We start from the raw sequence: 42,800 nt of genomic DNA, 5'->3' as shown, positions 1-42,800 counted from the left end.
GCTTCAGCGGCGGCGGTGGCAGTTTCGGCGGGGGCGGGTCCTCCGGCGGCTGGTGATAACAATAATGAGCAGGCACTTCACGACATGGCATTACTGACTGAACACGAACAACGCAAGGTCGCCGAGGCCATCGCCCGGGTCGAGCGCGACACCGACGCCGAACTGGTGACGGTGCTGGCGGCCCGTGCCGACGACTACGCGTACATCCCGCTGCTGTGGGCGAGCCTGCTGGCGCTGGTGGTGCCGGGTATCGTGCACTACCTGACCGGCTGGCTGACGATGCACAGCCTGTTGCTGGTGCAGTGGGTCAGTTTTGTCGTGCTGTGCCTGGTGTTTCGCCTGCCCAAAGTCACCACTCATCTGATCCCGCGTCATGTCCGCCACTGGCGCGCCTCGAACCTGGCGCGTCGGCAGTTTCTCGAACAGAACCTGCATCACACGGTGGGCAGCACCGGCATGCTGATTTTTGTCTGCGAGGCGGAGCGGTATGTGGAAATTCTGGTGGATGAGGGGATTTCCAAGAAGCTGGATAACAAGAGCTGGGATTCGATTGTTGCGGCGTTTACCGAGCAGGTAAGGCAGGGGCAGACGTTGCAGGGCTTTGTTACCTGCATTGAAGCGTGCGGGGAATTGCTCAAGGTGCATGTGCCGGTTACGCAGGTGAGGAATGAGTTGCCGAATCGGTTGGTGGTGTTGGGATAAGCCGTTCGGGAAATTAGCCGTGCCCTCGAACGCCATCCCCCCTAAACTAGCGGCCATTCCCGATTTGCCCGTCCGAGGCCGCTTTTTCCCATGTCCGTTACCGCTCCTTCCGCATCTGCCAAACCGGCGCCCGATCACCACGCCCGGTTCATCGAGTTGCTGCAAACCAGCCTCGAACAGAACGGCTTCATCAAACTGGTGCTGGCCAAATACGTCGGCGAAGAAGCGGACCTGCAGCGGATCATCATCAAGCCGGTAACGGTCAAGGCGCAGCCGTGCCTGTCGTTCGTTTATCGCTACAAGACCCGCGACATCACCAAGAACCTGCCGCTGGACGAAGCGGTGACGACGATTGCCGGGCTGCTGCCTGCGGCGTTCAAAAATGCGCATTTGCTGGCGCTGACGGACGAAGCCCAGCTCGAATACAGCAAAAAGGGCAAGAGCTCGCTGTTCATGAGCAAACCTCAGCAATTGCGCGAAGTGCCGTCCGCCGAGCACAACCGCGAGAAAAACCGTTTCCTCGATCTGAACCGCCCGTTCCTCAAGGATCTGGGCGTGACCAACGCCCAGCACGAGCTGATCCCGGCGATGTCGCGCAAGTGGAAGCAGATCAACAAGTTCATCGAAGTGTTCAGCCACGCGCTGACCTCGTCGCCGCTGGCCCTGGACAAACCGGTGCGGGTGGCGGATTTCGGTTCGGGCAAGGGTTACCTGACGTTCGCCATCCATGACTATTTGCGCAACACCCTGAAGGCCGAGGGCGAAGTCACCGGCGTCGAGCTGCGTGAAGAGATGGTCAACCTGTGCAACACCGCCGCCGCGAAGCTGGAACACCCGGGGCTGGTGTTCAAATGCGGCGATGTGCGCAGCGTGGCGCCGAGCGAGCTGGACGTGATGATCGCCCTGCATGCCTGCGACATCGCCACCGACTACGCGATCCACACCGGTATCCGCTCCGGCGCCTCGATCATCATGTGCTCGCCGTGCTGCCACAAACAGATCCGCTTGCAGATCCAGAGCCCGGCGCTGCTCAAGCCGATGCTGCAATACGGTCTGCACCTGGGCCAGCAGGCCGAAATGGTTACCGACAGCTTGCGTGCGCTGTTCCTTGAAGCCTGCGGTTACGAGACCAAGGTGTTCGAGTTCATCTCGCTGGACCACACCAACAAGAACAAGATGATCCTCGCCGTGAAGCGCGCCGAGCCGGTGGACCCGACTCAGCTGCTGGTGAAAATCCAGGAATTGAAAGCGTTCTACCAGATCAGCGAGCACTGCCTCGAAACCCTGCTGCTCGCTGACGGCCTGCTGAAGCTCAAGGCTTGAGCTGAACCCCGGCCGGTAGCGTGCCCGGTTGAGCCGGGCGCACCGCGGTCTTGCGCCCGAGCATCACCGTCGCGATCACCCCGCAGGCGAACAGCCAGGTGATCGGCTCCACGTGTTCCCCAAAGAACAACGCGGAAAACGCGATGGTGAAGAAGATCTGCAACAACTGGATCTGACTGACCCGGGCAATGCCCCCCATGGCCAGCCCGGCGTACCAGGCGAAGAAGCCCAGAAACTGCGAAAACAGCGCGACATAACCGAAGGCCCACCAGGTTTTCGCCGACACCGCGCCTTGATGCTGGAACGCCAGATACAGCACCGGGCCGATCAGCAGCGGCGTCGACAGCACCAGCGCCCAGCAGATCACCTGCCAGCCGCCCATCTCCCGGGCCAGCCGCCCGCCCTCGGCGTAACCCAGACCGCCTACTGCAATCGCCCCCAACATCAGCAAATCCCCGGCCTGAATGCTGCCGGCACCGGTGTACAACGCGTAACCCAGCACCAGCGCACTGCCCAACGCGGCGCAGGCCCAAAAGGCTTTCGACGGACGTTCATGGGACAGCCACGCGGCGTACAGCGCCACGCACAGCGGCTGCAAACCATTGACCAGCGCGCCATGGGACGCCGGCAACGTCTGCATGGCCCACGCCGACAGCACCGGGAAACCGAGAATCACCCCGGCGATCACCAGACTCAGGCCTTTGACTTGCTTCCAGGTCGGCCACTTTTCCCGTCGCCACAACAAGAGCGCCGCCGCCGGAATCGCCGCGAACAACGCACGGCCCAGGCCGTTGAGCAGCGGGTGCAGTTCCTGCACCACGATGCGGGTGAAGGGCAGGGTAAGGCTGAAAATCACCACGCCGAGCAGGCCGAGGGCCATGCCGGTGTTTTCGCGCGAAGACATGAGGGCAACCAGATTCGAGGGTGGCAGGGAGGTGTCTTCATCTAGCCACAAACCACGGCAATCGGGCTGTTACAGCTGAGCGCAGAGTTATCCATACAGTTTGCGAACGTCATCGCGGTCCTTGAACTACTTTGAATACTCCTGTGCATTCACCAGAGGAGTCCTGTCCATGGCCGCGAAAAAGATTCTGATGCTGGTCGGCGATTACGTCGAAGACTACGAAGTGATGGTGCCGTTCCAGGCCCTGCAAATGGTCGGGCACACCGTGCATGCCGTGTGTCCGGACAAGGCTGCCGGCAAGACCGTGCGCACCGCGATCCATGACTTTGAAGGCGACCAGACCTACAGCGAGAAACCCGGTCACCAGTTCGCCCTGAACTTCGATTTCGCCAAGGTTGATGCCAAGGATTACGACGCACTGCTGGTGCCCGGCGGCCGTGCGCCGGAATACCTGCGGCTGAACGAAAAAGTCCTCGAACTGGTGCGTGCTTTCGACAAGGCCGGCAAGCCGATTGCCGCTGTCTGTCACGGCGCGCAACTGCTGGCGGCAGCGGGGATTCTTGAAGGTCGCGAGTGCAGTGCGTATCCGGCCTGTGCCCCGGAAGTGCGGCTGGCCGGCGGCACCTACATCGACATCCCGGTCACGGACGGCCATGTCCAGGGCAACCTGGCCACCGCGCCCGCCTGGCCGGCGCACCCGAAGTGGCTAGCGGGTTTCCTCGGGTTGCTTGGAACCAAAATCACCCTGTGACACATCGATAAGGAGAAACACCATGTCCGGATGGTATGAGTTGAGCAAAAGCAGCAACGGCCAATTCAAGTTCGTACTGAAAGCGGCGAATGCCGAAACCATTCTGACCAGTGAGCTGTACACCAGCCGCACGGCCGCCGAAAACGGCATTGCCTCGGTGCAGACCAACAGCCCGCTGGATGACCGCTACGAGAAAAAATCGACGAAGGACGGCCACCCCTACTTCAACCTCAAGGCAGCCAATCACCAGATCATCGGCAGCAGCGAATCCTATTCATCGGACGCGGCGTGTGCCAAAGGCATTGCTGCCGTGAAGACCAACGGGCCGACGAAGGTGATCAAGGACAAGACCTTGCCGGTTCTTTGAATCCAGCACAAAAACCTGTGGGAGCGAGCTTGCTCCGGGCGGCGATCCGACGATGACGGTTCATCAGTCGACATCGTTGTCGGATCTAATGGCCTCATCGCGAGCAAGCTCGCTCCCACAAGGGTTGGTGTGTACCTTGAGATCAGCTCAGGCTTTTGAGAATGGCCTGCAACTGATTACGCCCGGCCTCGCTCAGCGGGAACACCGGCAAACGCGGATCGCCGACTTCCAGATCGGTCAGTCGCAGACCGGCCTTGATCGTCGCCGGCAACCCGCCTTTGAGGATGAAGTCCAGCAGCGGCAACTGGCGGTAGAACAGCTCCCGCGCCTTGCCCAGATCCCCCGCCAGTGTGGCTTCGTACAAATCCAGATTGAGCTGCGGAATCAGGTTCGGCGCTGCCGTGCACCAGCCTTTCGCCCCGGCAGCAAAGGCCTCCAGCGCCAGCGGGTTGCAGCCGTTGTAGAACGGCACCCGGCCTTCGCCGAGCAGTTGCAGCTTGTGCATGCGCTGGATGTCGCCGGTGCTCTCCTTGACCATGGTCACGTTCTCCACGCCGTTGACGATGCGGAGGATCAGCTCCACCGACATGTCGGTGCCGCTGGTGGCCGGGTTGTTGTAGAGCATGATCGGCACGCCGATGCTGTCGCCGATGGCACGGTAGTGGGCGAGGATTTCCGCTTCGGTCAGCTTCCAGTAAGAGGCCGGCAGCACCATCACCACATCGGCGCCATGGGCTTCGGCGAAACGGGCGCGGCGTACGGCTTTGGCGGTGGTCAGGTCGGACACGCTGACCACGGTCGGCACGCGTTTGGCCACGTGCTTGATGCTGAACTCGGCGACCTGATCCCACTCCGCATCGCTCAGGTAGGCGCCTTCGCCGGTGCTGCCCAGTGGCGCGATGGCGTGGACGCCGTCGGCGATCAGACGGTCGATGGAGCGGCCGAGGGCCGGCAGGTCAACGCCTTCGCCATTGGCGCCGAACGGGGTGATGGTGTAGCCGATGATGCCGTGAATGTTGGACATGAGAGTGCTCCGCAAGGATGAGGTGTTCAGTTCAGGCAATCGGCGTGCTGACGCAGGTTCTGCCGGGCGTAGTAGTTGAATGCGGCAGCATGGCGTTTGGGTTTGGATACCCAGTCATGCGCCTCGCGACCCAGCTCGGGAATGATCGGTTTGATCGTTCCGGCGGCCATCGCCAGCAATTGCAGTTTGGCGGCGCGCTCGATCAGTTGCGCGATGACACAGGCTTCCTCGATGGTCGTGCCGGTGGACAGCTGACCGTGATGGGAAAGCAGGATCGCCCGTTTGTCGCCCAACGCCCCGGCAATCAATTCGCCTTCTTCGTTGCCCACCGGCACACCCGGCCAGCCTTCAAGGAACGCGCAATCGTCGTACAGCGGGCACAGGTCCATGTGGGAAATCTGCAGCGGCACCTCCAGCATCGACAGCGCGGCAATGTGCGTCGGGTGAGTGTGGATGATGCAGTTCACGTCCGTCCGGGCGCGGTACACCCAGCTGTGGAAACGGTTGGCCGGGTTGGCCATGCCGTGGCCTTCGAGCACCTCCAGGTCTTCGTTGACCAGCAGCAGATTGCTCGCGGTGATTTCATCGAAACCCAGCCCCAGTTGCTGAGTGTAGTAAGTGCCCGGCTGCGGGCCACGGGCGGTGATCTGTCCGGCAAGGCCCGAATCGTGGCCGTTCTCGAACAGGATCCGGCAGGTCAGGGCCAGCTTTTGCCGGTCTGTCCACGTATTATCCGCCAGGCTTTTTTGCATCTGGGTCAGCGCTTGCTTGACCAGTTCGTCTTTGGGTAGTGCTAATGTCTTCGCCATATCCGTGTCCTGTGGTGGTTGCCATGGATGACACTTAAGAGGCTATATGACACTTTGTGTCATTGGCAAGGACAAATCGTCTTTCCTTTGCTGGATTAATCGCTTCGCATGTCTATCCGTTTGAAATTATTGAGAAAAAAACTTGGCGTAACCCTTGAGGCGCTGGCCGAGAAATCCGGCATGACCAAGAGTTACCTGTCGAAGGTCGAGCGCGGGTTGAACACGCCGTCGATTGCCGCCGCGCTGAAACTGGCCAAGGCGCTGAACGTCAAAGTCGAGGAGCTGTTCTCCGAAGACAACGTCAGCCTCGACAGCTACAGCCTGGTGCGCAGCCACGAGCGCCAGTCGCTGGCGGCCAACGATCACAGCCCCGGCTACGCGGTGCTGGCCCATCAGGTCAGCGAACGCAGCCTGCTGCCGTTCATCATTTACCCGCCGAGCGAATTCACTGACAAAACCTTCAAGGAACACTTGGGCGAGGAGTTTCTGTTCGTCCACGAAGGCCAGGTCGAAGTGGACTTCGTGAACGAACGGGTGCTGCTGGAGCGGGGCGATGCGCTGCACTTCAATGCGCAGAAACCCCATCGCATCCGCTCAGTGGGCGAGGTGCAGGCGCAGTTGCTGGTGGTGGTGCACAGCAGCGAGGAGTGATCAGACCTCGACCGGTACCGACAGCTTCGAATTCCCTAGCGCATGGCTCTTGGAATCAAAGAACCGCAACTCGACACCCGTGCCCTCGAACACCTTCGTGTAATGGCGCTTCTGATGCTGGATGAACGCCGCGCTGCGCGGGTAGATCGAGATCGCCACGGTCTTCGGTTTCGCCAGACGCAGGGCGCGCACGAGGTGGCTGTCCTGCTCGCCGAGGGCATGACCGAAGATGCACAGGTTGTCGCCGTGTTCGAGTAACTGGTCGTAGCAGAACGACAGGTAATCGGAACTGCGGATGGTCTTGAGCTTGTCCGCGCTCGGCCCTTCGTTGACGAACAGCGGCACGTCGTCGAGCGTCTTGATCGTGTTGTTGATCGCGAAACTGCCGAGCAGCGTGCCCTCGGTGGCGGTCAGTTTGCGCGCGGTGCCGTCCTGATTGCGCACCAGATGCAGACCGCCGTGCAGGTACAGCAGACGCGGTTTTTCAGTGCTGCTTTCGCACAGATCGAAACTGGCGTCGGGGCCATTGAACAGGTCGTCGATTGCCTCGCCCTGATGTTGCAGCGCCCAGTAATTGAGCAGGTCGTAATTGGTGGTGAACACCGTGCGATAATGCGCCAGTTCACTGTTCAGGGTCGCCAAAGTCGAGGCTTTGATCAGCCGCCACGGGATGTGAACTGCGTGGACGGTGTTGATCAGCGCTTCCTTGATCGCGTAGTAGCGATTGCGCGGCGCGGCCGAGCTGACGGCCAGCGCCTTGTTGACCCGGCTGGTGGTTTTCAGCGCGCCGAGCACCTGCTCGAAGCTGCGCGTCTGCATGGCGTCGAACACGCTCAGTTCCGACGGGCTCAACGGTTTTTCTTCCACCGTGCGGGCGTTTTCGAACAGCGAGTCGTAGCCGAAATCGTCCCACACCGCGCGACTGGCGCCGTTGCCCAGCAGCAGACCGCTGAAGTCGGTGGCGGCGCGCAATGCGTTCCAGTCTTCGAGTGTGGCGTCGACATCCAGAAAATCGGTCATTGCAGGGCACGTCTCAAAACAAAGGGCAGATGGGCGGCGACTTTATCACGAGCGGGCATTGAGCCAGATCAACATCCGCCGTGACCGATCGGTCGATCCTGTGTGTATCCGCCGGATCGCAGGAGTCGATTCGGCCCCAGTCAGGAGACGCGCCATGAGCAGCACCTTTTTCATTCCCGCCGTAAACATCATGGGCAGCGGCTGCCTCGACGACGCCATGAACGCAATCCGCAACTACGGTTTTCGCAAGGCGCTGATCGTCACCGACACCGGTCTGGCCAAGGCCGGCGTGGCGACGATGATTGCCGAGAAACTGGCGATGCAGGACATCGATTCGGTGATCTTCGACGGCGCCAAACCCAACCCGAGCATCGCCAACGTCGAGGCCGGGCTGGCGCTGCTCAAGGACAGTCGCTGTGATTTTGTCGTGTCCCTCGGCGGCGGCTCGCCCCACGACTGCGCCAAGGGCATCGCGTTGTGCGCCACCAATGGCGGGCAGATCCGCGACTACGAAGGCGTCGATCAATCGGCCAAACCGCAACTGCCGCTGATCGCCATCAACACCACCGCCGGCACCGCCAGCGAGATGACCCGGTTCTGCATCATCACCGACGAAACCCGCCACGTGAAAATGGCCATCGTCGACCGCAACGTCACGCCGCTGCTGTCGGTCAACGACCCGGCGCTGATGATCGCCATGCCGAAAGGCCTGACCGCCGCCACCGGCATGGACGCGCTGACCCACGCGATCGAAGCCTACGTGTCCACCGCCGCCAACCCGATCACCGACGCCTGCGCTCTGAAGGCCATGACCCTGATCAGCAACAACCTGCGTCTGGCCGTGCGCGACGGCAGCGACCTGGCCGCGCGGGAAAACATGGCGTACGCGCAGTTCCTCGCGGGCATGGCGTTCAACAATGCGTCCCTCGGTTACGTGCATGCGATGGCGCACCAGTTGGGCGGTTTCTACGATCTGCCTCACGGGGTGTGCAACGCGGTGTTGTTGCCGCATGTGCAGACGTTCAACGCGCTGGTCTGTGCCGATCGCCTGACCGATGTGGCCCACGCCATGGGCGCCGATATTCGCGGGTTCAGTCCGGAGGAGGGCGCAAAAGCCGCGATTGCGGCGATCCGTTGCCTGGCCAGAGACGTCGAGATTCCCGGTGGCTTGCGTGATCTGGGCGCCAAGTGCACCGACATACCGGTACTCGCCGCCAACGCCCTGAAAGACGCCTGCGGCTTCACCAATCCGCGCGCCGCGGATCAGCGGCAGATCGAGGAGATTTTCCGCAGCGCTTTCTGAGTCCGGATCGCACAACAGCAGTGACTGATCTGCCCTCATCGCGAGCAGGCTCGCTCCCACATTGGAATGCGATTTCCTGTGGGAGCGAGCCTGCTCGCGATGACGGAACTACAGTCACTGACGATTTACGAGTGATCGCTTCATCCCGCCGGTGCCAGGGACTTGGCGGCGGTATCACCAAACTGAATCAGCACCACCCCCGCCATCAACAACACCGCGCCGAACAGGCGCGGCAATGTCAGATGCCTCTCCACCAACCCGAACAGGCCGAAGTGATCCAGCACGATTGACGTGATCATTTGCCCGGCCAAAGCCAGCGCCAGAAATCCCGAAGCCCCCAGCTTCGGCAGCAATACCACCGCCAATGCGACGAAGCAGACCCCGAACGCGCCGCCGGTCCACATCCACAACGGCAGCTTGCTGGCGAGGGCCAGCGACGGCAATGGCAGGCGCAGGGCGACAATCACCGGCAACAACACCAGCACACTCACCACCAGCGAAGTCAGCGTCGCCCACAGCGGATGCCCCAACCCCCGGGCCAGATTGATGTTGATCGCACTCTGGAACGGCACCACCGCCCCGGCGAATACCGCCAACAGCAGCAATCCGACCCACTGCATCGTTCCCATGATCGTTCTCCGGCAAGGTTTTGCTGGACTCTAGGGTATTCGTCGAGCAGATTTAAATTCTGTTTTGGTATCTGGAACATGCATCGAATGAATGATCTGCGCCGCATCGACCTCAACCTGCTGGTGATTCTCGACGCCTTGCTCGGCGAGCAACACGTGACCCGCGCCGCCGAGCGCCTGCACCTGAGCCAACCGGCAGTCAGCCATGCGTTGGCGCGTCTGCGCGACTTGCTCGGTGATCCGTTGCTGGTGCGTGCAGGTTCGGGGCTGGTGCCCACCGCGCGGGCGCTGGAATTGGCGGCGCCGCTGGCGGAAACCTTGGCTCAGGTGCAATCGCTGCTGGCGCCCAACACCTTTGATCCTGCCAGCGCCCGTCGGACCTTTCGCCTCGCGATGTCGGACTACGGCGCGGCGATCATCCTGCCCGGGCTGATTCGCACGTTGCGCGCGGAAGCGCCGGGCATCGACCTGCAAATCAGCCATGCCAGCCGCGAAGGCATGGTCGAAGGCCTGCTCAACGGCGACATCGACCTCGCCGCCGGCGTACTCCCCGAATTGCCCGGCGAACTGCGCAGCACGCCGCTGTTCGAGGAGCGCTACGTCTGCCTTCTGGATCGCCGGAGCCTTCCCGCCGGAGGTGTTCTCGACCTGCCAACCTATCTCTCCCGTCCTCATGTCTTGCTGGAAATGCGCGGCAGCGGCACCCCGGAAATCGAACGCACCCTGACCGCCCTGCGCGAACGCCGCCGAGTCGCCATCAGCCTGCCGCACTGGAGCGTCGCGCCACGCTTCATCAGCGGTACGGATCTGATCTTGACCGTGGCTTCGCGGGCGTTGAATGAGGTGGATGACGAATCGCTGATCGTCGTGCCGCCACCGTTTGAAATTGCGCCGTTCACGTTTGTGTCGGCGTGGCACAAGCGGCGGGGTGGGGATCAGGCGTTGAACTGGTTGAATCGGCGGATTGAGCAGGGGATAGTGCGCGGCTGAAAACATCAAGGAGCGGGGCGTGACAGTGAAGTCTGGGTTTGTTGTGGGGCTGGCGCTTTTTGGGGCGCTGATGGCGGGGCGGGTGCTGGCTGATTGTGTGCCTGCGCCGGTGACGGGCGCGCGGGATTTTTCAGTGTGTAAGGCGTGGCCGGCCTTTCCAGGTTTGACGCTCAAGGCTGTCTCTAAATTTGAGCCGGATCCGGTGTATGGCAAAACCGGTGATGTCGGCAGTTACGATCTTGCGCTCTCTGTTGTCTCGGTCGAGGATCCGGAGCCTCTGGCCACCTATCACAAGCCTTCTGCATTCCAGTCCGATGCGTTCGCGCTGGAAAGTCTGGAGTTCGATACGGCGCGCTACAAATTGACCCCTGAAACTCGGGCCTTTGGTGTTCGGGTCGTCTTCAAAGGCTCCTCCCGCGTCAATCCCATGGATGAGACTTCGCTGTCCCTTTACGTGAAGGAAGGAGACACCTTACGCCCTGTGCTGGATCGACTTGTGGTGTATGGCTACAACGGAGAGTGGGACGGAAATTGTGCGGGAGAACGCGCGAGCACCCTGCGCACGATCGAGATTGGAAAGACCAGTTCGCACGGTTATGCCGATCTGATCGTCAAATCGGTGACTACGGGAATTGTTGGCAAAGGTGATCCAGACACTTGTGATGAGAAAACCACAACCGGTAAACCTGTGCTGACAACCCTTCGCTACGACGGAAAATCATACGTTTTGCCTAAAGGTTTCAAAGCCATCGAGTGATACAGAGCCAACGCGACTTAATTCAAGGAAGAACAATGCTCACCCCAACCCGACTTTTCATCGCCCTCAGCTTTTTCGCGATTACCGCCCAGGCGCAACCGGCCTGCGTGACAAAGAAGCATGACGACCAATCGCTCTCGCGCTGCAAACCATGGCCGGCGTTCAAGGAGCAGGTGATTGCCCTCAAGTCCACTTATGTACCGGATGCCGGTAATGACGATGCGGGCGTGTTTGATCTGGATCTGGCGGTGCTGAACAGCACCAACGCCAAGCCGATTGCCACTTACTCCAAACCCGGGGCCTACAACTCCGATGCCATCCGGTTCGACGATCTGGTGATCGACACTGCCCGCTACAGGCTGGCTCCGGATGTCCGTGCCTTTGGTTTGCGTTCGAAGTTTGAGCACAGCTCCCGCGCCAATCCATACGAAAAAACCGATCTGGCGCTGTATGTGCGTGAAGGTGGCAAACTGCGCCCGGTACTGGAAGGTCTGGTGGTCTATAAGAACCATGGTGAGTGGATGGATGAATGCGAAGGTGAAGGTCAGCAAATCCGCCGAACCGTAGAAATAGGCCCGGCCAGCCACAACGGCTATTCCGACCTGATCGTCACCTCAAGCGGCACGGCGATGAAAACCGTCAAGGCCGGCAAGGAGTGCGTTTCCCAGGATTCCCCGCTGAAGAAAACCCAAATCACCCTGACCTACGACGGCAAGCAATACACCCTCCCCGAAGACCTCAGAGGTTACTGACCGATGCTCACCGGCCTCAACCACCTGACCCTCGCCGTCACCGACCTGGACCGCAGCATCGCGTTCTACCGCGACGTGCTGAAGCTGCGAGTCGAGGCCAACTGGGACGCCGGTGCCTATCTGTCGCTCCCCGGCCTGTGGTTGTGCCTGTCCCTCGATATTAAGCGCCATCCCGAGCCCGCCGCCGACTACACCCACTACGCCTTCAGCCTTGGTGCGGCGGATTTCCCGCTGTTCGTGCAACAGCTTCGCGCCGCCAACGTGCAGGAATGGCGCGACAACCGCAGCGAAGGCGCGTCGTTCTACTTCCTCGACCCGGACGGGCACAAACTCGAAGCCCACGTCGGCGATCTGGCCTCGCGACTGGCCGCGTGTCGGCAAAAGCCCTATGCGGGGATGCGTTTTTTCAACGAGTCGTGAATATTCACAAACCGCTGGGATAGACTGGCGGCCACGTTTTCCGGGACTTGCAGGTTTTCCATGACTCCATCGTTGCTAATGGCCGTGCTGGCCTCGGGTTTCATCTACGGCATCACGCCGGGGCCGGGTGTGCTGGCGGTGTTCGGCATCGGCGCCGCACGTGGGCGGCGGGCCGGGGCAGGGTTTCTGTGCGGGCATCTGCTGGGCGATGTGATCTGGTGCAGCACCGCGCTGATCGCGATTGTCGGCGCCCGGGAAATCGGCAGCACCGCGTTCGATGTGCTCGGTGTGCTCAGCGGCCTGTACCTGTTCTGGCTCGGCTGGCGCGCGGTGCGGGCCAAACGCAGCAATGGCGATCAGCCGCACGGCGCGGCCCGTCAGCCGTTCTGGCACGGCATCCTGTTCGGCCTGACCAACCCCAAGGCCTATCCGGTGGCGGTGGCGACCTTCACCGCGTTGCTGTCGAGCCGCGCCGAACTGCTCAACTGGTCGATGCTGCCAATGCTGATCGCCTTGAGTTTCCTCGGCGGATTGCTCGCCTACGCTATCCTCATTGGCATCGTCGGGGCGCGCCAGGTGCGTACGCTGTACCAGCGTCATGAACTGGCGATCACCCGGTTGTGCGGGATCATGTTCATCGGTTTTGCCATCAACGCGCTGGTGCATGCGCTGCCGGGGTTGATGCCGAACAAGGCTTGAAAACAGTCGCTGGGATGCGAGGTCGAGGTCACGGATGGTTGAACAGTGCTGCATTGCCCGGACACCCACGCTGAACCATGGAAAGCCGAAATTCCGCGCCGCTGGCGAGTTACATCGATCTGTTGCTGGACGCCGTTTGCGCGGTCGACAAGCAAGGTCGTTTCGTTTTTGTCAGCGCGGCCTGCGAGCGGATTCTCGGCTACACGCCTGACGAACTGATCGGCCAGTCGATGATCGACTACGTCTACCCGGCCGACCGTGAGCGCACCCTGGCCGCTGCGAGCGACATCATGGGCGGCGAGCCCAAGCACAACTTCGAAAACCGCTACGTGCGCAAGGACGGCAGCGTCGTGCACATCCTGTGGTCGGCGCGCTGGTCGGAAGTCGATCAACTGCGCATCGCCGTGGCCCGGGACATCACCGAACGCAAACTCGCCGAGTCGCGTCAGGCGGCGCTGTACGCGATCTCCGAAGCGGCCCATGCGGCGGAGGATCTACTGGCGCTGTTCAAGCGCATCCACCTGATCATCGGCGAGTGGCTACCTGCGCTGAATTTCTCGGTGGCGCTGTACGACGAACACTGCGCGCAGCTGAATTTTCCCTATCACGTCGACGATGACGAGTTGCAACCGGAGCAACCCGGCACCGTCACCGGTCGCCTGTGTGCCGAAGTGATCCGCAGCGGTCAGCCAATCCTGCTGACCCCGGATTGCCCCCACGCGCCGCCGGAGTTCGCCGCGCTGGTGGTCGGCCAGCAATCGCCGTGCTGGCTCGGTGTACCGCTGAGTTCGAAAGACCGCACGATTGGCGCTCTGATCGTCAAAAGCCTGCCGGGCGGCGAGCGCTACACCGAGCGCGACAAGGAGTTGCTGCAATACGTCTGCGCCCAGGTCGCCACCGCCATCGAACGCCAGCAATTGCACGCCCGCCTGCGACGCATGGCGCAATACGACCAACTGACCCAGTTGCCCAACCGCGAACTGCTGCGCGACCGTCTCAAGGCTGCGCTCAGCCATGCGCGGGAACAATCCGGGCACATGGCGCTGCTGTACGTCGATCTGGATCGCTTCAAGCAGGTCAACGACACCTTTGGCCATGGGGTCGGCGACATGCTGTTGCAGACGGTGGCCAACCGGCTCAAGGGCTGCGTGCGCGAAACCGACACCGTGGCGCGGATCGGTGGCGACGAATTTGTGGTGCTGCTGCACAGCGTCCACGCCGCCGACGATGCCGACAGCGTGGCGGAAAAAATCCGACAGGTACTGGTGCAACCCATGCGCCTGGACGGGCACAACCTGCACATCGAACCGAGCATCGGCGTGGCCCGTTATCCCGAGCATGGTGACGAGGAACAGCAACTGTTCCGTCACGCCGACCAGGACATGTACACCGCCAAACGCCAGAATCATCGGCGGCTGGACAGCTGATTCGCGGTTCACCGTTCGTCGCGGCGACGGCAACTTTTCTAAACCTTTGGCGGTCAGGAAATTCTCAATCTAGGCGGGCACCTGCTCGCTTACGATCAATGCCAAGAGGTAGAGAATCATGCCTAACTCAAGAAACTCGAACTCGGGAAACTTCGCCAACGATCGAACGAAGGCGTCTGAAGCCGGTCGCAAAGGTGGGAAAACCACCACAACGACTGTCGACAAAGAGCCAAAAACCGACATGGGCCGCAAGCCTGCTCAGAAATCGAAGTAGTCGGCGAAGGTTGTTTTGATTGAGAGGCGGGGGCGCAAGCTCCCGCTTGAATTTCGAGAGAAGGAGGGCGCGACCATGAGCCGGATGGCCACCCGAGTACGCCACATCAGTTTTGTCAGCCTGTTGGGGTTGTTTGCCAGCAGCGCGTTTGCCCAGTCGCCCGCCGACTTCATCAATGAGGCCTCGGCCAAAGGCATGGCCGACATCGAGGCCAGTCGTCTGGCGCACAGCAAGGCCGAGTCCAAAGAGGTCAAGGATTACACCATCGTCGTCATCAACGACCGCACCACCGCCAACCAGCACCTGGCGAAAATCGCCAAGAAACTGGACCTCCCGGTTGCGCCCCGCGAAGAAGTCGCCGACAAGGCCAAGGCGTTGATGCCGGAAGTCAAAGAGGGCGCGAGCTTCGATCAGGCCTACGCCGCCAGCCAGGTCAAAGCCACGGAAGAAGCCATCGAACAGATCCAGCAGCAAGCCCAGACCACCGACGTGCCGGAGATCAAGGCGTTTGCCGACGAGACCCTGCCGAAGCTGCAGAGTCATCTGGAAATGGCTCGGGCACTTCAGGCAAGCCGCTAAATCCGTGGCAATGAAAACGGCGCTTTTTTAGCGCCGTTTTTTTTTGCCTGTCAGCATTCATTCAGATCCTGCTTCGGCTTGCTTTTGTCCCCCAGACCTTCCAGGTCAAACACCTCATTCTCGCCCATCGCCCGGTAATGCCGGCGCAGCGCCTCCAGCTGCTTAAGATCCAGCGACTCCAGCCCGAGCATCGCGTTCTGCGCCTCCTTGTTCACCCGCAGCAGTTCATCGAGTTTCAAATGCAGGATGTCGGTGTCGCGGTTCTGGGTGTTCTGGATCAGGAACACCATCAGGAACGTGATGATCGTGGTCGAGGTGTTGATGATCAGTTGCCAGGTGTCGTTGTAATCGAAAATCGGCCCGCTCAACCCCCAGAGCCCGATCAGAATCAAAGCCCCCATGAACGTCTTGGGGCTGCCGGCCCAGAGCGCCAGCGTTTGCGAAATCTTTGCGAATTTCATGGGCGTGTTCCTTGTTGGGGGGAGCTTGAAATTCAGACATCGCAGGGATGCGGAAAATTCTACTGACAGAGACTTGCTGTCTTTGAAACTTGATTGTTCCAGGTCACGGTTTTGAACGCTTTTGGAAGTGGGAACTTTCTTTGTGTGGGTTTGCGTCTAGGATCAAATGGCAGTCAATTTGCCAGCATGCGAGTGCACGGATAGAAACCCAGTCAGAGGCCGCTCATGGAATTCTTCGAAAAGTTAGCCAGTCTTGCCGCCAAAGTCCGGTTGCAGAGCGCTGCAATCCAGACAGAAGAAGCGACAAAAAATGCGTTTGTCATGCCCTTCATCAGTACTGTTCTGGGTTACGACGTATTCGACCCGACAGAGGTGACGCCGGAGTTCGTTTGCGATATCGGCACGAAGAAGGGCGAAAAAATCGATTACGCCATCATGAAAGAGGGCGAAGTGCAGATCCTCATCGAGTGCAAGAAAATCGGTGAGCCACTGCACATCAATCACGCCTCGCAGCTGTTTCGTTATTTCCACGTTACCAGTGCCCGAATTTCCATACTCACCAACGGCCAGGTCTACAAGTTCTTCACTGACCTGGATGCGCCGAACAAGATGGATGAGAAGCCCTTCCTTGAACTGGACCTTCTGGATATTGATGAGTATTCGGTGCCAGAACTCATCAAACTCACCAAGTCTGCGTTCGACGTTGATTCGATCATCAACGCGGCGGGTGAGTTGAAGTACGTCAGCCAGATCAAGAAAGTTATCGCCTCGCAGGTCAGCAAGCCGGATGACGATTTCGTCAAAGTGTTTGCTTCGAGAGTCTACGACGGGGTCATTACGCAGAAGGTGCGGGATCAGTTTCACGAACTGACGAGAAAAGCGGTCGTTCAATTTCTCAATGACCAGATCAATGACCGCCTCAAGTCGGCCATGAGCGGCACGATCCAGCCGACGCTGGCATCTATTCCGGCTGCGTCTGGTGGAACAGATCCGGTAGATCCCCGTGACGAATCCGACGATAAGGTTTTGACCACTCTGGAGGAATTGGAGGGGTATCACATTGTTCGGGCGGTCGTTCGATCGATTGTCGATGCTAAACGAATCGTTCAGCGCGACACCCAGAGCTACTTCGGGATCCTGCTTGATGACAACAACCGAAAACCGATTTGCCGCCTGCACTTCAACCGTTCGCAGAAGTACATCGGCATTTTCGACGAGGAGAAAAACGAAACCCGCCATCCCATTAACTCCGTGGATGATATCTACGAGTATTCAGATCAGTTGAAAAAGACCGTGGGCTATTACGACTAGTGCGGGACTTTCCAAAAAACCGGCCATCGGCCGGTTTTTTTATGCAAGCGAAGTCCGCGAAAAAAGTCGCGTGCTGCCGTCACGTCTTAAGTCGGATAGGGAATGCACAGGGAGTCGATGTATCGTAGCGAACCACTGCAAAAGTCCTGACAGGAGAACGCAATGACCTGGTCCGCCAAGCAATACGTCACTTTCGAAGATGAACGCACCCGCCCGGCCCGCGATCTGCTGGCGGCGATTCCCACGCCCGAGGCGCGTTCTGTGGTCGATATCGGATGTGGCCCCGGCAACTCGACCGAGTTGTTGGTGGAGCGTTTTCCGGGGGCGAAAGTGCAGGGGCTCGACAGTTCGCCGGACATGATCGATGCCGCGCGCAAGCGTCTGCCGCAGTTGCAGTTCGAGGTGGCGGACATCGATAAATGGGCCGATGAAGGGCCGTTCGATGTGATTTTTGCCAACGCCGTTTTGCAGTGGGTGCCGGATCACGCGACGTTGCTGCCGGCGCTGGCAGGCAAGTTGGCGCAGGGCGGCAGTCTGGCGATTCAGATGCCGGACAACCTCAACGAGCCGTCCCATCGGTTGATGCGTGAAGTGGCTGCCAACGGGCCGTGGGCCAGCAAACTCGCGGGCGCGGCGGGGCAGCGAACCGAAATGGCGGATGCCAGTGCCTATTTCTCGATGCTGCGGCCGCATTGCGCGCGGGTCGATGTTTGGCGCACGACCTATCACCATCAGTTGGCGGGCGGCGCCTCGGGTGTTGTCGAGTGGTTCAAGGGCAGTGGTTTGATTCCGTTCCTCAGTCCGTTGACGGAAGCGGAGCGGGCGGAGTATCTGGCGCACTATCTGGCGGAGGTCGCGAAGGCTTATCCGGCGCTGGCGGATGGTTCGGTGCTGTTGCCGTTTCCACGGTTGTTCATTGTCGCCACACGTTGAAATGAAAAAGGGCCGATTTGATCGGCCCGTTCTTTTGGAGTCAGCGTTGTACCGCGACCAGCATCATCATCGGTCGCTCGCGCTCTTCGGCGAGGGCCGGTTGCGCGGCCACTTCGGCATCGCTCGGGCCCCATTCATTGACGTGTTGAATCGTGAAACCTGCGTCGATCAACGCGTTGAGCAGCGTGCCGACCGTACGATGTTGCTTGATCACGCCGTCGGCCAGCCAGTTGGTCACCCGCTCGCCTTCCACCTGATAACTGTCCAGCGGCCAGCGCTTGTTGCCCTCGCTGTCGATCAGCCAGCCCGGATTGCGCGGCGCCATGAAGATCGGGTGCTCGATGGAAAACACAAAATGCGCACCCGGTTTAAGCGCTGCATGCAGCTTGGCAAACAGCCCCGAGAGATCCTTGATGTAGTGCAGCGCCAGTGAGCTGTAGGCCAGATCGTAAGTGCACGCGGGCAAATCGAGGTGTTCCAGGTCGGCACGTTCGTAGCGGATGTTCGCAGCCGAGGTGGTTTCCTTCGCCCGTTCGAGCATTTTCTCCGAGACATCCAGCCCCAACACTTCGGCAGCGCCTCGTTCGCTGGCCCAGCGGCAGAACCAGCCATAGCCGCAGCCCAGATCCACCACCTGCAAACCGTGCAGGGAGGGCAACAAGGCTTTCAGCGCCGGCCATTCCGGCGCGGCATCGAGGCCGCCGATGGAGCGGTTCATCTGGCTGTAGCCCTGGAAAAACTCGGGATCGTCGTAGATGTTCTGGGTCATGGGTTTGCTGCTCTTTTGAATTTGATTTAGGTGGCTCGGAGGCCACGGTTTTGAATCCCTCGAAAGATGATGGCGCGTATTCGTCGATGGCCGCGCAGGGGGAGGGTAGTGGGCGATGGGGAAATGCTAGCGGGTAGTGGCGAGTGTGAGAACCGGGCGAGTGTTGGGGATCTGTAAACGCAGTTTTTCGATTCGGGATGTTTAAAGCGTTGGCCATGTTTACTGAACCTTCCCACAAGGTTTTCAGGTTGTCCGTCGGAAGTGCGGGCTCTAGCCTTTGAGGGTCGCTGATGAATCGGCGATCGGGATTGGAACCCCGGCGACTTCACTGAATGCAAAGCGTCGTTCATGACGTATGCTTGCGCACCTTGATGGTGTGCACTCTGTTATGGCGGCTGTGCGCGGGAGACTTCGAGTCTGTCGGGTTTTGCTTGGTGGCCCGGGTTCCAACCTGCGTACAGCTGCCACCCCTTCGCGTGGAACCGAATGGGGCAGCTCTAACCATCACACCGAGTATCAAATCATGTTCAAGCCAACACCGAATCCCCCAGAAGTCGAAACCGACCCAACATCTCCCTACACCTCAGTCGACTCCAGAAAACTCAACGACGCCGCCAACCGCGCCCTCGATCACTACCTCTGCCCCGGCGCCCATGTCATGGGCACGAACAACGAGCCCGACCCGATGTACTTCGCCAACCCGGCCTACGACACCGAATCCCTGCTGGCCAACGCCAGCGAATCACTGGGTTCGGCATCCGAGATGCTCAACAACTTCGCCGCCACCCTCGACCCCACCCACCGCAGAACCGCAATAGGCATTGCGCAACTGGTGATGCTGGGGGAATTGGCGGTGAATCAGGCGCTGGATCATGTTGAGGTGAAAGGCTGATGCTTTGTTTTGGTGAAAAGGCTGAGCCGGATAAGAGCAAAATATAGTGAAACCTAACGGTATATAGGGACACCCGTTATACGTCGGTAGATTTATGTAGAAACAAGCAATTGTGAGGCTGTCTTAAATCCCGGCGTCGCTGAATCGAAGAGTAACTACGCCGATGCAACGTTTCAGCGGGCAAGAAAAAACCGGTCTACAAGACCGGTTTTTATCCGCTTCAACGTTGCTGCAAAACCTTGAGCGCCGCCGAGGCCAGGAATCCGGAGCGGCTTTTCTCTTCCGGATGGTGCAACACGTATTCATCGATACGGTTGAGCAGATAGCCCGGTAATGTGATGTTGAGTTTCTGAGCTTTGCCCAGGTATTTGGTCACATCAATATTCACCACCGCCCAAGTGCAGCCAGCGTATTTTGGATTGGCGGCATGCAGTGTGACCTTGTTGGCCGGCGGGATGGGCGAGCCGTCTTCGGCCAGAATCTCGAAATGGCCTTCGATGGCTTCGCGAGCCATGGCCATTGCATCGTCCAGATCATCTCCAGCGGAGAAGCAGCCCGGAATATCCGGCACCTCCACTCCCCAGGCATGTCCTTCATCACCCACTGAAATCGCGATCGGGTAAAGCATGTGTCGTCCTCCACGGCGCAATTGACCTGATGAGTCAAAGCAGCGCCTGCTGCAAAATACTGATGGCCGTTTTCTTGAGCAGATCCTTCTTTGGGTGAGGCACTGTGACCAAACCAGGTTTGGTCGGATGCTTGAAGTGATGATGACTGCCCCTGACCCGCACCAGATACCAACCGTCTGCGACGAGCTTGCCAATTAGAAAACGGCTATTCACAACACCTCCCTGTGGTGTGCTTGGTGGGTACTATACCCACGATTTTTTATCGATCAACACTATAACCACCGAGCGGTCATCGTCCTTTGATGGGGCTGGTGTTCTCGATGGTCTGGGCGGGGGGATACTTCAGTAGGACTGGGAACTTTCAGGTCGTGGCCAGAAAATGCAATGGGTTGGAGGGTGAAGAACAGAGCGCGCTGCTGCAGGGCGGTATCCCGCGCAAGCAGGCGTTTACATTGGAGTTTGTGCGTTATGGCGATGACCTGTAGAACGTCTGACGGAGATCTGCTCGACACCCTGTGTTACCACGCTTATGGCCATCTGAACGGAACGGTCGAGGCGGTGTTGGATGCTAATCAGGGCCTGTCCGATGAGCCGCAACCGTACCGCGCCGGTATCGTGATCGATCTGCCGGATCTGCCGGCACCCGATGACAATGAGGTGATGCTGTGGGCGTGAGAAGGCCGGAAGTATGGGGTGATCGGATGGGAAATGCTTGATGCCAAAAGAGTGGCCTCAAAGAATAGATGAGGTAGTATCCGGAGCTGGAAGCTTCATCAAATATGCAAGGATCGGGATGAAAATATGAGTGATCAGGACGAGTCGAAATACGAAGAAGAGCTCAAGGAGTTTTTCGAAAACAAGGTGAACGTTTCCGACTGGTGGAAGGGCAGAGATCTTGATTGGGTTCTTCAGGATTTGGTCTGGTCTGTCGATGTCAACAATGATGAGTACACACCAAACATTTCGATTACCACGGCGGCCGGCGTGATCGCGGGTAAGCTGATTTCTCGAAATACGTACATCAGCGAACTAGCAAACCAGATGTTTGGCGAGGAAAGTCTGAAGATCAAAGATGATTGGCTTCAGAAAGCGACGCCAAAACCAGGTGCAGAAAACCACCCACCTCAGTTTATTCACATCAAAGATGCTCAGGTATTTACTGGCAACGCGAGAATTCCTAACGACACAGGTGTTCTTTGGCGTGGGAAGCTCAGTGCGGTAATTGGTTTCAGTTACTCTGGTTTGGAGTGATCTATTTGAGATCAACTTGGCCCGGCATCTTGCCGGGTTTTTTATGAAAAATTTCATGACCCCATCATTTCGAGTTGTTGCTGATGGCGCTGACATTACCGAGCGGATCAATGGCCGCCTCCTGCAGCTGAAGACCACCGACAATCCGGGTATGGAGTCCAACGAGTTCGAGTTGCATCGACGACCGCGACGGCGCAGTGGTGCTGTCTCCGCGCGGGGCCAGCATCGAGATTTACCTCGGCTACACAGAAACCAAATTCACCCGAATCGGCCGATACGTCGTCGATGAGATCGAGCTATCCGGGCCGCCCGACACGTTGGTGATCACCGGCAAGGCCTGCGAAATGCGTGGCAGCGGTAAGACCACGCGCAGTGGCAGCTGGGAAAACGTGCCGTTGTCGCGGATCGTCGCCGCTCGCAATGGCTGGCAAGCGGTCTGCCCGGTGCAGACCAAGGTGCCGCGTGCCGATCAGCTCAACGAGTTGGATTTCAATTTCATCACCCACCTGGCCAAGCAATATGACTGCACAGCCAAGGTGGCCGACGGCAAGCTGCTGGTGATGCAGCGTCAGGGCGGGGAGAGCGCTTCTGGCAAGGCGCTGGGCACGGTGACTATCCAACGTCAGGATGTCAGTCGCTTCCAGTTCAGACTCGGTGACCGCAATACCCACAAGGCCGTGTCGACCAAGTACTAGGATAAGAAGAACGGCAAGCTCGCCGTGGTCACCCTCGACAACGACGAGTCGCCAGACAGCTTGCCGCCAGTGCACACCGACCGGCACATCTACTCGAACAACTCCGCTGCCGAAGCAGCAGCCCAGGCACGTCTCACTGCATTCAACCGCTCCACTGCCGGCGTTCGGCTGGAGATGGTGGGCCGCACCGACCTGTTTGCCGAACGATCGGTCAATGCTCTGGGCTTCAAGGTCGGGATCGACGGCGAATACCTTGTCGACTCGGTAGAGCAAGTGTTTACCCAAAGTGGCTGGAGCACGACAGTCGAGTGCAACGGCGGCAAGAAGGGCAAGGCGAAAGCCAAAGGCAAGAAGAAAAAGGCGGTGAAGGATCTGAAGGTCGTTCAGATCAAGCAGTAGCGCCGTAGTCCCACAATCTAGGAGAACCTCATGTCACTGACACAGCAACAGCTGCAACGCATCATGCCCAACGCCCGCCGCCAAGCGGGCGTTTTTGTTTCTGCGCTCAATGCCGCAATGGTCCGCCGGCAGATCAGCACGCTGCAACGGCAGGCCGCATTTCTTGCCCAGGTCGGACACGAATCCGGCGAGCTGAATTACGTGCGCGAGCTGGGCGGCGACCAGTATCTGGGCAAGTACGACACTGGCAGTCTGGCCGTGCGGCTGGGCAACACGCCCGAGGCCGACGGCGATGGCCAGCGCTACCGTGGCCGGGGGCTGATCCAGATCACCGGCCACAACAACTACCTGCGCTGCAGCTTGGCGCTGTTCGGCGATGAGCGTTTGTTGCGCACGCCGGAGCCGCTGGAACTGCCACAGTGGGCCGCCGAGTCGGCCGCGTGGTTCTGGTGGGTTCGTGAGCTGAACGCTCTGGCGGATCGAAACGAATTCGAAACCATCACGCGAAAGATCAACGGCGGCCTGAATGGCCTGCAGGATCGACTTCAGCTATGGGAGCGGGCGAGGGCGGTGCTATGTACCTCGGCGAACTGATCCCGGAGCCGCATCGGCTTTTTGGCAAAGTGGAGCTGCTGGTCACACTGGCCGGCGGATCCGCTGCCATCGCCTGGCAAGTGCAGGATTAGCGCTACGGCAGACAGCTCGCCGAGCAGGCGCGCCTCCACACCGAAACGCTCAATCAACTGGCCCTGGCCTCCGCCGCGCAGCAGCGCGCCGAACAAGACAAACGCCTCGCGCTCGAGCAGCGCCTGGCTACCAGTGAACAAACTCATTACTGAGCCTTGACCGATGTCCAACGTAATCAAGATCGCCTGCGTGACCGTCTTGCCACTGCTGATCTGCGCCTGTCAGTCCTGCTCGACGCCACCAGTGCCGGCAGCGGATCGGTGTCAGCCGCCACCGCCACCGCCACCGCCACCGGCGGCGTGGTTCACGGCCCCACAAGAGCCGAACTTGACCCAGCGCATGCTCAACGAATTATCGCCATCACCGATACCGGCGACCGGGGGCTGATCGCGCTGCAGGCGTGCCAAAGCTACGCCATGGCAGTCGTACGCTAGCCCGAATTTTTGACATCAAAAAACCCGCCGAAGCGGGTTTTTTAGTCAGCTGAAATCAGCCCACACGTCCTTCTTTCTGAGCGATATACATCAGCGCCCTATCAAGATCGTCCTCTTCCTGAGACGTCCAGACATGAGGTGGAAGGCCGGTTGGGGCAGACAACGTCTGGATCCCAGCCGAAATGGCACGCTGCGCATCAGAGGTTGGAGATTTCCAATCACTCATAGCGGTTACCGTCTTCGTTTTCGTATCCATTACGAAACCTCTCTGTTGCATCGCATTAATCATGTCCTGTTTTGAACCTGGCATTACGCTAAGGTTCATACTGCCCGTCCGTAGTTGGACGAACTTGGTTTCACCGCCAGTAAAATGGTCTCTCACAGCTGCGCTGGTAACCGCTCTGAGCCCGCAGTTATTAGCAGCGTAGCAATCCTTTGCAGGCTGAGCACCACTGCCAGAAAAAAGTGCTACGTCTCGGTGAGACATGAACATTCCAGCAGAAAAAATTAGCGCGCTTGTAGCCTTCTCAACCAGCCCGATGGTGACAGACAGTAATACCGTCCCATTGTTCACGTACATCTTAGCTGGCGGACGATTTTTGAGGTCCAGAACCGGAGCCGCGAACCAGCTTTTCCACGCTTCGATCAGAAGCGCACTTCCTGCAAAAACCATCCCAAACTGTGGGCTCACGGCCAGCTTATCGAAACCTGTATCGTCCACATAAGCGACGAGATTAGGTTGACCGTCAAAATTTTCAATCGACCATCTCGAGTCGCTAGTGAGCAAATGCTGAGCTCTGCAGATTACATTTGTGGTCATCCATGCACCGCTGTGAGTTTTCGGGATGGCTATTATCGCCATCCCGCTTGTGACGTCAATTCGATATCACTTTTAGCACGCATATATAGTGAATCAAAGAGGATTCGCCTACGCCGTATGGCGTTTCGTGCTACTCACTGCATAGGTACATGCAGAACATCTATTCATTTCAACGCTTCTTCATAGAATTTTGCCTTGCTGACACCGGCCTGTTTTGCCATGGAACTGACCAAGTCGGGGCCGAAAGGCTGCTTGGGGCAATCCACTGTCACAATGAACCGTCCTGCGTCAGTGGTCTTCACCCACTTCTCATGCGAGGTTCCAGTCCTTGGTCGAGGCTCAAATCCTAAAGCTTTCAGAGCTGTTTTGACCTGCTTGCAATCGAGAGGGTGATGTCTCGCCATTCGTTACGAAGCTAGCTTCAAAGGCATTGCGTCACGGAAGGCGAAGGCACTCTTCTTCCATCGATGGATATGGTTCATCGCTGAAATCAGATGGTACTTCGCTACGATCGGCATAGGCGATTTGCGTCTCAATAGCTGAGCGGCGTACGGCCGGTCTTCTCCATCGAGGATGTCTTGAAGGTAGTCGGCAACCTGTTCGTGCAGCTTGCGCTGAACTTCTTTTAGGCTCTCTCCTTGAACCCCCAAGCAAAGATCGATGCAGAAAGCCTGCCAGTAATCTTCCTTTCGCTCAGCGAAGCAGCGTAGCAAGATTTCATTCGGTTTCATGGGATCTCCTTTTGGTAAAGCGCTGCATACAAGATGTGGTCAACAGCTTATCCACAGCTTTATCAACACTGGACGGCGATTATCGACAAGTCAACAAGCTTGTCAATTCGGAAATTGTGTCCGATCACTTGCGCCCAGCTCATATGTAGATTTTCTACTGCGATTCCGACCAACGGAACCGGAGCAGTCACAGAGTTTTTTGGATCCAAGCAGTCCTTGCCATGGCTCTCACCGGGGAGTCTAGTCCGGGTTTTCGACATCGTTATTAATCTTTCTTAATCGGCCAAATGAGCTTGTTCTATAGGACTTATTCACAGGAAGATCTCGTATCACTTTTGTACCAAATCAGCGTTTTCGAGGGGCGTTTGGGGGGCTGAAATGTCCGTTGACTCCCTTTAAAACCCCGAGACCAAAAACGCCCGCGACTCAGTACATCACCTTCTTAGCGAGGAGTGCTGACTGAACCTCAGTTGAAGGACTGAATCAATCTGCGGGCCTGATCAGATTGGACCTTGGTTTCTGACATTTCCCACGGTCCGGTCAACCTTGAACCACTCAAACGTCTGTCGGTTCGCCCTGGTTCAGTACCATCTGCTCGGCGCGCTCTTTCGGCGTTGCCGGATCCAGCCATTCGCGGGCGAACTCTGGCGATAACGCCACCGGCCGCCGGTCGTGGATATCGACCATGCCACCTGCGCTGTCCGCGGTAAGATCACGAAGCCGTCGTGTCCACCTGGGTCGTGTTCCTATTCGGGTAATGGCCAATAGCGGCACAAAGGATCGGCGAACGGTCCCGGTGCCTGACCAGATAGGGCTGCTTCTTCGGCCCGCCTTCGTCGACCAACTCGAACCAGTTGTTGATCGCGATGATCGCCCGGTGCGGCCAGACCGCGCGGAAGAATGGGCCGTGGGCGACTTTCTCGACCCAGGCGATGATCGGTGTAGCATGGTCTTTTGCCCAATGCGGGCGCCACCCCCAGCGGATCATGTCGGCGTGAAGGAAGTCGCCTTCCTGATGGAAGAGGGCGAGCTGGGCGGTTGGTGCGGCGTTGTACCGCTCGAAACGTTGTTCCTCGGTTGAGTTGACCAGGGCGTTCGGCATGCTCAGCGCCGCCACGAAGTCGTGGATGCCGTCGTATTGTGAAAGTCGTCCGCACATAGCTCGCCCGCCTATAAGATATCTCCTACAGAAATTGACCGCAGGCGCTTCTGAAAGTTAACTGTGCATTCGTACAGTCTGGGAAGTCGAGCGTCATGAGCTATTCAATTTCAGGCCGTATTGCAGAGGTCGGCCGGAAGCTGCCTCCTTGTCTGTTCCAAGTCCCAGCTGGTTTTCCTTCGCCGGCGGCGGATCACATTGAGGCACACATCTCTCTGGATGAGGTGCTGAACATCCGTGCTCCGCATGTCTATCTAGTGAAAATTACCGGGGAAAGCATGCAGGGAGGCAGGCATCTTTGACGGGGATCTGGCGGTAGTAGATCGTTCGCTGGAGCCGACCCACGGTCACGTAGTCATTGCACTGTTGAACAATGAGCCTGTGTTTAAACGCCTGTGCCTTCGCGGTAAGGAAGTTATCCTGATGTCGGAAAACCCCAAGTATCCGCCACGATACGTACTATAAGGTGACGAACTGGCGATCTGGGGTGTGATAACCAGTAGCGTGCGCAGCCATGTCTAAGCAGCTGCCGGTATTCGGCCTGATCGATTGCCACAGCTTCTACGCCAGCTGTGATCGTGTGTTCCGACCAGACCTGGCCAAAGTGCCCATCGTGGTGCTGTCGAACAACGACGGCTGCGTCATCGCCCGCAGTTACGACGCCAAGCCCTACGTGAAAATGGGCGGGCCGTACTTCCAGATCAGAGACAAACTCAAGCAACACGGCATCGTCCCGTTCTCCTCGAACTACGCGCTGTTCGGCGACATGAGCGAACGTGTCATGACCTTGATCAAGTCGATAGTGCCGGCCGTCGAGGTCTACAGCATCGACGAAGCCTTTGTCGACCTCACCGGCATCAACGACGTGGACAGTCTCGGCCGCAGGATCCGCAGCCAGGTGCTGCGATGCACGGTATCCCGGTCGGCGTCGGCATCGCACACACCAAGACCCTGGCCAAGCTGGCCAACCAAATAGCCAAACGCCTGCAGGCGCAAACCGGTGGTGTCGTGAACATGTGCGATCCGATCAAGCGCGACTGGGTGTTATGCAACACGGACGTAGCCGGGGGCTGGGGAGTAGGGCGACGCATGAAGCTGCACCTGGATGGCATGGGCATCAAGACCGCGATGGACCTGGCGAAGGCAGACGCCTGGGCGCTACGAAAAAATTTCAGCGTGGTGATCGAGAAGACCGCCTGTGAATTGGCTGGCACTGCATGTCTTGAGTTGGACGAGCCGGATCAGCCCAAGCAGGAGATCTGCTGCAGCAGGATGTTCGGTAAGCGCCTCACAGAACTGGCACCGATCAAGGAAGCCGTCGCCACATACGTGATGCGCGCCTCGGAAAAATTGCGGACCCAGAACTCACTGTGTAAGAAAGTCCGCGTCAGCATTCGCACCGGCATGGTTAATCCGTTCGAGGCCAAATACGCAAACGGCGTCCTGATCGAACTGCCATATTCCACTGATGATGTGCGTCTGCTTACCAAGGCCGCCGTCAATGCTGTCGAGCGCGTATTCCGGCCGGGATTCAAATACAGCAAGGCAGAGGTGATGTTCGTCAATCTGTGCCAGCCTGGTGAATTCACCGAGGATCTATTTGCCACCACGCAATCGGCCGAGGCGACGAACCTGATGACGGTGCTGGATAAGATCAATGAGAGGTGGGCAGGGGAACACTGCGGTCTGCGGGTGTGCCGATCAATCCCGATAGGGCAATGCGGCGCGAGATGATGAGTCAGAGCTACACGACAAAGCTTGATCAGTTGTGGAGGGTCGCTTGCAGGTAGCAGAGGTGCCAGGTTCTGTTCGTTACCGGACACTAAGAACCGGAAACAGACACCTTAACGGACACCTTGGAGTATCGGGGGTAGGCTGGAAGCCTTGAAAATAGTGGAGCGGGTGAAGGGAATCGAACCCTCGTTATCAGCTTGGGAAGCTGGAGTAATGCCATTATACGACACCCGCTCAGAGCGGCTGACTTTGTACCAGACTCGGCCACGGATTTGAAGTTTTCTTTGCGTGTGGCGAGTGGAAAAGCCTGAATCAGAGCCGGATCGGTCAATCGCGGGCAAGCGTTGCGGGCTGGAGGACGGCTGAATCCCGGACCCGCAGGCTTGCTCGCGACGACACTGTTTCAAATGGCCAATGCATGGTGATCCTGGACGAGCTGGTAACGCGTTCGGCTGGCCTGTTGCGCCGGTTTCAGGAAACCGAGCAGGGCGTTCTGGCTGTCCCGGCAGGCCGACTTGTGTTCCATGTCGAGGAAGTGCCCGGTGGCCTGCAGGGTGGTGAAGGTGCTCTGCGCGACATGGTTGCCGAACAGGCGCGCATCTTCGGCGGCGGTGTATTCGTCCCATTCGCCGTTCATGAACAGCACCGGTACGTTGATTTTCTTTGCCGCATTCAGATAGCACTGACGGTCGCTGTGCAGCACGTCGCTGATGTGGAAATGCATCTGCCCGTATTCGTGCTCGGCCAGGCTGCTGACGTGGCGGTAGTTGAAGCGCTTGAACAGCGACGGCAGGTGTTTGCCGATGGTGTTGTTGACGAGGTGGCCGACCCGGTCGCCGTCACGTTGGCCGAGGCATTCGACGCCGCGTTCGAGGTAATCGAGCATGTGCGCGTTGATCACCGGGGAGAACGAGCTGATCACGGCTTTTTCGATGCGCCGAGGCTGATGGGCGAGGGCGACCATGGTCGCGGCGCCACCCCAGGAGAACGACAGCACGTGTTCGGCCGCGAAGTGATCGATCAGTTCCAGCAGGATCAGACCTTCGACTTCCTTCGTCAGATGTTTCTCGTGGCGGTTGTGGACTTTCGACTTGCCCGCGTAAGGCTGGTCGTAGCAGACCACGTTGAATTGCGGGTGCAGATTTTTCACGGTTTGTGCAAACGACGCAGTCGTGGCCATCGAGCCGTTGACCAGGATGATGGTCTTTTCTGCGGCGTCTGCGCGATAGAACTCCGTGTAAACCCGATACTGACCCTGTATATCCAGCACAGCGATTTCTGGCCTCATGTCATAAGACTCCTGGCAAGCAAGCGGGTATGCGCGCAAATAGAGATTGCACGAGCTTTGTGACAGGTAGGCATACGCCTGGAATTTTGGAGCCCATGTCGATCCGTTACGGCAGGTCGACGGGTATTGTTATTGGCGGGCAATCTGCCGGCTGAGGCGGAGCCCTTGAGGCTCTCTACCGACAAAAAGTTTCTTAGAAGTTATGTGTGACTCGTCGGTCACAATTTGGCCGACGTCCTGATTCAAGCAGGGGGATCCGGATCGCGCAAGTGCCGTTGGTAAATTGTTCGACAACTTCTGCTGAGCGGTCGGCTGCTTAGAACAAATGAATCTCTTCGGTGCGCAAAGCGCGGTACTCGCCCGGTTTTAGCGCGTGATCCAGCGGCAGCGGGCCCATGGATTCGCGGTGCAGGCGCAGCACTTTGTTGTTGAAGTGACCGAACATGCGCTTCACCTGATGGTAGCGACCCTCGACGATGCTCAGCCGCGCCGTCCGTGGGCCGAGCACTTCCAGCTGCGCCGGTTGGGTGGTCAGGTCCTCGAAGGCGAAGTAGATTCCCTCGGCGAACTTGATCGCATATTCCGGGCCGATTTCCTGTTCGGTCTCGACGTAATAGACCTTCGGCAGTTTGGTCTGCGGTTGGGTCAGGCGCCGCGACCAGCTGCCGTCGTTGGTGATCAGCATCAGCCCGGTGGTGTTGAAGTCCAGGCGCCCGGCGATGTGCAGGTCGTCCTTGTCCGGCTCGTGGATCAGGTCGAGCACGGTCGGATGCTCGGGATCGCGGGTGGCGCTGACGCAGCCTTGCGGTTTGTACAGCATGAAATAGCGCGCCGGTTTGCCGCTTTGCAGCACTTCGTCGTCGACTTCGACGCGACTGAATTCCAGGATTTCGCTGTGGGGATCGCTGACGACTTTTCCGTCAATGCGCACGCGCTTTTCCACCAGCAACAGGCGAACCTGCTTGCGGTTGTAGCGGGGCAGGTTACTGAGGAAACGGTCGACGCGCATGATCAGGAATCGGCAAGAAGCGGGGCGCGCATCTTACGGGATCGACGGCTTGGCCGCTTGCAGTTGCGCCTCGACCTGGGCGCAACGCGGGCACAGGCAGGACTTGTCGCGCAGCTCCGCCGGCAGGGCTTCGAGCACTGCCGGATCGATGGATACGCCGTAGCACCAGCAGGCGCGGTCGGCGGTGCGCGGGTCGGCCAGGGTGCAGTCGTTGCGGGCGCCGCAGGCCGGGCAGAGGTCAGGTTTGGTCATGAGTGTCAGGCATAGGTCGAGTGAGGCATTTCCACGCAGGTGCGGTTACGGCCGGTCTGTTTGGCCCGGTACATCGCATGATCGGCCCGGGACAGCAGGCTGTGCAAGGTGTCATCCCGTTGCAGGGTGGTGGCGCCGATGCTGACCGTCAGATTCAGGGTATGACCGTTGTAGGCATATTCATGCTGTTCGACGTGCTGGCGGATCTTCTCGGCAATCTTCTGACCGGTCTCGCCGTCGGTGTCCTTCAGCAGAACGATAAATTCCTCACCGCCCCAACGGCAGACGATGTCTGAGTGCCGCAGGCAGCTTTGCAGGTCCCGGGCGAACCCGATCAGCACCTGATCGCCGGCCATGTGTCCGTAGGTGTCATTCAAGACTTTGAAGTGGTCCAGATCCAGCAGCAGCGCGGTCAGCGGTTTCGGCTCGCGCTGAGCTTCGTGCAGCGCTTGCACGGCGAGCAGGTCGAAGCCACGGCGGTTGGGCAGTTCGGTGAGGCTGTCGAGGGTGGCCTGGGCGTGGATCTTTTCCTGATAGCGGCGGATCAAGCGGTTGACCAGCGCCAGCACGATCAACGTCACCAGCAGGCAGATCAGCAAATTGAGGTACAGCGACTGGCGGATTTCGCTCAGCGCGCCGTCTTCGCGTTTGTCAACGAACAGGTACCAGTTCAACTCCGGAATAAACCGCACGTTGAGGAAATGTCCCTGACCGTGGGCGGAATATTCGTAGCTGCCGCTGTGGGGTTTGGGCAACTGGCTGACCAGGCTTTTCATGCTGTCGAGGTCGTTCAGGCTTTTTCCGACCGGCGCCCCTTCCGGCCCGCCCTCGGCGCCGGTCAAGACCAGTCGGCCGAAGGTGTCGACGAAGTAAACGCTGCGTTGATAGCGTTGCTGGTACTTGTCGATCAGCTTGATCACTGCGTCCACCGTCAGCCCTACGCCGGCGGCGCCGATGAAGCGATCGTTGTAGTCGTAGACCTTGTAGTTGATGAAGAAGGTCATGTTGTCTTTGTTGGCCAGGTCCGGGTCGACGTTGATCTCGTACGGATCCTTCATGTCGCGCACGCGGAAGTACCAGGCGTCGCGTGGCTCGTCGATCTTCACCTGCTTGAGCACGCCCTTGGCGTGGTAGTAGGTGTGGGTGCTGTTGGAAATGAAGAACGCGGTGTACGCGCCGTAGTGGGTCATGACCTCGTCGAGGTAGCGGGTCATCTGGTCGCTGTCTTTCTCGCCGTTCACCACCCAGTCGCGCATGAAGGTGTCGCGGGACATCATCGATGAAATCAGGATCGGTCTGACGAGGTCTTTCTGGATTTCCGAGTACACCGTGTCGGAAGTCAGCGGCAGTTCGGTGTTGACGATGTTGTCGCGGATCGACGCCCGCGAGGCGTAGTAGCTGAGCAGCGAGGTGGCGAGAAAACCTGCGCCGAGGAGGGCGACCAGAGTCAATACCAGCGAACGTTGGGAGTAAAACGCAGATCTGAGCGGCATTGGCAGTTCCGTCGACGGTGGCCCGATGGCAGCATTCTAGTGAGATGGCCGGGAAAAAACTGCGGGATTTGTGCCTGAAATGACGGGTAATCAGACGCCGCTCTCTCACCGACCCTCTCCAGCAGGGAGAGGGTCGGCGATTTGCCAGGTTTTCGGGTCAGTCGCGGCTGGCGAGGTAGGCGCGCCAACCACCCAGATGGCTGATGTCGAGCGCTCCGGCCAGCCCGTAGGGTTCGCAGATGAAACCGCTCTCCCAGCGGCCGTCCGCCAGTTGTACCTTGCCCAGCCCGAGGGGGGCCGGGATGCCGGTCAGGAATGAACCGAGCTCGCGGCTTGGCAACTCCCAGACCTCCACCTCGATTGCCACGCCGCCTTCCGCCACGCGCAGCATGCCCGGACGCAGTGGTGGGCCGCCGGCCAGCGCGTAGAGTTTGTAGTCCTTAGAGCTGTGGGTGGCTTCGATCAGGCGGGCGCCGCGTTGCTGCAACTGCCAGTTCAGGGCCAGTCCATCAAGGTGCGCGCCGCAGACCACCAGCCGCGCCCGGTCATTGCGCGCCGGACTCGCCGGTGTCGGCAGCACCAAATTATGCTGGCGCTGCAAGGCGTCCGCCAGGCCCAGCAGATACTGGTCGGTGAACGCCCGGCCAAACAGCGTCACGCCCCACGGCAAACCATTGTCCATGACCGCACTGGGCACGGCGACGGCCGCATAATCCAGCAGGTTCATGAAATTGGTGTAGTAACCCAGTTCTGCGTTGCGCAGCACCGGCTCGGCGTCCAGTTCGGCCAGGGTCACCGGGCGGCCGATGGTGGGCGTGAGCACACAGTCGAGTCCGTCGAGGGCCTGATCGCAAACGGCTTTGAGCGCTTGCAGTCGATACTGCGCACGGAACGCTTGCACGCCCGTCACCGCCGGGGCCTTGGCCAGCACCGCGCGGATCACCGGCAGCACTGCTTCGGGACGCTGTTCCATCAGTTCGCCGGCGATACTGTAACGCTCGGCGACCCACGGCCCTTCGTACAACAACCGCGCAGCTTCGAGGAACGGTGACAGATCCAGTTCGACCGCTTCGCCGCCCAGAGCCTTCAGACGGTCGATGGCATCGCCGAACAGCAGCGGGCCTTCGGGGCAACCGAAAAACTCAAGATCCTGCGCCCGCGGTACGCCAAACCGGAAGGGTTTGGGAGCACCGAATGCCGAGCCGTCATTCCACGCCGGATTGCTGCGGCTGTATTCATCCCGAGGGTCGAAGCGGGCGGTCAGTGCCAGCAACTGGCTGGCCTCGCGTGCGGTCGCGGTGAAGGTCGTGACGCAGTCCAGCGTGCGGCAGGCCGGCACCACGCCCGCCGTAGAGATCAGGCCTTTGGTGGCTTTGAGTCCCAGCAGATTGTTCAGCGCTGCCGGCACCCGTCCCGAGCCAGCAGTGTCGGTGCCCAGGGCAAAACTGGCGACGCCGAGCGCCACTGCCAGCGAAGAGCCGGCGCTGGAACCACCGGAGGGATATTCCGGCAACACGCTGTTCGGGCAGGCGCCATACGGCGAGCGGCTGCCATTGAGGCCGGTGGCGAACTGGTCGAGGTTGGTCTTGCCCAGCGGAATCGCGCCCAGCGCCAGCAACTGTTCGACAATGGTTGCCGAACGTTCGGGAAGGTAGGCGAATGCGGGGCACGCGGCCGTGGTCGGGACACCGGCGAGGTCGATGTTGTCCTTGATCGCGAACGGCACGCCATACAGCGGCAAACTCTCTGGATCACCGCCGTCGAGGCTGGCGAGGTACGGCTCCAGCTCCTCGACGCTGAGCAGATGAATAAACAGGTGATAGTCGGGATTGAGCGCAGCGGCTTTTTCCCGCAAAGCCAACAGCAATTTGCGCGGTGTGGTCTGGCCGTCGCGGTAGGCCTGGCGCAGGGCATCGAGTTGCAGGTTCATGAGGTCATCCTTTGCAAAAATGGGTTCAGTCGAGTTCCAGCACCACGACCCGTTGACCGGCGCGCACCGCCGAACCGGGTTGCACGCGAATCTCCCGGACCACGCCGGGCAGCGGCGCGAGCACGGGGATCTCCATCTTCATCGACTCCAGAATCACCAGCGCATCACCGGCCGCGACGCGACTCCCGACCTCGACCTGGACCTGCCACAGATTGCCGGCAATGTGGCTGTCGACACTCTGCTGACCGCTGGCCAGCGGTGTTTCTTCCTGGCTTTGCGGCACGGCTTCTTCGCTGTCGAAGTGCGCCTGGCCGCTGGCGATCCAGCGTTCGCGCTCGGCGTTGAACGCGGCTTGCTGCTGTAGACGAAAGGCGTGGATGCTCTCGGCTTCGCGGTTGAGAAACCCCTGATAGTCGCCGAGGTTGAGCTGGCTCTGTTCGATGTTCAGGTCGAAACGCCCGAGGGGAAAATCCCGGCGGATGCGCAGCAATTCGTCGGCGCTGACCGGGTAGAAGCGGATCTGGTCGAAGAAGCGCAGCAGCCACGGTTTACCTTCGAACGCGGCCACTTCGCGATAGCGGTTCCACATCTGCAAGGTACGCCCGACGAACTGATAACCGCCCGGGCCTTCCATGCCGTAGACGCACATGTAGGCGCCGCCGATGCCCACCGAGTTCTCGGCGGTCCAGGTGCGCGCCGGGTTGTACTTGGTGGTCACCAGCCGATGGCGCGGGTCGAGCGGCGTGGCGACCGGTGCACCGAGGTAGACGTCGCCGAGGCCCATCACCAGATAGCTCGCATCGAACACCGTGCGTTGCACCTCGTCGAGGTTGGGCAGGTCATTGATGCGGCGGATGAACTCCAGGTTGCTCGGGCACCACGGCGCGTCCTTGCGCACGGTGGTCATGTATTTCTCGATCGCCAACTGGCAGGCCGGGTCGTCCCACGACAGGGGCAAGTGGACGATGCGCGACGGCACTTGCAGGTCAGTGGCGCTGCACACGGCGTTCCACTCGCCGGCGACGATGCCGAGCAGATCGGCCAGCGGCAATTGTTCGGGCTGGTAGTGCACTTGCAGCGAGCGGATGCCCGGGGTCAGGTCGATCACGCCGTGCAGGGCTTTGGCTTGCAGCGCCTGCATCAGTGCGTGCGCCCGGAAGCGCAGGACCAGATCCAGCTCCGGGGCGCCGATTTCCAGCAGCAGATGGGTATCGCCGGACAGTCGGGCGACCAGTCGCGTGTCCCCCTGACTCAAATCCAGCACCACGGGCGAAACCAATGCCTGTAATGAAGTGGGTGCGATGTCTGGTCGGGCCCCATCGCTGGCAAGCCTGCTCCCACAGGTATCCCATTTGAGGGCGAGATCGCGTGCGGTCTTGAGATCGACCGGCACGAACTGCACTTTGTCCCCGGCCTTGAGCTGACCCAGTTGCCAGAGATCCGCCTCAATCACCGTCACCGGGCAGACAAACCCGCCAAGACTCGGGCCATCCGGGCCGAGGATCACCGGCATGTCGCCGGTGAAGTCCACCGCACCGATGGCGTAGGGGTTGTCGTGGATGTTCGACGGATGCAGCCCGGCCTCGCCGCCGTCGGCGCGCACCCACTCTGGTTTCGGCCCGATCAGGCGCACCCCGGTGCGGCTGGAGTTGAAATGCACTTCCCATTGCGTGGCGAAAAAGGTGCCGATGTAGTTTTCAGTGAAATATTCAGGCGCGCCATGAGGGCCGTAGATGACGCGGATCCGGCGCACGGCAGGTAATTCGCTGACGTGATGGGCGGCTAATGTCTGCCCGGCGCTGCGCTCATTCAGGGCAGCCAGATGCAGCACGTCACCGGCGCGCAAGGCCCGCCCGCCATGACCACCGAACTGACCGAGCGTGAAGGTGCTTTTGCTGCCCAGATAATCCGGCACTTGCACGCCGCCACGCAGGCACAGGTAGCTGCGGGCCCCGGCACCCGGCAGATTGCCCAGGTGCAATTGACTGCCCGCCGGGATCAGCAGGGCGGTGTTCATCGCCTGCGGCTGGCCGTCGAGTGTCAGGGCAATCGGTGCGCCGGTCACGGCCACCACCGCATCGCAATTGAAGCGCAGCAACGGCCCGCTCATGGTGATTTCCAGCGCCGCCAGGCCTTCATCGTTGCCCAGTAAACGATTGCCCAGACGCAACGCGCGACTGTCCATCGGCCCCGAAGGTGGCACGCCGACCGCCCAGTAACCGAGGCGACCGGGGTAGTCCTGGACGCTGGTCTGGGTGCCGGCGCTCAGCACTTCAAACGTGTTGGCCCGGTACACCAGGCCTTCCAGGCAACGGGTCCAGGGCTGGCAGCTGGCGAACGGCGTATCGAGCAGAATCTGCCGCAGGTAGTCGCGGTTGGTTTCCACGCCGTACAGCAGGCTGTCGCCAAGGGCCTGATGCAGATCGGCACGCGCCTGTTCGCGGGTCGGCGCCCAACTGATGAGCTTGGCGATCATCGGATCGAAGTAGGGCGGGATCTCACAGCCAGCCTCGACCCAAGTGTCGATGCGCAGGTGCCGGCCATCGGCGACGGGGAAATCGACCGCCGTCAGCAAGCCGGGGCTGGGCTGGAAATCGCGGCCCGGATCCTCGGCATACAGCCGCGCCTGAATCGCATGCCCCTGCGGTTGCAGGCCTGCGAACAACTCGGCCAGCGGCGGCAAGTCACCGGCCGCCAACTCGATCATCCAGCGCACTAGATCGACGCCCCACACCTGTTCGGTAACGCCGTGTTCGACCTGCAACCGGGTGTTCACTTCCAGAAAATAGAAGCGCTGCGCATCGCTGTCGAAAACGAATTCGACGGTGCCGGCGCTGCGGTAATTCACCGCTTTGGCCAGTTTGATCGCCGCCGCACACAGCTCATCCGCCATGCCTTCGGGCAGGTTCGGTGCCGGGGTTTCCTCGAGGACTTTCTGATTGCGCCGCTGCACCGAGCAGTCGCGCACGCCAAGGGCGATCACTGCGCCTTGGCCGTCGCCGAACACCTGGACTTCCAGATGCCGCGCACGCTGGATGTACTTCTCGATGAACACCCCGGCGTCGCTGAAGTTGTTCTGCCCTAGGCGCTTCACTGCCTCGAACGACTCGCTCAGTTCGCTGGCGTTACGGCACACACGCATGCCGATGCCGCCGCCACCAGCAGTGCTTTTGAGCATCACCGGATAACCGACCTGTGCGCCGGCAATCAGTGCAGCATCGAGGCTGTCGAGCAGTTCGGTACCTTCGAGCATCGGCACGCCGTGCTGTTTGGCCAGAGCCCGTGCGGTGTGCTTGAGGCCGAACACCCGCAGTTGCTCCGGTGTCGGGCCGATGAAGGCAATGCCATGGTTTGCGCAGGCTTCGGCGAACGCGGCGTTTTCCGAGAGGAAGCCGTAGCCGGGGTGGATCGCGGTGGCGCCAGTGGTTTTGGCGATGGCGAGAATCTTGTCCACGGCCAGATAGGTGCCGGCCGCTGCGCCTTCGCCGAGGCTGTGGGCTTGCTCGGCTTGCAGGATATGCAGGCTGGCGGCATCGGCTTCGGAGTACACCGCGACGCCTTCGACGTGCAGTTCACGCAAAGTGCGCAGAATGCGGCAGGCAATCGCGCCACGGTTGGCAATCAGGACTTTTTCGAACATGGAGAAACCCCCGGAGCCCGCGCAGGGTGCGGGCTCGACTGGGAGGCGGGCCGTCCCGCCGTTTTTGTTCAGGCGTCAGGGTCGTCCCCGACGGCGAAATCACTTCACTTTTTCAAGCACTGGCCTGAGCGCGCTTGGCACAGGGCAAACAACCAGCGGCGCAGACGGACGAATTTCAGTTCCATACCAGTAGCTCCGCAGGTGTCGGGTTGTAGGCGTTGCACGGGTTGTTCAGTTGCGGGCAGTTGGAAATCAGCACGATCACGTCCATCTCCGCGCGCAGGTCGACGTATTTGCCGGGGGCGGAAATCCCGTCTTCGAAGGTCAGGCCACCCTCGGCAGTCACCGGCACGTTCATGAAGAAATTGATGTTCGGCCCGATGTCACCTTTGCCCAGGCGTCCGTCGTGGGCGCAGGCGCGCAGGTAGTTGTCGCGACAGCTGTGCATGTAGCGTTTTTCCAAGGCGTAGCGCACGGTGTTGCTCTCTTGCGCGCAGGCACCGCCGAGGGTGTCGTGGCGGCCGCAGGTGTCGGCTATCAGGGTCAGCATCGGTTTGCCGAGGTTGGAATACAAAACGCTGCCGGTGCTCAGGTAGACGTTGTTTTGTCGGCGCAATGTGCGTTGTACGTCGTAGCGCTCACGGGGATTGGCGGCGCTGTAAAACAAGGTGTCGACCGCCTGATTGCCTTCCAGATCGAGGATGCGCAGGGTCTGGCCGGCCTTGACCTCCATCAGCCAGGGTTCGCCGGCGGGAATGGTGGCGCGGTACACCGCAGCGTCGGGTTGTTTCTGCGAAGTGGCGATAGCAACTGACATGGCGATGATCCTCAGGCAAACAAACGGTCGGTGTTGATAAAGCCGCGCTCGTTCTCCGGGCGCGAGGTACGGCAGTGCTCGGCGACGCTCGGGTCAGCGTTCATCCAGCTCAGCTTCAGCGGTTTAGGCGCGTAGTCGGGCGACGGGTCCATCGGGTGTTGCAGGGCGGTGAGGACGACGAGGGTGTCCATCGGGGCGTACAGCTCGATGTAATCGCCGGCCTTCGAATGGCCTTCGACGAAATGGAAGCGCCCGGCTTCATCGACGTTGATCCGGCTGAACAGATTGAGGGTCATCAGAAGGTCGGACAGGCCCAGGCCCCACTTGCCCAGTTCCACCAGCAGGTTGTCGGTGCCGTTGCGAAAGAAACCGTTGCGCAGTTCCTGATAGCGGCCCTGGCCGTATTTTTCCGCGACCTCTTCAGCGCACAGCACACCGCCGAGGCTGTCGCTCCAGCCACAAGTGTCTGCGGTGATTGCCGCCAGCACCCGGCCCATGTCCGAGTACAGGCAATGGCCGGTGGTGAGCTTGGCGGTGTGTTGGCACTTGAGGCTGTCGGGCAGGTTCAGGCGCTCGGTTTTTTCGTTGGCGTTGAGCAAGGTCAGGCTGACGTTGGCCCCACCGCGCAGGTCGGTCAGACGCAGCAGTTGCCCGCGCTTCAAGACGAAGGAGCGGTGGCCGCCGCCGGGCAGGGTTTCTTCGGCGAAGGGTGGAAAAATTCGGGTTGAATCAGTCATGGGAAGTTCCTCTCAAGCGGTTCGAAGGGCGCTCGCCAGTTGCACCGGCAGGGCGTCGACGGCGGCGCGTTGGGCGCGGCGGTCGCTGTTCAAAGGGATGTCGTAGGTGATGCGTGCGCCATAGGCGCCGGGGGCGTGCGGGTCGAGGCGGACCTTGTCGAACACCAGCAGGCGGGTGCCGAGGCTGAAACCTTCGGACAGGTCGTGGGTGACCATGAACACGGTCAGTTGCGTCTCGCGCCACAGCGTCAGCAGCAGCGCGTGCATGTCCTTGCGAATGCCCGGATCGAGTGCGCCGAACGGTTCGTCGAGCAGCAACACGCGCGGTTTCATGATCAACGCCTGGGCGATCGCCAACCGTTGTTGCATGCCGCCGGACAGTTGCGCCGGGTACTTGTCCAGCGCATGGCCGAGGCCGACTTTGTGCAGTAGCGCCGAGGCCTGCTCGCGGGCGTCCTGTTTGGCACTGCCGAACAGACGCCCGAGCAGTGGCGCACGCGGCAGTTCGAGGCCGAGGGCGACGTTGTCCAGCACGCACAGGTGCGGGAACACCGAGTAGCGCTGGAACACCACGCCACGGCTCGCATCCGGCTCGCGCGCCAGTGGCTGACCATCGAGCAGAATCTCGCCGCGACTGGCGGTTTCCTGACCGAGCAGCAGGCGCAGGAAGGTCGACTTGCCACAACCCGAAGCACCGACGAGCGTGCAGAATTCGCCCTCGTTGACGTTGAGGTTCAAGCCTTCGAGCACTACTTGGTCGGCGTATTGCTGCCAGACGTTTTTCACTGTGATGAAGCTCATTTGGCCGCCCCCTCATACCAGGGGAATGCGCGCCGGGTCAGGCGCTTGAGGCCCCAATCCATCAGCCAGGCAAGCAGGGTGATCCACACCACGTACGGCAGGATCACATCCATCGCCAGGTAACGGCGCACGAGGAAAATCCGGTAGCCCAGACCGTCGGTGGAAGCGATGGCTTCGGCGGCGATCAGGAACAGCCACGCCGAGCCGAGCATCAGCCGCAGTGAAATCAGCAGGCGCGGCAACAGTTGCGGCAGAACCACGCGCAGCATCAGGGTCCAGGTCGAGGCGCCGAGGGTCTGCGCCTTGATCAGCAGTTCGACCGGAATGTCCCGCGCGCGCTGTTCCAGATCTCGGGCGAGTGCCGGGGTGATACCGATCACGATCAGCATCACTTTCGACAGCTCGCCGAGGCCGAAGACGATGAACAGGATCGGCAGTATCGCCAGCGGCGGCACCATCGATAACACCGTCAGCATCGGCGACAACGGTGCGCCGAACAGCGGCAGGGTGCCGGCCGCCATGCCCAGGCACAACCCGGCCAGCGCCGCGATGCCGAGGCCGATGGCCAGGCGTCCGAGGCTCGACGCGGTGTCCTGCCAGAGCAGGTATTCGCCGGTGCGACTGTCGGCTTTGAATGCCAGGCGTTTGACCGCATCGCTCATCTGCACCGCACTGGGCAGCAGTTTGTCGTTGGGGTTGTCCGCCAGGCGCTCGGCCGAGCCCATGAAGTAGGCGAACAGCACAAGGGCGAAGGGCAGGATCACCAGCAGCAGGCGACTCGGTCGATCCGGGTGACGATTGATCAGGCGCATGGCCAAATCCTCCGTGGCTTACAGCTTGGCGTCGGCGGCCAGCTGCACGTAAGTCGGATCGAAACGCAGCTTGAGATTGCCTGTGTCACCGCTGGTCACGCCGTTGGCGAAGGACATGCCGACGGCGCTGGTGTCCTTGGCGCCTTCGCCGAGCAAACCGTGCTGGAACGAGAACTCGGCAACTTTGCGCATGGTTTCCGGCAGTTGCTTGCTGGTGGCGAACGCCAGGGCTTCTTTCGGCGTGGCGAACAGTTTGGTGGTGTCCAGTTGCGCCTGGAATCCGGCCAGATCGGTTCCCGAAGCTTTGGCCATGTGCTCAAGTGCGGCTTTGCCGGCGGTGTTTCTGGCGTTCATCAAGTCGACCACTTCGAACCACGCGCCGGTCAGCGCCTTGCCCAGCGCCGGGTTGTCTTTGAGGGTGGTGCTGTTGACCACCATCATGTCCATGATTTCGCCGGGGATCTGGCTGGAGTTGAAGACTTCGGTCACGCCGGGTTTGGCCTTGATGTCCGAAAGCATCGGGTTCCAGGTGGTGACGGCGTTGACCTGCTCGGTGTTGAAGGCGGCGGAAATATCGGCGTCGGAGGTGTTGACCACTTTCAGGTCTTTTTCGGTCAGGTCGACCGAGTCCAGCGCGCGGGCCAGCAGGTAATGCGAGACCGACAGTTCGACCAGGTTGACGTCCATGCCCTTCAGGTCGGCGACTTTCTTGCCGTCACCCTTGAGGACGATGCCGTCGTTGCCGTTGGAGAAATCGCTGACGATCAGCGCGGTGCTGTCCACGCCACCGGCGGCCGGAATGGTCAGCGCATCCATGTTGGTCATGGTGCAGCCATCGAACTGACCGGCGGTGTATTGATTGATCGATTCGACGTAGTCGTTGAGCTGGACCACGTCGATCTTGATCCCGTATTTCTTCGCCCATTTATCGACGATGCCCTGGCTGCCGGCGTATTCCCATGGCATCCAGCCGGCGTAGATCGTCCAGCACACGCTGAAATGGTCTTTCTGGGCAGCCTGGGTCTGGCTGCTGAGGAGGGCGGCGAAGGCGGCGGCGAGCAGGGCGGGGAAACGTAGTCGTGACATGGCGGATTCTCCAGTTGATCGAGGGCGGACAGGAAGGCAACGCGGCACCGCGAACGGTGGCTTGTCTCCCGGGCTTTTGTCCCGCCGTGTAACCTCAACTGGAGGTCGCCAACTCTCGGACCAGCCACTCGCAGATGCGAGCCGGAACCCTAGTCAGCCATTGCAAATTGTGGTGCCGCGAACCTGTGATGACTCCTGCACGGGTTTGCTAAAGCGAGAGGCGTGCCAAGTCGCGGCGAGCCGCCTGCCACGTGGCTTGTGGGTAGCAGGGCTCAGTTGGCAGGTGCGGGCGACGCTTTGTGTTGGTGCGCGCTTGCACCGTGATGCAGCGCGATGGCCGCTGATCCGATGCGCGTTCGGCGTGGGCACTCGTTAGCGGTTAGCCAGTCAAACCTGATGTCAGCCGGTCTGTGCCGACTGCTGTCACAGGTCTTTCAGGAGGCCGTCATGCTGCTCAAGAAAATGCTGCGTCGGGCACTGTTCGCTGCGGTGTTCGGTCTGGGGCTGTCCGGTTGTTACTACTACGCCGGTGGCTACGATGTTTACTCCACGCCCTATTACTATCCCGGCTACTACTCGCCTTATTACTACGGTGGTTATTACGGTCCGCGCTACTACGGCGGTGCCCGCTATTACTACGGCGGCTATG

Annotated in this window: 44 protein-coding genes, 1 tRNA gene, 6 pseudogenes and 1 riboswitch (1 of these 52 running past the window's edge); of the genes and pseudogenes, 26 read left to right on the top strand and 25 right to left on the bottom strand. The window is 60.0% G+C overall.

What is annotated here, in order from left to right; translation table 11 throughout:
- Positions 1 to 84: 84 nt before the first annotated feature.
- Entirely contained in the window at positions 85 to 702 is a 618-nt protein-coding gene (locus tag K5E37_RS23295; RefSeq protein ID WP_085605448.1) for a TPM domain-containing protein, read from the top strand.
- 90 nt (positions 703 to 792) lie between these two features.
- Positions 793 to 2,025: an SAM-dependent methyltransferase gene (locus tag K5E37_RS23290; RefSeq protein ID WP_115076850.1), complete on the top strand. Its 1,233-nt coding sequence runs from the start codon at positions 793 to 795 to the stop codon at positions 2,023 to 2,025.
- Here K5E37_RS23290 and K5E37_RS23285 read toward each other — a convergent pair.
- Positions 2,015 to 2,929, bottom strand: coding sequence for a DMT family transporter (locus K5E37_RS23285; RefSeq protein ID WP_221535289.1), 915 nt, complete (start codon positions 2,927 to 2,929; stop codon positions 2,015 to 2,017). The two genes, K5E37_RS23290 and K5E37_RS23285, sit on opposite strands and share 11 nt — an antisense overlap.
- A gap of 169 nt (positions 2,930 to 3,098) precedes the next feature.
- Here K5E37_RS23285 and K5E37_RS23280 point away from each other — a divergent pair, with 169 nt between their 5' ends.
- Together K5E37_RS23280 and K5E37_RS23275 are read left to right on the top strand one after the other, a co-directional pair.
- The gene (locus K5E37_RS23280; RefSeq protein ID WP_007957909.1) at positions 3,099 to 3,680 is read left to right on the top strand and encodes a DJ-1/PfpI family protein; all 582 of its coding nucleotides are present in this window, start codon (positions 3,099 to 3,101) and stop codon (positions 3,678 to 3,680) included.
- A gap of 22 nt (positions 3,681 to 3,702) precedes the next feature.
- The gene (locus K5E37_RS23275; RefSeq protein WP_221535288.1) at positions 3,703 to 4,047 is read left to right on the top strand and encodes a YegP family protein; all 345 of its coding nucleotides are present in this window, start codon (positions 3,703 to 3,705) and stop codon (positions 4,045 to 4,047) included.
- A gap of 142 nt (positions 4,048 to 4,189) precedes the next feature.
- Here K5E37_RS23275 and K5E37_RS23270 read toward each other — a convergent pair whose 3' ends face one another.
- Positions 4,190 to 5,071 (bottom strand): dihydrodipicolinate synthase family protein, encoded by an 882-nt coding sequence (locus K5E37_RS23270; protein ID WP_221535287.1) that lies wholly within the window; start codon positions 5,069 to 5,071, stop codon positions 4,190 to 4,192.
- Between the two features lie 26 nt (positions 5,072 to 5,097).
- Positions 5,098 to 5,880: an aldolase gene (locus tag K5E37_RS23265; RefSeq protein ID WP_221535286.1), complete on the bottom strand. Its 783-nt coding sequence runs from the start codon at positions 5,878 to 5,880 to the stop codon at positions 5,098 to 5,100.
- A 108-nt stretch (positions 5,881 to 5,988) separates the two neighbouring features.
- On the opposite strand from K5E37_RS23265, the gene K5E37_RS23260 reads away from it, so the two are divergent.
- The gene (locus K5E37_RS23260) at positions 5,989 to 6,531 is read left to right on the top strand and encodes a helix-turn-helix domain-containing protein (RefSeq protein WP_007957913.1); all 543 of its coding nucleotides are present in this window, start codon (positions 5,989 to 5,991) and stop codon (positions 6,529 to 6,531) included.
- On the opposite strand, the gene K5E37_RS23255 is transcribed toward K5E37_RS23260, so the two are convergent.
- Positions 6,532 to 7,551 (bottom strand): DUF4917 family protein, encoded by a 1,020-nt coding sequence (locus K5E37_RS23255; protein WP_221535285.1) that lies wholly within the window; start codon positions 7,549 to 7,551, stop codon positions 6,532 to 6,534. It abuts the gene before it with no gap.
- Between the two features lie 154 nt (positions 7,552 to 7,705).
- On the opposite strand from K5E37_RS23255, the gene yiaY reads away from it, so the two are divergent.
- A complete protein-coding gene (yiaY, locus tag K5E37_RS23250; RefSeq protein WP_221535284.1) occupies positions 7,706 to 8,854 on the top strand; it encodes an L-threonine dehydrogenase in 1,149 nt (382 codons plus the stop codon).
- A 140-nt stretch (positions 8,855 to 8,994) separates the two neighbouring features.
- On the opposite strand, the gene K5E37_RS23245 is transcribed toward yiaY, so the two are convergent.
- On the bottom strand, positions 8,995 to 9,483 hold the full coding sequence (locus K5E37_RS23245; RefSeq protein ID WP_221535283.1) for a DMT family transporter: 489 nt from the start codon (positions 9,481 to 9,483) through the stop codon (positions 8,995 to 8,997).
- A gap of 78 nt (positions 9,484 to 9,561) precedes the next feature.
- Between K5E37_RS23245 and K5E37_RS23240 the strand changes: the two genes are divergently transcribed.
- From K5E37_RS23240 to K5E37_RS23205, 8 genes are all read left to right on the top strand, one after another.
- Positions 9,562 to 10,473, top strand: coding sequence for a LysR family transcriptional regulator (locus K5E37_RS23240; RefSeq protein ID WP_221535282.1), 912 nt, complete (start codon positions 9,562 to 9,564; stop codon positions 10,471 to 10,473).
- Between the two features lie 19 nt (positions 10,474 to 10,492).
- On the top strand, positions 10,493 to 11,230 hold the full coding sequence (locus K5E37_RS23235) for a hypothetical protein (RefSeq protein WP_221535281.1): 738 nt from the start codon (positions 10,493 to 10,495) through the stop codon (positions 11,228 to 11,230).
- 35 nt (positions 11,231 to 11,265) lie between these two features.
- Positions 11,266 to 11,982: a hypothetical protein gene (locus K5E37_RS23230; RefSeq protein WP_221535280.1), complete on the top strand. Its 717-nt coding sequence runs from the start codon at positions 11,266 to 11,268 to the stop codon at positions 11,980 to 11,982.
- 3 nt (positions 11,983 to 11,985) lie between these two features.
- Positions 11,986 to 12,402 carry a fosfomycin resistance glutathione transferase gene (fos, locus tag K5E37_RS23225; protein ID WP_221535279.1) on the top strand — a complete coding sequence of 139 codons (417 nt, stop codon included), beginning with the start codon at positions 11,986 to 11,988 and terminating at the stop codon, positions 12,400 to 12,402.
- Positions 12,403 to 12,462: 60 nt separating this feature from the next.
- Complete coding sequence (locus tag K5E37_RS23220; RefSeq protein WP_221535278.1) at positions 12,463 to 13,101, top strand: LysE family translocator; 639 nt, start codon at positions 12,463 to 12,465, stop codon at positions 13,099 to 13,101.
- Between the two features lie 77 nt (positions 13,102 to 13,178).
- Complete coding sequence (locus tag K5E37_RS23215) at positions 13,179 to 14,528, top strand: bifunctional diguanylate cyclase/phosphodiesterase (protein WP_221535277.1); 1,350 nt, start codon at positions 13,179 to 13,181, stop codon at positions 14,526 to 14,528.
- A 118-nt stretch (positions 14,529 to 14,646) separates the two neighbouring features.
- Entirely contained in the window at positions 14,647 to 14,802 is a 156-nt protein-coding gene (locus tag K5E37_RS23210) for a KGG domain-containing protein (protein ID WP_077045875.1), read from the top strand.
- Between the two features lie 75 nt (positions 14,803 to 14,877).
- A complete protein-coding gene (locus K5E37_RS23205) occupies positions 14,878 to 15,381 on the top strand; it encodes a DUF4142 domain-containing protein (protein ID WP_085605479.1) in 504 nt (167 codons plus the stop codon).
- A 50-nt stretch (positions 15,382 to 15,431) separates the two neighbouring features.
- Here the strand turns inward: K5E37_RS23205 and K5E37_RS23200 are convergent, their stop codons facing one another.
- Entirely contained in the window at positions 15,432 to 15,842 is a 411-nt protein-coding gene (locus tag K5E37_RS23200) for a low affinity iron permease family protein (protein WP_011332870.1), read from the bottom strand.
- Between the two features lie 225 nt (positions 15,843 to 16,067).
- Here K5E37_RS23200 and K5E37_RS23195 point away from each other — a divergent pair, with 225 nt between their 5' ends.
- The gene (locus K5E37_RS23195; RefSeq protein ID WP_129972878.1) at positions 16,068 to 17,153 is read left to right on the top strand and encodes a type I restriction endonuclease; all 1,086 of its coding nucleotides are present in this window, start codon (positions 16,068 to 16,070) and stop codon (positions 17,151 to 17,153) included.
- Between the two features lie 162 nt (positions 17,154 to 17,315).
- A complete protein-coding gene (gene tam, locus K5E37_RS23190; RefSeq protein ID WP_221535276.1) occupies positions 17,316 to 18,086 on the top strand; it encodes a trans-aconitate 2-methyltransferase in 771 nt (256 codons plus the stop codon).
- A 40-nt stretch (positions 18,087 to 18,126) separates the two neighbouring features.
- Here the strand turns inward: tam and K5E37_RS23185 are convergent, their stop codons facing one another.
- Complete coding sequence (locus K5E37_RS23185) at positions 18,127 to 18,855, bottom strand: bifunctional 2-polyprenyl-6-hydroxyphenol methylase/3-demethylubiquinol 3-O-methyltransferase UbiG (protein ID WP_221535275.1); 729 nt, start codon at positions 18,853 to 18,855, stop codon at positions 18,127 to 18,129.
- 523 nt (positions 18,856 to 19,378) lie between these two features.
- Here K5E37_RS23185 and K5E37_RS23180 point away from each other — a divergent pair.
- Positions 19,379 to 19,747, top strand: a complete 369-nt coding sequence (locus K5E37_RS23180; RefSeq protein ID WP_221535274.1) for a DUF6124 family protein — start codon at positions 19,379 to 19,381, stop codon at positions 19,745 to 19,747.
- A gap of 220 nt (positions 19,748 to 19,967) precedes the next feature.
- Here the strand turns inward: K5E37_RS23180 and K5E37_RS23175 are convergent, their stop codons facing one another.
- Both K5E37_RS23175 and K5E37_RS23170 read right to left on the bottom strand, forming a co-directional pair.
- The gene (locus tag K5E37_RS23175) at positions 19,968 to 20,375 is read right to left on the bottom strand and encodes a type II toxin-antitoxin system HicB family antitoxin (RefSeq protein ID WP_221535273.1); all 408 of its coding nucleotides are present in this window, start codon (positions 20,373 to 20,375) and stop codon (positions 19,968 to 19,970) included.
- A gap of 34 nt (positions 20,376 to 20,409) precedes the next feature.
- Complete coding sequence (locus K5E37_RS23170; protein WP_221535272.1) at positions 20,410 to 20,589, bottom strand: type II toxin-antitoxin system HicA family toxin; 180 nt, start codon at positions 20,587 to 20,589, stop codon at positions 20,410 to 20,412.
- Between the two features lie 185 nt (positions 20,590 to 20,774).
- Here K5E37_RS23170 and K5E37_RS29510 point away from each other — a divergent pair.
- From K5E37_RS29510 to K5E37_RS23145, 6 genes and pseudogenes are all read left to right on the top strand, one after another.
- Positions 20,775 to 20,861 (top strand): annotated as a pseudogene (locus tag K5E37_RS29510) (phage tail protein); the annotation flags it as partial.
- On the top strand, positions 20,845 to 21,051 hold the full coding sequence (locus K5E37_RS23165) for a tail protein X (protein WP_221535271.1): 207 nt from the start codon (positions 20,845 to 20,847) through the stop codon (positions 21,049 to 21,051). The pseudogene K5E37_RS29510 and the gene K5E37_RS23165, both read left to right, overlap by 17 nt.
- Positions 21,052 to 21,177: 126 nt before the next feature.
- On the top strand, positions 21,178 to 21,627 hold the full coding sequence (locus K5E37_RS23160) for a hypothetical protein (RefSeq protein ID WP_221535270.1): 450 nt from the start codon (positions 21,178 to 21,180) through the stop codon (positions 21,625 to 21,627).
- Positions 21,628 to 21,682: 55 nt separating this feature from the next.
- A pseudogene (locus K5E37_RS23155) lies at positions 21,683 to 22,721 on the top strand (phage late control D family protein).
- A 30-nt stretch (positions 22,722 to 22,751) separates the two neighbouring features.
- Positions 22,752 to 23,315, top strand: coding sequence for a glycoside hydrolase family 19 protein (locus K5E37_RS23150; protein WP_221535269.1), 564 nt, complete (start codon positions 22,752 to 22,754; stop codon positions 23,313 to 23,315).
- A pseudogene (locus tag K5E37_RS23145) lies at positions 23,297 to 23,842 on the top strand (lysis protein). Before K5E37_RS23150 ends, K5E37_RS23145 begins: the two are co-directional and overlap by 19 nt.
- A gap of 55 nt (positions 23,843 to 23,897) precedes the next feature.
- On the opposite strand, the gene K5E37_RS23140 reads toward K5E37_RS23145, so the two are convergent.
- From K5E37_RS23140 to K5E37_RS23125, 4 genes and pseudogenes are all read right to left on the bottom strand, one after another.
- Positions 23,898 to 24,662, bottom strand: coding sequence for a hypothetical protein (locus K5E37_RS23140; RefSeq protein WP_221535268.1), 765 nt, complete (start codon positions 24,660 to 24,662; stop codon positions 23,898 to 23,900).
- 164 nt (positions 24,663 to 24,826) lie between these two features.
- On the bottom strand, positions 24,827 to 25,066 hold the full coding sequence (locus K5E37_RS23135; RefSeq protein WP_221535267.1) for a type II toxin-antitoxin system HicA family toxin: 240 nt from the start codon (positions 25,064 to 25,066) through the stop codon (positions 24,827 to 24,829).
- 3 nt (positions 25,067 to 25,069) lie between these two features.
- Positions 25,070 to 25,393, bottom strand: coding sequence for a hypothetical protein (locus K5E37_RS23130; RefSeq protein ID WP_221535266.1), 324 nt, complete (start codon positions 25,391 to 25,393; stop codon positions 25,070 to 25,072).
- Between the two features lie 500 nt (positions 25,394 to 25,893).
- A pseudogene (locus K5E37_RS23125) lies at positions 25,894 to 26,552 on the bottom strand (SOS response-associated peptidase family protein).
- Positions 26,553 to 26,647: 95 nt separating this feature from the next.
- Here K5E37_RS23125 and K5E37_RS23120 point away from each other — a divergent pair.
- A pseudogene (locus K5E37_RS23120) lies at positions 26,648 to 27,017 on the top strand (LexA family protein).
- 49 nt (positions 27,018 to 27,066) lie between these two features.
- Positions 27,067 to 28,342, top strand: a pseudogene (umuC, locus tag K5E37_RS23115) (translesion error-prone DNA polymerase V subunit UmuC).
- Positions 28,343 to 28,446: 104 nt separating this feature from the next.
- Here the strand turns inward: umuC and K5E37_RS23110 are convergent.
- From K5E37_RS23110 to K5E37_RS23055, 12 genes are all read right to left on the bottom strand, one after another.
- A tRNA-Gly gene (locus K5E37_RS23110) sits at positions 28,447 to 28,520 on the bottom strand.
- Positions 28,521 to 28,689: 169 nt separating this feature from the next.
- Complete coding sequence (locus K5E37_RS23105; RefSeq protein ID WP_221535265.1) at positions 28,690 to 29,574, bottom strand: alpha/beta fold hydrolase; 885 nt, start codon at positions 29,572 to 29,574, stop codon at positions 28,690 to 28,692.
- Between the two features lie 316 nt (positions 29,575 to 29,890).
- Positions 29,891 to 30,583: a pseudouridine synthase gene (locus K5E37_RS23100; RefSeq protein WP_221535264.1), complete on the bottom strand. Its 693-nt coding sequence runs from the start codon at positions 30,581 to 30,583 to the stop codon at positions 29,891 to 29,893.
- Between the two features lie 33 nt (positions 30,584 to 30,616).
- Positions 30,617 to 30,835 (bottom strand): cysteine-rich CWC family protein, encoded by a 219-nt coding sequence (locus K5E37_RS23095; protein ID WP_221535263.1) that lies wholly within the window; start codon positions 30,833 to 30,835, stop codon positions 30,617 to 30,619.
- A gap of 5 nt (positions 30,836 to 30,840) precedes the next feature.
- Positions 30,841 to 32,328 (bottom strand): sensor domain-containing diguanylate cyclase, encoded by a 1,488-nt coding sequence (locus K5E37_RS23090; protein ID WP_221535262.1) that lies wholly within the window; start codon positions 32,326 to 32,328, stop codon positions 30,841 to 30,843.
- A gap of 157 nt (positions 32,329 to 32,485) precedes the next feature.
- On the bottom strand, positions 32,486 to 34,258 hold the full coding sequence (gene atzF / locus K5E37_RS23085) for an allophanate hydrolase (RefSeq protein ID WP_221535261.1): 1,773 nt from the start codon (positions 34,256 to 34,258) through the stop codon (positions 32,486 to 32,488).
- Between the two features lie 25 nt (positions 34,259 to 34,283).
- Positions 34,284 to 37,898 (bottom strand): urea carboxylase, encoded by a 3,615-nt coding sequence (gene uca, locus K5E37_RS23080; RefSeq protein ID WP_221535260.1) that lies wholly within the window; start codon positions 37,896 to 37,898, stop codon positions 34,284 to 34,286.
- A gap of 175 nt (positions 37,899 to 38,073) precedes the next feature.
- A complete protein-coding gene (locus K5E37_RS23075; RefSeq protein ID WP_007957962.1) occupies positions 38,074 to 38,715 on the bottom strand; it encodes an urea amidolyase associated protein UAAP2 in 642 nt (213 codons plus the stop codon).
- A gap of 11 nt (positions 38,716 to 38,726) precedes the next feature.
- Entirely contained in the window at positions 38,727 to 39,452 is a 726-nt protein-coding gene (locus K5E37_RS23070) for an urea amidolyase associated protein UAAP1 (protein ID WP_221535259.1), read from the bottom strand.
- A 12-nt stretch (positions 39,453 to 39,464) separates the two neighbouring features.
- Positions 39,465 to 40,253, bottom strand: a complete 789-nt coding sequence (locus K5E37_RS23065) for an ABC transporter ATP-binding protein (RefSeq protein ID WP_085605508.1) — start codon at positions 40,251 to 40,253, stop codon at positions 39,465 to 39,467.
- Entirely contained in the window at positions 40,250 to 41,065 is an 816-nt protein-coding gene (locus tag K5E37_RS23060) for an ABC transporter permease (RefSeq protein WP_221535258.1), read from the bottom strand. Before K5E37_RS23060 ends, K5E37_RS23065 begins: the two co-directional genes overlap by 4 nt.
- A gap of 18 nt (positions 41,066 to 41,083) precedes the next feature.
- Entirely contained in the window at positions 41,084 to 42,151 is a 1,068-nt protein-coding gene (locus tag K5E37_RS23055) for a putative urea ABC transporter substrate-binding protein (protein WP_221535257.1), read from the bottom strand.
- Positions 42,152 to 42,214: 63 nt separating this feature from the next.
- A riboswitch (guanidine-I (ykkC/yxkD leader) is annotated at positions 42,215 to 42,315 on the bottom strand.
- Between the two features lie 283 nt (positions 42,316 to 42,598).
- Here K5E37_RS23055 and K5E37_RS23050 point away from each other — a divergent pair.
- On the top strand, positions 42,599 to 42,800 hold the 5' portion of the coding sequence (locus K5E37_RS23050) for a hypothetical protein (protein WP_221535256.1). Its footprint extends 62 nt past the window's final position; only the first 202 of its 264 coding nucleotides appear in the window; the start codon lies at positions 42,599 to 42,601; its stop codon lies off the right edge, out of view.

The organism is Pseudomonas sp. RIT778 (genome assembly GCF_019718735.1).
GTDB classification, from domain to species: Bacteria; Pseudomonadota; Gammaproteobacteria; order Pseudomonadales; family Pseudomonadaceae; genus Aquipseudomonas; species Aquipseudomonas aphyarum.
This window is presented reverse-complemented; position numbering and strand designations above follow the sequence as displayed.

Coding starts and splice junctions, on each gene's coding strand:
- K5E37_RS23295 (WP_085605448.1), top strand. CDS start 85: ATGGCATTACTGACTGAACACGAACAACGCAAGGTCGCCGAGGCCATC.
- K5E37_RS23290 (WP_115076850.1), top strand. CDS start 793: ATGTCCGTTACCGCTCCTTCCGCATCTGCCAAACCGGCGCCCGATCAC.
- K5E37_RS23285 (WP_221535289.1), bottom strand. CDS start 2,929: ATGTCTTCGCGCGAAAACACCGGCATGGCCCTCGGCCTGCTCGGCGTG.
- K5E37_RS23280 (WP_007957909.1), top strand. CDS start 3,099: ATGGCCGCGAAAAAGATTCTGATGCTGGTCGGCGATTACGTCGAAGAC.
- K5E37_RS23275 (WP_221535288.1), top strand. CDS start 3,703: ATGTCCGGATGGTATGAGTTGAGCAAAAGCAGCAACGGCCAATTCAAG.
- K5E37_RS23270 (WP_221535287.1), bottom strand. CDS start 5,071: ATGTCCAACATTCACGGCATCATCGGCTACACCATCACCCCGTTCGGC.
- K5E37_RS23265 (WP_221535286.1), bottom strand. CDS start 5,880: ATGGCGAAGACATTAGCACTACCCAAAGACGAACTGGTCAAGCAAGCG.
- K5E37_RS23260 (WP_007957913.1), top strand. CDS start 5,989: ATGTCTATCCGTTTGAAATTATTGAGAAAAAAACTTGGCGTAACCCTT.
- K5E37_RS23255 (WP_221535285.1), bottom strand. CDS start 7,551: ATGACCGATTTTCTGGATGTCGACGCCACACTCGAAGACTGGAACGCA.
- yiaY (WP_221535284.1), top strand. CDS start 7,706: ATGAGCAGCACCTTTTTCATTCCCGCCGTAAACATCATGGGCAGCGGC.
- K5E37_RS23245 (WP_221535283.1), bottom strand. CDS start 9,483: ATGGGAACGATGCAGTGGGTCGGATTGCTGCTGTTGGCGGTATTCGCC.
- K5E37_RS23240 (WP_221535282.1), top strand. CDS start 9,562: ATGCATCGAATGAATGATCTGCGCCGCATCGACCTCAACCTGCTGGTG.
- K5E37_RS23230 (WP_221535280.1), top strand. CDS start 11,266: ATGCTCACCCCAACCCGACTTTTCATCGCCCTCAGCTTTTTCGCGATT.
- fos (WP_221535279.1), top strand. CDS start 11,986: ATGCTCACCGGCCTCAACCACCTGACCCTCGCCGTCACCGACCTGGAC.
- K5E37_RS23220 (WP_221535278.1), top strand. CDS start 12,463: ATGACTCCATCGTTGCTAATGGCCGTGCTGGCCTCGGGTTTCATCTAC.
- K5E37_RS23215 (WP_221535277.1), top strand. CDS start 13,179: ATGGAAAGCCGAAATTCCGCGCCGCTGGCGAGTTACATCGATCTGTTG.
- K5E37_RS23210 (WP_077045875.1), top strand. CDS start 14,647: ATGCCTAACTCAAGAAACTCGAACTCGGGAAACTTCGCCAACGATCGA.
- K5E37_RS23205 (WP_085605479.1), top strand. CDS start 14,878: ATGAGCCGGATGGCCACCCGAGTACGCCACATCAGTTTTGTCAGCCTG.
- K5E37_RS23200 (WP_011332870.1), bottom strand. CDS start 15,842: ATGAAATTCGCAAAGATTTCGCAAACGCTGGCGCTCTGGGCCGGCAGC.
- K5E37_RS23195 (WP_129972878.1), top strand. CDS start 16,068: ATGGAATTCTTCGAAAAGTTAGCCAGTCTTGCCGCCAAAGTCCGGTTG.
- tam (WP_221535276.1), top strand. CDS start 17,316: ATGACCTGGTCCGCCAAGCAATACGTCACTTTCGAAGATGAACGCACC.
- K5E37_RS23185 (WP_221535275.1), bottom strand. CDS start 18,855: ATGACCCAGAACATCTACGACGATCCCGAGTTTTTCCAGGGCTACAGC.
- K5E37_RS23180 (WP_221535274.1), top strand. CDS start 19,379: ATGTTCAAGCCAACACCGAATCCCCCAGAAGTCGAAACCGACCCAACA.
- K5E37_RS23175 (WP_221535273.1), bottom strand. CDS start 20,375: ATGCTTTACCCGATCGCGATTTCAGTGGGTGATGAAGGACATGCCTGG.
- K5E37_RS23165 (WP_221535271.1), top strand. CDS start 20,845: ATGGCGATGACCTGTAGAACGTCTGACGGAGATCTGCTCGACACCCTG.
- K5E37_RS23160 (WP_221535270.1), top strand. CDS start 21,178: ATGAGTGATCAGGACGAGTCGAAATACGAAGAAGAGCTCAAGGAGTTT.
- K5E37_RS23150 (WP_221535269.1), top strand. CDS start 22,752: ATGTCACTGACACAGCAACAGCTGCAACGCATCATGCCCAACGCCCGC.
- K5E37_RS23140 (WP_221535268.1), bottom strand. CDS start 24,662: ATGACCACAAATGTAATCTGCAGAGCTCAGCATTTGCTCACTAGCGAC.
- K5E37_RS23135 (WP_221535267.1), bottom strand. CDS start 25,066: ATGGCGAGACATCACCCTCTCGATTGCAAGCAGGTCAAAACAGCTCTG.
- K5E37_RS23130 (WP_221535266.1), bottom strand. CDS start 25,393: ATGAAACCGAATGAAATCTTGCTACGCTGCTTCGCTGAGCGAAAGGAA.
- K5E37_RS23105 (WP_221535265.1), bottom strand. CDS start 29,574: ATGAGGCCAGAAATCGCTGTGCTGGATATACAGGGTCAGTATCGGGTT.
- K5E37_RS23100 (WP_221535264.1), bottom strand. CDS start 30,583: ATGCGCGTCGACCGTTTCCTCAGTAACCTGCCCCGCTACAACCGCAAG.
- K5E37_RS23095 (WP_221535263.1), bottom strand. CDS start 30,835: ATGACCAAACCTGACCTCTGCCCGGCCTGCGGCGCCCGCAACGACTGC.
- K5E37_RS23090 (WP_221535262.1), bottom strand. CDS start 32,328: ATGCCGCTCAGATCTGCGTTTTACTCCCAACGTTCGCTGGTATTGACT.
- atzF (WP_221535261.1), bottom strand. CDS start 34,258: ATGAACCTGCAACTCGATGCCCTGCGCCAGGCCTACCGCGACGGCCAG.
- uca (WP_221535260.1), bottom strand. CDS start 37,898: ATGTTCGAAAAAGTCCTGATTGCCAACCGTGGCGCGATTGCCTGCCGC.
- K5E37_RS23075 (WP_007957962.1), bottom strand. CDS start 38,715: ATGTCAGTTGCTATCGCCACTTCGCAGAAACAACCCGACGCTGCGGTG.
- K5E37_RS23070 (WP_221535259.1), bottom strand. CDS start 39,452: ATGACTGATTCAACCCGAATTTTTCCACCCTTCGCCGAAGAAACCCTG.
- K5E37_RS23065 (WP_085605508.1), bottom strand. CDS start 40,253: ATGAGCTTCATCACAGTGAAAAACGTCTGGCAGCAATACGCCGACCAA.
- K5E37_RS23060 (WP_221535258.1), bottom strand. CDS start 41,065: ATGCGCCTGATCAATCGTCACCCGGATCGACCGAGTCGCCTGCTGCTG.
- K5E37_RS23055 (WP_221535257.1), bottom strand. CDS start 42,151: ATGTCACGACTACGTTTCCCCGCCCTGCTCGCCGCCGCCTTCGCCGCC.